This window comes from Limnohabitans sp. DM1, assembly GCF_001269385.1.
GTDB lineage: Bacteria > Pseudomonadota > Gammaproteobacteria > Burkholderiales > Burkholderiaceae_C > Limnohabitans_A.
In genome coordinates this window covers 1-57,671 of record NZ_CXOO01000063.1, presented here as the reverse complement: position 1 = coordinate 57,671, position 57,671 = coordinate 1, and the positions used below count along the sequence as shown (strand labels likewise).

Genomic DNA, 57,671 nt, shown 5'->3' with positions numbered 1-57,671 from the left:
AGCATTGGCGGCAAAGCTTGGGACACCTTGATGCTGGAACAACCAGAACTGCTGAGCACGGTGCTGTTGTATGGTTCTCCAGATGGCTGGGCGGCCTTGGAGCTCTTGAATCAGGACGATTCCGAACACCAAGCCGCAGCGGACGGCTTGGGCGACACAGTCCGCCAAGTGCACGCTTATTGGCTGGCCCAACGCAGACAACAAAAAGTCAGCGGCCAAGTGCAGAGCCCCATTCGTGGCGCCAACACCCCGCTCCAGCCCGTGCGGCGCGATGGCCCTAAGCTGGGTCGAAATGAGCCTTGCCACTGCGGCAGCGGACGCAAGTACAAGCACTGTCACGGGGCGAACTGAGCGATTGCCTGAACGAACTGAAGGAAAGACATGCATCACCTCATCAACTTCAAAAATTTTGCGGATGCCCGAATTGACTTGTTAAAACCGGTGACATTGCTCATTGGGCGAAACGGGGCAGGCAAGAGCAATGTGATTGAAGGCGTGGAGCTCTTGGCCGAATTGGCGCAGGGTCGGTCTTTGCACGAAATCAGCGATGTGGGGCGCGGCGGAGGCAGCACGTTTGAAATTCGGGGGGGATTGAGGAATTGCCCTCGAAGAGAGCATGCTCGCTATGACCCTGTCGATGACGTGATCGAGCCGGGTCAACTTGCCTTGAAGTTTTCTGCACAGCTCAGTGGCGTAGCGGTCGAGTACACCATCAGTCTCGTCACTGGTAATTCGCCTCACATTGTCGAAGAGAGATTGACTTGGGGGGAAAGAACACTTTTTGAAACGGTGGACCGAGTCAACCGAGATAACGACGACATCATTCAGGTTCGGTTTGATAACTTTGCGAAGGGGGGTAAAAAACCCATTCGTGCCATGACGGCCCAAGTCTCAACCCTGTCCCGGTATGACACATTGCCAACCTCTGAGAGCAAAATGTCGGGTCAGGCGTTGGTCGTTGTGAACGCTATTCGGAGCCATTTGAAGCACTCCTATGTGTTTGATCCTCATCCCAAACGCATGCGCGACTATGAAAACATGGGGCAAACCCAACTGTTTCGTGATGGTGCCAATTTGGCCTCTGTCCTCTACAGCTTGAAGTTGTTGGCTGAAACAGATGTCCCAGCCGAAGAGCTCAAAAAAAATCGAATGGTGGCCGCTGTTCGACAACAGAATGCGAAAACATCATTTGAGTTGATTTTGCAGAGAATTCGGCAATTGCCAGAGGACTCTTTCACGGATTTTGTTTTCGAAAAAACCAGTTTGGGCGAAGTCGGATTGGGTTTTCGTTACAGCGATCAATCGGTGCTCAGTTCGCGCCAAATGTCAGACGGCACATTGCGAGCTTTGGCCATCTTGACGGCTTTGGAAACCGTGCCAACAGGTTCACGGTTGGTCGTCGAAGAAATTGACAATGGCATCCACCCAGCCCGTGTGAAGGTGCTCATGGACGCTGTCTGGGAGACGGCTAAACGCCGCAATCTCAATGTCTTGGCCACCACCCACAACCCCGCTACGCTGGATCAACTCAGTGATGAGCAAATCAAATCCGTGGTGTTGTGCTTCTATGACCCCGCTGTTGGCGCATCCCGGTTGCTCCCTATCCCAGACCTCCCGGCTTCTGAGTCAATGCTGGAGCAAGGGCGTTTGGGGGAATTGATGACCCAGCAGGTGCTGGAAAAACATGTGCAACCGGGCTTTGCCGAAAAGCGTGCCGAGCGCGGATTGCAATGGCTCCAAAAAATTCAAGAGGCCAACAGAAAGTTCGTGCTGTGAGCAAGCAGGCCAAATCTAATCCATCGGTGAGTGTTGTGCGCTTGATTGTGGTAGATACTTCTTATTTGTTAGAACTGTTTCAAGTGCCCGATTGCAGCAGTGATCGCGCTTACGTCCCGATTTTTCAACGGTTTGAAAATGCCCGACGTATGACCGATCAGTTGCAGGTGCCTTTGCCTGTTTTGTTTGAGTTGGGTAACCATGTCGCAGATGTGAAAAATGGACAAGAGAGAAGACGCTTGTCCGCCATGTTGGTGGAGACCGTAGACATCTGGCTCTCGGGCGAAACACCTTTGACGATTGTCTCGTCCATGAACGATGCCAGAACCGTTCAGGACTTCCGTGATGCGGTCACGGGATTGACCCAAGAATTTAAAACCTTGGCCCCTGATCGCCAAGGTTTGACCAATGCGGCCATTGCACTGGAAGCCAAAAAATTGCGTGACAAGCACAAAAACAGCTCATTGAAAACATACCTGGTTCACATCTGGACCACCGACAAAAAATTAAAAGCACTTGAACCCGACGCCGAGGCCAATGCCTTCGTTGGTGTTTGATGCTGTGCTGAAAGAAAACCTATGCCCGAAATCGTCTTCAAAGGCAAAGAATATGTGTACAACCACCACCTGACGGTGCCTTATCGGCCGTTGGTGGTGGACAAGGCCAAAGGGATCGGGCCGGGGGATCTGAACAGCAGTCTGGTCATTCACGGGGACAACCTGCACGCGCTCAAGGCCTTGCTGCCGCGCTATGCGGGCAAGGTGGATTTGGTGTTCATTGACCCGCCTTACAACACAGGCAACGAGGGCTGGTGCTACAGCGACGGGGTGAACAGCCCGATCATGAAAGAGTGGCTGAGCACCAATCCGGTGGACGGCGAGGACATGCTGCGGCACGACAAGTGGCTGTGCATGATGTGGCCGCGCCTGGTGTTGCTGCGCGAGCTCATGGCTGACCAAGGTTCGATCTGGATCACGCTGGACGACAACGAGGTTCATCGGGCTCGAATGATGTTGGACGAGATTTTTGGCGCTGAGAATTTTGTGGCTAATGTTGTTTGGCAAAAACGAACTTCACCGGAAGCACGAAAGAAACTCGGAGCTGCAAATGATCACATTCTTGTCTATGCGAAACAAAAAATTGAATTGTCTTTTTCCAAGTTAGAGCGTTCGGTGGAGCAGGTAAATGACTTTTCAAACCCAGACAGTGACCCCAAGGGACCTTGGACCTCAACCGATTTGACGGCACAAAACCCCGATCCTAGTAAACGCAAGGATCAGCAATACAAAATTACGCTTCCAAGCGGAGAGGTTGTTGAACCACCGCCAGGGCGTGCATGGTCAAATCTTGAACCAGAGTTTTTGCGATTGAAATCTGAGGGAAGAATTTGGTTTGGAGTTTCTGGAAATGCACGTCCGAGGGTCAAAACATATCTTGATGAAAGCGTAGGCGTTTCCAGCTGGACTTGGTGGACAAATGAAGAGGTTGGGCATAACCAAGAGGCCAAGAAAGAAATTCTTGAAATTCTTGGCCCAAAGAATGCTTTTGATTACCCAAAACCAACGCGGTTGATTGGACGAATACTGGATATAGCAGGTAAGAAAGACTCGATCATCCTCGACAGCTTTGCCGGCAGTGCCACCACCGCCCACGCCGTGCTCAAGGCCAACGCGAAAGACAACGGCCGCCGCCAATTCATCTTGGTTGAGGGTGAGGACTACGCCGACCGCTTGACCGCCGAGCGGGTGCGCCGCGCCATCCAGGGTTATGCCTGGTCGGGCACGCAGCGCGAGACGCTGCTGGAAGAAAAGATCAATTTCACCCAGTTCAAAAAAGCCGCCGACTGGCTGGCCAAGGTCGAGGCGATCAAGCAGCGCGAGGGTTTTGTTGAGGTGCCCGATGACCTGCTCAGCCAGGCTGCTGGCGCAGGCAGCGCTACGGCCACCCACAAGCGTTTTGACAAGATCAACGTGGAGCTGAAAGACGGCGTGCTGCGGGTGGAAGGCGAAAAGAAAGTCTCTGAACGCGCTGAAGGCCTGGGCGGCGAGTTCACCTATTGCACGCTGGGCGATCCGCTCAACATCGAGAAGATGCTGTCCGGCGAAAACCTGCCCACTTTTGAGGCCTTGGGGGCGTGGCTGTTCCATACCGCCACGGGCGGCACCTTGCCACCCACCCCCAAAAAAGCCCCGCGCTTTTATCTGGGCGAGGCGGCCGATGCCCATGTTTGGCTGGTGTACGAGCCGAGTCTGGCCTTCCTCAAGTCGACCGAGGCGGCGCTCAACCTGAGCCGGGCGCAGGCCTTTGCCCAGTGGGGCGCGGACAAGGGCGATGGCAAAAAACACCTGGTGTTTGCCCCGGCCAAGTATTTGAGCAACAAGCAACTGGCTGAGCACCGCATGGACTTTGCGGCGCTGCCGTTTGCTTTGTTAAGGGGGTGGTGAAATGGCTTTTTCTCAGAGTACGAAGCTGCAGTTAGAGAAGTTTGCGCAAGCCCTGGCGACGTTGAAAGAAACGGCTCAGGACAGCGAAGACCGCAAGACACGCGATTCGCTGTTGCTGCGCTTTGTCTACACGTTTGAAATGGCTTGGCAAGCCATGCGGGCCGTGCTGCAGGACAAGGGAGATGTGGAAACCCCGAGGGTGGCATTTGCTGCGTTGGAGACGGCATTCAAGATGCGCTACATCACCGATGAGTCCTTGTGGGATCGCTTGCGCAAAGGTCGCAATGGGGTGAGCCATGCCTACGACGAAGACATGGCCATCAGTCTGGCCGCCATGGTGCGCCTGGATGCCATTCCCGAGTTCGAGCGCGTACTGGCGCACCTGCAGGCGCAAGCATGACGGCCGTGGTTTCCAATGCGGTGATCGACTTTGGCTTGGGGCCAGATCTCACGCGGCAACTGCATGAGGTGTTTGATCGCTTTGTGGGGTTGGCGCGCGTGTGGGTTTATGGGTCCCGCGCCCGGGGCGACCATCGCCTGGCGTCAGACGTTGATCTGATGGCGGATGCGCCCGATTGGAGCGCAAAGGACTTCACCGCGCTTTGGGCAGCTGTGGACGATTTGCGTTCGCTCAGGGGCATTGATTTGAGCCATTGGCAATCGACTTTGAGCGATGGCTTCAGGCAGCAGGTGGAAAAAGACCGGCAGGTGTTTTGGCAGCCCCGCCAAGCGGCGGTGAGCTTGCCCCGTGCGCTGGGTTTTGACGACCTGAAAGACTTTCAGGCCAAGTCGCTGCTCAAGCTCGATGGCTATTTGGCCGAGTTGCGCAGCGCCCGCGCCGATTCTGATCAGGCTTTGGCGGCCATGGCGCAGGTCAAGGCCATGGAAAAGATGAGCGAGGCCAAGCAGTCGCTGGCCGATTTCCCCAAGGCGGCTTGGCAGGCTTTGCATGATGCGCGTGCTTTGCCAGAGGCCTATGCCGAGCGCCCGCATTCCAGCCGCTTTGACGGGGCTGGCCGGGCCATTCCGAATGTTTGCCTGAAGGTGCCCACGGGCGGCGGCAAGACGCTGCTGGCTGCGGCCAGCGTGGGCAAAGTGTTTGAGGGGTATTTGCGCCGGTCTACCGGCCTGGTGCTGTGGGTGGTGCCCAACGAGGCGATTTACCGCCAGACCCTCAAAACCCTTGCCAACCGCGACCACCCTTACCGGCAAATGCTCAACGTGGCTGGTGCGGGGCGGGTGAAGATTTTGGAGAAAGACTCGCCGCTGTCGCGCCTGGATGTGGAGAGTCACTTGTGCGTGATGGTGCTGATGCTGGCTTCGGCGGCGCGGCAGTCCAAAGAGACGCTGCGCTTTTTCCGGGACCGGGGCAATGTGCAGGGCTTTTTGCCGTTCGAAGACGACATCGAGGCTCATTGGGCCTTGTTGGCCGATGTGCCCAACCTGGATGTGTATGGCAGTGTTTGGGCTGACGGATCGGGCAAGGATTCGGGCGGTATGGAGGCTCGCCAAAAGGGCAGCATTGTCAAAAGCTCTTTGGGCAATGTGATGCGGCTCGTGCGGCCCATGGTGGTGATTGACGAAGGGCACCACGGTTACACCGACAACGCTTTGCGCACCATTGACGGGTTCAACCCGTCGTTCATGCTGGAGTTGTCGGCCACACCGCGTGTGGCCGAGGCGGGCTCGTCAGCCAGCAAATCGACGGGTGCGGTGTCGGGCTCCAACATTTTGGTGGACGTTCGCGGCACCGATCTGGATGCCGCCGAGATGATCAAGCTGCCCATTCATGTGGATGTGCGTGCATGGGCCGACTGGCAAAGTTGCTTGTCGGCCAGCGTGGACCAACTCAATGCGCTGGCCCGGCAGGCCGAGGTGCTGCAGGGCGAGACGGCGCGCTACATTCGGCCGATTTTGCTGGTGCAGGTGGAGCGCACGGGCAAGGACCAGATCGATTCGGGCTTCATCCACGCCCAGCATGTGCGCGAGTTTTTGGCGCAGATGGGTTTTGCCGAGACACAAATCCGCGAGAAAACGAGCGACAAAGACGAGTTGGGCGACGAGGATTTGCTCTCGCCCACCTCGCAGGTGCGGGTGATCATCACCAAGCAGGCCCTGCAAGAGGGCTGGGATTGCCCCTTTGCCTATGTGCTGTGTTCCTTGGCTGCCAGCAAGGGCAAGCGGGCGCTCACGCAATTGGTGGGGCGCATTTTGCGGCTGCCCCATGTGGCTAAAACGGGGCATGAGGCGCTGGACGCTTGTTATGTGTTTTGCCATGACATCCAGACCGGCGAGGTGGTCAAGGCCATCAAGCAGTCGCTGGAGACCGAGGGCATGGGCGACTTGGCCATGGCGGTGCGGGGTGGCGGGGGCCACGAGCCGGATGATCCGAAACTGCGCCAATTGACCCGGCGCGAGGGGCTGGCGCATTTGCGCTTGTTCTTGCCCACCGTGACCTGGGCCGAGCCTGGCCAGCCCCGGCGCAAACTGGTGTACGAGAGCGATGTGCTGGCCCGCGTGCCCTGGCAAGACCTGAACCCCGAGACCTTGGCTGTGGGCTGGAAGCCCAGCCAGTCGCTGCGCATGTCGGGCAGCGAGGCCCGCTTGATGGTGGATTTGACGGTGCTGCAAGACGTGCAGGCACCGCTGCGCCGTGCGCGCAATGAGTCCACCGAGGCATTGACCTTGGACCGTGGTCAGTTGGTGAGGGCGCTGGTCGACATTGCCCCCAACCCCTGGCTGGTGTGGGGCTGGGTCGATGCGGTGGTGCAGCGCTGTTTGCAGACCTGGGCCGAATCGGCGGTGGCAGCGTCGGCGGCCACGTTGATTGAGCAGTTGCGGGTTGAGCTGCAGGCCTGGCGTGACGAGATGGCTCAGAAGGTGTTTGAGGCGTTGACGGCACAAGGGCGCATCGAGTTTCGTTTGCGGGCGGATGCCACCGATTACGAATTGCCCAACCACGACGAATGGCTGCAAACCGGCAAGGCCCACAAGCTCACCCGCAGCGATGGCTTGAGTGATGTGCAAAAGAGCTTGTTGGTGCCTGCCTTGCAAACGCCCGATATGAATGACTTTGAGGCGGCTTTTGCAGGCTATCTGGACGAGCAGACCGCCTTGCGCTGGTGGCACCGCAATGTGGCCAAAACCCAATATGGCTTGCAGGGCTGGCGCAGGCACAAGGTGTATCCAGACTTCGTGTTCGGCTTTTTGAGCGAGGGCAACGAGGCCCGCCTGGTGCTCATGGAAACCAAGGGCCTGCACCTGGACAACGAAGACACCGATTACAAACAAGCGCTGTTGGCCCGGCTGACAGAGGCTTTTTGCGATGAACGCTTTGCGCAGGCGGGTGACTTGGCCCTGGAACAAGACGGCCGCACGCAACTCGAATGCAGCCTGGTTTTTGACCGCGCATGGCGTGCGGACATCGACCGACGCTTTTTTGGGCAGAACTGAAGCCCGTTAGACTCGAAACCAATTTTTTTCAACAAAGAAACCCATGGCGACCACCGAACAACTCCTCCAGGCCCTGCAAGCCGTCATTGACCCCAACACGGGCAAAGATTTCGTTTCCACCAAAACCCTGAAAAACCTGCAAGTCGAAGGCGGCGATGTCGCCTTTGATGTGGAGCTGGGCTACCCGGCCAAGAGCCAGATTCCCGGCATTCGACAGGCCTTGATTGCCGCCGCCAAAGGCGTGGCGGGCGTGTCCAACGTGTCGGCCAACGTGACCAGTAAGATCACGGCGCACGCCGCCCAGCGCGGTGTGGCCCTGCTGCCGCAGGTCAAAAACATCGTGGCTGTGGCCTCGGGTAAGGGTGGCGTGGGCAAAAGCACCACCGCCGTGAACCTGGCCCTGGCGCTGGCTGCCGAGGGTGCCAAAGTGGGCCTGCTGGACGCCGACATTTACGGCCCCAGCCAGCCCATGATGATGGGCATCGAAGGCCGCCCCGAGAGCGAAGACGGCCAGACCATGGAGCCGCTGGAGAACTACGGCGTGCAGGTCATGTCAATTGGCTTCCTGGTCAACGCCGACGAAGCCATGATCTGGCGCGGCCCCATGGCCACCCAGGCGCTGGAGCAGTTGCTGCGCCAGACCAACTGGAAAGAACTCGACTATTTGATCGTGGACATGCCCCCGGGCACGGGCGACATCCAGCTGACGCTGAGCCAGCGCGTGCCCATGACGGGCGCGGTGATCGTGACCACCCCGCAGGACATTGCCCTCTTGGACGCCAAAAAAGGCGTGAAGATGTTCGAAAAAGTCGGCGTGCCGATTTTGGGTCTGGTGGAAAACATGGCGGTGCATGTGTGCACCAACTGCGGTCATGTGGAGCACATCTTTGGCGCTGACGGCGGCAAGAAAATGGCTGCCGAATACGGCATGGACTACCTGGGTGCACTGCCCCTGGACATGCAAATTCGCCTGCAGGCCGACAGCGGCAAGCCCACCGTGGTCTACGACCCCGACGGCGAAGTGGCGCAAATCTACAAGGCTGTGGCCCGCCAGGTGGCGGTCAAGATCGCGGCCAAGGCCAAAGACTTCTCGTCCAAGTTCCCGACCATCAAGGTCAGCAAGGACACCTGATTGAAGGCGCTGCATACCCAGCACGGATCAAGCTGGGATTCACAGAGTCCGTGCCGCTGATCAAGCTGAAAACAAAAAGCCAGTCGATTTGATTCGACTGGCTTTTTGCTGGGACCCAGCCTTTGGGGAGGCTGGGTTCATCGGTCAGTTGATTTTTGGCAATTTAGCCGTATTCAAAATGGCATCCATGGCGGTCTTGTTCAAGAACTCATCCGCCACGCTGCCCGTGAAGGCGGGGCGATAGACACCGCTGTACAAATTACCGTCTTTAACGCCGAACAAGAAGAAATTGCCAGGTGACTCATCAAAAGGCTGAGCACGAACAATCAGGACATTTTGGCCGTGAACGGGCTTGATTTCGTAAGTGGCTGTGCCCGCAGGTTTGTCGCAGATGCTTCCTAGCGCATTGCAAGCTACCCAAAGACTCACAGTACCGCTATTTGGGTTTGTAGATGCGTCAAAAGTAAAGCTGAAGGAAGAATAATCATAGGGTTTGAACCTGATACCAGGGCTGCCAGAGCTGGGAGTTGCATATGCGGCAATCAAATTGGAGATGCTGGTCAAACCCTCGTTTTTTGGCCCTGTGACAGGGTTTTTTCCCCAAATTTGGTACTCGTCGGTCAAGTTGGTGAAGACGGTCAGGTGGATTTTTGAACCCTCGGGGAATTTGAAGCTCTCAAACCCGGTTGGGGTCACTCGTCCCAATTCGTCCAGGGATTTCGCTCCTACGTCCAGCGTGCGAACGCTGAGGGTGGCCTTGCTGTTGTATGCGCAATTCAGCTCGGCTTTGGCGGGGCCTTTGTCTTCGATCGAGCCATTCTCGCAGCCCTTGTCTTCTTTCCAGCCATCTTTCGTCAAAACAAACTCAGGATCGCCATCTCCTGAGCCTTCTTCCCATCTGTCATTGGTTAACCCAAAACCATTGACCGTAAGCTTGCCATCGGCGACGGAAACTTTGACGTACTGCGGTCGATTTTCTTGCAGCAAGTTAGGCAAGTAGACGCCCTCGCTCAACAACTTTGCGATAGAGCTGGGTGCCGATGCGTTGGTGGTCAGTCGTGCCACGGCTAAAAGCTCGCTGGCGTTGGGTTTGAACAAGTTCGAAACCATCAGTTCATTAATGCTGGCGGACACTGACTTTTTTGGGTCAGCATTTTTGTACAACTTCAGCGCATTGTCTTGCGCATATTGAGCTGCAGCCATGATGGCTTCGCGAGCTGAGCCTTTGTTTTCTTGGATAAGTGCCTGGACTTGCCCGAGTGCAGCAGCGATGACCTGGGCTTGTGTGTGCAGTGTCTTGGCGGAGTCGTCCGTAGCTTTGGCTGCTACGAAATCTTGATTCAAATTGACGGTATGACCAAGGCCCAGGCGAGATCGAACTGCGTTTTGTGCGCCTTCCATGGCTTTGTTGTTGGCGATCATGTCGTGCGACACCAAGGTGGTCAGTGGGCTGATCACGGCTTTGGTCAGGGTGTTGTCTGAATTGACATAGGCCGCAACAGGGGCCAACATGCTGAACCCTTTTTTACCTGCTTTATCCAGCGTAGATCCACCATCATCGCTGTCATATGCATCTGTTGGCACAACTGTCAGCAAATGGGCATTCTTCAAAGCATCCGCGCTGATGGCGCTGACATCCAGGGTGTATGCGCCGTTGACGCCACTTTTTGCCGTGGGTTCACCTTGATCGCAGCTTTGGTTGTTGTTGAGGTCAAGGCAGACCGTGGCACCGTTGATATACCCGTCGATGACTGCACCACTTAAGTTTGTGATGGTTCCACCGCCACTGCCTCCTCCTCCTCCGCATCCAGCCAGGGCGCTAGCGATTAAGGCACCTGCACTGAAACGCCAGAAAGTGGATGGTTGTGCGGTTAAGTTGCGCGTGGATGTCATAAAAACTCCTTGTTTTTGGAATTAAAAATTCTACATAGTTATGTTTAAATATTTATAAAACGAACTTTTGGTAACAAAAATAATCGTGCCTTGAAGGATTCTTCAAGGTGGGCAGCGATGGCTCAATGGATGTGAGTCGGTGGATGCTTCTGATCTTTATGTTTGCGCTTTGGAGGCACGGGGCTCGCATGCGCAATGTCGGGCAGCAGGCAATGTCGGACTCTGCGAGGCCCCAAATGGCCCCCATGCAACACGCACGCGTCAAGGTGATGACGCAGTCCAAAAGATCAGTGGTCTAAGACTCCTGATGTAGGCGGGTCCTCCACCCGTCATTGCGAGCGAAGCGCGGCAATCCAGTTGCTGCGGTGGATCTGGAATGCCTGCTCAAGCAAACGCCGCAACTGGACTGCCACATCGCAAGCTCCTCGCAGTGATGGGGAGAGGGCCCAGGCTCACTCGCCGTGACGGGGATAGGATGCAGGCTCCTCGAATTGACAGGGATAGGGTGCAGCCTCACTCACCGTGACGACTGTGAATTCGTCATTGCGAGCGAAGCGTGGCCATCCAGCTGCTGAGGTCGATATGGCCCCAAGGCTTCTTGTGTGGGCTCAGCTTTTTTGACCGGCCCGCATCAGCTGGCCCGGCAGGGCGCCTGTGGCTTGCTGGTGTTCAAAGATGGGCTGGCCGGCCACCAGGGTGGCGATGTAGCCATCGCAGCGCTGGGTCAGGCGCCGCCCGCCTGCTGGCAGGTCGTACACCATTTCGGGGGCGTACAGGCGCAGTTTGTCGTAGTCGATGATGTTGATGTCGGCTTTCTTGCCCACTTGCAGTGTGCCCCGGTCGTGCATGCCGTAGAGGCGGGCCGTGTCATGTGTCTGGCGCTTGACCATGGCTTCCACGCTGAATGTGCCGCCCCGGGTGCGCGAACGGCTCCAGTGCGTCAACATGAAGGTGGGCATGCTCACGTCGCAGATGTAGTTGCAGTGCGCGCCGCCATCCGACAGGCTGTTGACGGTCACATCGGTCTGCAGCCATTCTTGCAGGTGGTCCAGATTGCCGTAGGAGTAGTTGAAGCTCGGGTAATAGAGCATGGCCATGCCATCGCGTTCCATCATCAGGTCATAGACGATTTCCAGGCCGCTGCGGCCCTGGGCTTGCATCATGGCCTGCACGCTTTCGCTGGCTTCGGGCTCGTAGTCCGGGTTGTCGGCCAGGCGGTAGATTTTGTGGAAGTTGCCAAACATGGTGCGCATGCGCTCGTCGGTGCGCAGGCGTTCGCCGGTCAGGATGGCCTGGCGTACTTCAGGCTGGCGCAGCCGTGCGATGCGCTCGGGCCAGGGCAGCTTGGCGATCTCCAGATAGGCCGGGCTCACGATGAAGGGGTGCAAGCTGCTGTGCCACGAAAACAGCAGGCCCACAGGGCGGCCGCAGATGCCGCCATACAGGGGGATGTCTTGTTGGTGGGCGTCTTTCAGGGTGCCCAGAATCTCTTTCCACAAATCGGGTGCCGGGTCGGTTTGCTGCAAGTTAAAGAGCACGGGCAGTTTGTTCTTGATGGCCAGATTGCGCATCCACGGAATCTCGTGGTGCATGGAGATGTGGTTGGAGGTCATCTGGAACACGCCGTGGCCCACTTCGCCCAGCACCTGGCCCAGGGTGGAGATTTCTTCGCCTGTGGCAAAGGTGCCTGGCGGGTATTTGCGCTGGTCGTATTTGTGCAAAAAGGTGCGTGAGGTGGAAAAACCAAACGCGCCAGCCTTGAGTGCCTCGCGCACGATGTGGCACATCTCGAACAGGTCGTCCGGCGTGGTCTCGTCGTGCTGGATGCCGCGTTCGCCCATCACATAGGCCCGCACGGCCGAGTGGGGGATTTGCGTGGCGATGTCCAGGGCCTTGGGGCGGCGCGCCAGGGCATCCATGTATTCGGGAAAGCTTTCCCAATCCCACTGGATGCCTTCGGACAGCACCGCACCGGGGATGTCCTCCACGCCCTCCATGACCGAGATCAGCCAGTCGCGCTTGTCGGGCTTGACCGGGGCAAAGCCCATGCCGCAGTTGCCCATGACCACGCTGGTCACGCCGTGCGCCGTGGAGGGTGAGAGGTAGGGGTCCCAGGTGGCCTGGCCGTCGTAGTGGGTGTGGATGTCGATCCAGCCGGGTGTGACCAGGGCGCCTTGGGCGTCGAGGGTGCGGCGGGCTGGGCCTGCCTTGCCACCCACCTGGCTGATGACGCCTTGGTCGATGGCGATGTCGCCTGCTTGGGCGGGTGCGCCGGTGCCGTCAATGAGGCTGCCGCCGCGAATCACGAGATCGTGCATGGTGTTGTCCTTGTGTGTGGGGGTTCAGTCGAGTTTGAGGTTCAGGCGTTTGATCACGGTGCCCCAGCGTTCATGGTCGCTTTTCACGATTCGGGCGAATTCGTCAGGCCCCACACCACTGACCTCGTTGCCTTGGGTGGTGATCATTTGGCTGACATCCGTTGTGCGCAAAGCCTTGTTGACTGCATCCGATATTTTTTTGGCCAAAGGCGCGGCGGTGTTGCCGGGAGCAAACAGGCCTTGCCAGCCCACGATGTCAATGCCCTCGACGCCTTGTTCGGTCATGGTGGGCAAGTCGGGCAGCACTTGCAGGCGCTTTTCTGTGGCCGTGCCCAGCAGCTTGAAGCGGCCGGCATTGGCCCCTTGCACCGCTGTGGCTGTGCCATCAAAGTAAAAGTGTACGTCGCCAGCCATCAGTGCCCGTGTGGCATCCGGTGAACCTTTGAAGGGGATGTGCACCATTTGGGTTTTGGTTTGCATCATCAGCAACTCGGCGTTCAGGTGCGAGGTGGAGCCCTGGCTGTAGCTGGCGAAGTTGAGCTTGCCGGGGTTCTTGCGGGCGTGGCTCACCAGGTCTTGCACAGAGTTGAAAGGCGAATCCTTTTTGACCACGAGCACAGTGGCCGACCGGGCAACCTGGACCACGGGCGTGAAGTCCTTGAACGCGTCGTAGGGCAGCTTGCTGTAGAGGTGAGGGTTTTGGGTGTGGGTGATGACGAAGGTGTAGAGCAGGGTGTGGCCATCGTTGGCCGATTTGGCCACATCCTGAGCGCCGATGATGGTGCCCGCGCCTGGTTTGTTGTCGACCACGAACACGCCGCCGGTGTCTTCAGTGAGCTTGCGTGCCAGCAGTCTGGCCAGCACGTCGGTGCCTGCGCCGGCCGGGCTGGGCACGACGATTCGGACAGGTTTGCCGGGTGTGGGCCAGACGGTGTCTTGTGCCAAAGCCAGTCCCGAGAGTGACCCGATGCAAAGGCTGGCGATCAGGGCGCGTGCCCAGGTCCGTCGCTGGCTCGGATGAAAAGACTTGAGAGGTGTTGTCATGGAGGTCTCCTGTGGTTTTTTTCGGTGATGCCAACCTTGCTTGAAGGTGGCGCCGGGATCAGCTTAGAGCGTGTGGTCAATAAAAACAATTGCAAAAAAATAGAATTTTCATAAAATATTTTTATATGTTGAACTTGCGCAGACTGCATCATCTGGCCGTCATCGCGGAGGAGAAATCCTTCCTCAAGGCGGCGCTGCGCCTGAACCTGACCCAGCCGGCGCTCACACGCAGCATCCAGACGCTGGAAGAGTCATTGGGTTTGCAGTTGCTCAACAGGGCACATGATGGGGTGAGCTTGACCGACGCCGGGCATCGCATATTGCCCCGGGCCTTGCAAATTTTGGGCGATGCGGAGAGCCTCAAGCGCGAAGCACAGCAATTGGTCGGGGTGGATTCTGGGCATGTCAATTTCGGTGTCGGGGTTTTCCCCGCAGAAGCTTTTTTGACTCGGCTGCTGATCGAGCAGGTGCAGGAAAAACCGGGCCTGACGGTGGATGTGGACATTGGCAACTGGCAACGGCTCAGGGGCAAGTTGCAACGCAATGAACTTGATTTTGTGGTGGCGTTGACCCACAGTTTGCCGCCGCCTGCCGACTTTGCCGTGCACCCCTTGCCGACGCAGCGATTTGGGTTTTTTGTGCGTCAGGCTCACCCCTTGCTGGGGCTGGATGCATTGGCGCAGCGCCGGGCGATGCGCCAGTACAAGCTCATCGGCCCGGTGCTGCCCAATCAGGCCAGACTGGCCCTGCAAGAGATCTATCAACTGCAGCACCACGAAGAATTGCCTGTTGGCCTGAGCTGCGACAGTGTGGCCGTGCTGCGGTCGGTGATGCTGTCCAGTGACTGTGTCTTGTTCGCTACGCACGAGGCGATGTGCGCCTCGCTGCCCGTTGAGCCTTGTGTCGCCTTACCGCATGTGCAGTACGCAGCTGCACAGGCGCTGGCCACATCGGTCATCCATGCCCAAGGGCGGGTGCTGTCTCCGGCGGCTTTGTGGCTGATCGGCAAGATCGAGCAAGTGCTGGCTTCAGCGGGTCCTTGAGTGAGTGCTGATGCGCTGGCGGCTGAGCCCCGTGATCCGTGATGGGGTTGCACAGTAGCGTGCATTCTTATTGGTCAGTAGATTCATATTTGTGGGTATCAAAGTATTCATTGCTATCATCCCGCGGATATTTGAAAGTTGCATGTGAAGGTTTTTTACAGTTTGATTTCCGGTTTTCAGCAATGGCTGCTGCGCTGGCCTATGCAGTGGTTAGGGGTCGTATTGCTGACCATGGGTGTGTGGATGGTGCTCTACACCTACCAGTCCAGCGAACGTGTGGTGCAGCAATATGCGACTGAAAGTGCGGCAGCCCATGCGGCTTCGGTCACGCAGTTTCGCAATTTCTACACCCAGGAATTGGTGCCCCGCGCCGTGAGAGGCGGCATGGAGATCACGCACGACTACAAGCAGCGTGACAACGCCTTGCCCCTGCCCGCGACCTTGACCATTGACCTGGGCCACTACTTGTCCAAGGTGGATGGCGGCACCCAGGTGCGCCTGTACAGCGCGCAGCCCTTTCCATGGCGCCTGGCAGAGCAGCAGCTGGACAGCTTTCAGCAGCAAGCGCTGCAACACCTCAAGTCCCATCCCGATGAGCCTTTTGTGCGCGAAGAGATCATGAACGGCGAACGTGTCTTGCGCTATGCACAAGCTGACCGCATGTTGCCCAAATGCGTGGCATGCCACAACAGCTACCCCGGCTCGCCCCGCACGGACTGGAAAGAAGGCGATGTGCGCGGTGCACTTGAGGTGATTTTGCCGGTGTCGCAATGGCAATTGGCCAGCACCGAGGTGCTTAACCGGACTTTTTACATCTTGCTGGCGCTGCTGTTTGGGGGGCTGTGGCTGATCTGGTTTTCGGTGCGTCGCCTGCGAGGCGCCTTGTTGGGGGCGCGGCAGTTGTCTGCCGAGCGCAAGCAGGCCATTGGGCAGCTGAGCGATGAGATCACGGAGCGCAAATCGGTTGAACGTGATTTGCGTTTGAGCGAGAGCAAGCTCAACAGCATTTTCCAGTCGGTGCCCGAGGCCATTGTGGTGGCGGATGCGCAAGGACACATCGTTCAGTGCAATGACGCGACCACAGCCATTTTTGGCTACCGCATGGACCAGCTCATGGGACAACGCATCAACTTGCTGATGAATCCTTCGGAGAGCAGTCGGCACGATGTGTATATGGAAACCTATCTCAGCAGTGGCGAGAAGAAACTGCTCAATCAGCCCCGCGTGCTGCAGGGGCGGCGTCAGGACGGGACTTCGTTTCCTGTGCGCCTGACCATCAGCGAAACACGGGTCGACAATGCGCATTTTTTCATTGGCGTGATGCAGGATTTCACGGCCATTCAGGATGCGCAGGACATGCTGGTGGACGCCAAAGACAAGGCCGAGCAGGCCAACCGCTTGAGGGGAGAGTTCCTGGCCAATATGAGCCACGAAATCCGCACCCCCATGAACGGCATTCTGGGCATGACCGAGCTGGCGCTGGATACCCAAGATGCGAAGCAGCAAAAGGAGTATTTGACGCTGGCCCGTGATTCAGCCCACCACTTGTTGCACATCATCAATGAGATTCTGGATTTTTCAAAAATCGAGGCCAATGCCCTGGAGTTGGAGCTTTTGGAGGTGGTGCCCTCTCAGTTGATTCGGCACACGGCACGTTCGCTGGAGCAACTTGCGCGGGTCAAGGGGGTTGAGCTGCGCGTTCTGACCGATGCATCCGTGCCCGACCTGGTGTGGCTCGATCCCGTGCGCATGCGCCAGGTGCTGACCAATTTGATTGGCAATGCCATCAAGTTCACGGACCATGGCAGCGTGACCGTGCATACCGAAGTTTTGCCCGTCGCCGATGCCCAGGAATGTCTGCTGCGCATCAGCATCACCGATACAGGCATTGGTTTTGATCCTGCCCGCACGGACGCCTTGTTCAGTCCGTTCACGCAGGCTGACGGTTCTGTGACCCGCTCTTTTGGAGGCACGGGCCTGGGGTTGGCGATCACGCGCAGCCTGATCCAGCTGATGGGCGGGGACATCACCGCACACAGCCAGCCCGGGCAGGGCGCCACCTTTGTGACCACTGTGCCGATCAAGCCCGTGCAGCGGGATTTGAGCCTGGAAGCCACAGTGAGCAAAGCTGAAGCTGCCAGTTCTTACGCCTCGGAATCTGCGCGTTTGTTGTCGGTTTTACTGGTGGAAGACCACGACATCAACCGCAAATTGGCCGAAATCATGTTGCAGCGCATGGGCTATGACTATGACACTGCCAACGACGGGCAGCACGCCCTGGACTTGCTGGCGCAGCAGCACTTTGATGTGGTGCTCATGGACGTGATGATGCCGGTCATGGATGGCCTGACGGCCTTGCGTTTGCTGCGCGAAAAAGAAGCCGGAACAGGGCGCAGAACACCGGTCTTGATGGTCACCGCGCATGCGATGACCGGCGACAAGGAGCGCTTTTTGGCCGCTGGAGCCGATGGCTATGTCTCCAAGCCCATGTCGCAAATCGCTTTGCAAACTGAAATCAATCGGGTGGTGAGTGCTGACCGGCCCGATGGCGCGGTTTGAGGCATCCGCACCGCTTTCACCGGGCGAGCCGCAGTCTGTGTGGCTGAAGCAATCTTCATATTGATCCGGCCCTTTGAAGTCTGCAGGGTGACTTCAACCTTGCACCTTGTGGGAGCTAGCCCTGCTGGCGATCGGACGCTTGTGGACCACAGGCTTTTCGCTTGGCTGGCAAGCTCCCACAAAATCCTCCCAACCGGCAACACGCGGCTCAGACTTCATCGGGCCGAATCTATAAAGAGGCAGGAGGGTTGAAGCACAATGGGTGAATCAGCTGGTGGTCCACACCGCATCCGCTGTGCATGGCCCCGCTGAGGGGGCTCATTGCGCTTTTTCCAGATCGCGCAAGCGAAAGCGCTGGATCTTGCCCGTGGCGGTCTTGGGCAACTCGGCCACAAACTCGATGAAACGCGGGTACTTGTAGGGGGCCAGGCGCTCCTTCACGAACGCCTTGACCTCGTCTTGTGTCAGGCTCTGGCCCGCCTTCAGCACGATGAAGGCCTTGGTCTTGGTCAGGCCGTCGGTGTCTTCCTTGCCTATGACGGCCGCTTCAAGAACAGCGGGGTGTTGCACCAGCGTGGACTCGACCTCAAAAGGCGACACGTAAATGCCGCTGACCTTGAGCATGTCGTCGTTGCGGCCCGCGTAGGTGTAGTAGCCATCGGGGTCGCGGGTGTATTTGTCGCCGCTTTTGGTCCAGACGCCCTGGAAGGTGTCGCGCGATTTCTCGCGGTTGTTCCAGTACATCAGGGCGCTGCTGGGGCCCTGGATGTAGAGGTCGCCGATCTCGTTGGCGCCGGTCACCACGCTGCCGTCTTCGTTACGCAACTGGACTTCGTAGCCGGGCACAGCCTTGCCCGTGGTGCCGTAACGCACGTCGCCCGGGCGGTTGGACAAAAAGACGTGCAGCATTTCGGTGGAGCCGATGCCGTCGATGATGTCGCAGCCGAAATGGGCACTCCAGCGCTCGGCGATGTCGCGCGGCAAGGCTTCACCGGCCGATGAGCACAGGCGCAAAGCCACCTGGCTTTTGGCGGGCAATTCGGGGTTGGCCAGCATGCCGCCATAACCGGTGGGGGCGCCATAAAACACCGTGGGCTGGTGGTCGACCAGGCGCTTGAACGTGGCTTGCGGGGTGGGGCGCTCGGCCATCAGCACCACTGTGGCTCCCACGCTCAAGGGGAAGGTGAGGGCGTTGCCCAGGCCATAGGCAAAGAACAGCTTGGCGGCCGAGAACACGGTGTCGCTTTCCTGCAGGTTCAGCACGCCTTGGCCATACAGCGCGGCCGTCCAGTACAGGTTGCCCTGGCTGTGCACCGTGCCCTTGGGTTGGCCGGTGGAGCCGGACGAATACAACCAGAAGGCCGGCTCATCGGCCAGGGTCAGGGCGGGCAACACGGGGTTGTTTTGGGCGACAAAGTCGGCCATGTTGAATTGGCCTTGGGCCAAGGCGCCTGTGGGGCGCGAGACCACGACTTGGCGCACCTCGGTTTTGACCAGATCCAGGGCACTTTGCAGGGTGGGCAGCAGGGCGCCCGAGACCAGGGCGGCTTGGGCGCGGCTGTTGCGCAGCATGAAGGCATAGTCTTCGGCGGTGAGCAAGGTGTTCACGGCCACCGGCACCACGCCCGCATAGAGCGCGCCCAAAAAGGCCACCACCCAGTCGCTGCAGTCGTGCATGAGCAAGAGCACGCGCTCTTCGCGCTTGAGCCCCATGGCCTGCAGCCCTCCGGCAAAGCGGCGAATCTGGTCGGCCAGCGAACCGTATTGGAGCGAGCCTGCATCGTCCACCAGCGCTGTTTTGTCCGGTCGCCCTGCGTTGCTGGCGATCAGGTGCTGGGCGAAATTGAATTCGGTCGGGGGTGGGGCTGCTGGGCGCAAGCTGTGTCTCCTTTTATTTCGGGGGTCTGTGTTCAAGTGCGCCAGTTGGCGGTATAAACACCTTCTTATGCACTATTGTGCGTCCTACATAGTATGCAGTAAAGTGCATATTTTGGGTTGTTTGAAATCCTAGGGTTTTCCCTGTTTTGAAGCGCTTTGTTGAACATGACCTCTGAAGTCAAGCTGTCCACCGATCCCACCGATCCCACCGAGCCCGACACCAAACGCAGTCCTTTTCTGGAAGCGCTGGGCGAGCGCGTGCGCAATTTGCGTTCACGCAAAGGCATGACGCGCCGCGCCGTGGCCGTGGCGGCCGATGTGTCCGAGCGCCATTTGGCCAACCTCGAATACGGCACGGGCAATGTCTCGGTGCTGGTGCTGCTGCAGGTGGCCCATGCCTTGCAGTGCTCGCTGGCCGAGTTGCTGGGCGACATGACGACCACCTCGCCCGAGTGGCTGCTGATTCGGGACTTGCTCTCCAAACGAAGCGAGGCCGATCTGCGCCGTGCCCGTCTGCAACTGAGCGACATGTTTGGCGAGGGTGGCAACGCGCAAGAGCGCAAGAGCCGCATCGCGCTGGTTGGCTTGCGCGGCGCGGGCAAAACCGCGCTGGGCCAGCGCTTGGCCGACGATCTGGGCTTTCCCTTCATTGAGCTGAGCCGCGAGATCGAGCAGTTCGCCGGTTGCCAGATCAGTGAAATCCACAACCTCTACGGTGCCAACGCTTACCGCCGTTACGAACGCCGCGCCCTCGAAGAAGCCATCCAGATCTACCCCGAAGTCGTGATTGCCACGCCCGGCGGTTTGGTGTCCGATTCGGCCAATTTCAATGTGCTGCTCTCGCACTGCACCACCGTGTGGTTGCAGGCCGACGCCGCTGACCACATGGGGCGCGTGGCCGCACAAGGCGACATGCGGCCCATGGCGGCCAGCCGCGAGGCCATGGAAGACCTCAAGCGCATCCTGGAAGGTCGCTCGGCCTTCTATTCCAAGGCCGACATGGCCATCAACACCAGTGGGCGCACCGAAGACCAGGCGTTCGAGGCCTTGCGGTCTTCGGTTCGCCAGCATTTGAGCTTGGCGACGTGAGCGGATGCAGGAAATTTCATTTCCTAGGGTAAATACTGACAAAATGAATTAAAGTGCATGTTGTGGTGGTGGTTAACCTGCACTAAACTTCACTGTAACATGCACTGAAATGCATTTCTTGACAGAACCCAAGCCTGACATCACCGACGGAGACCCCCATGAGCACGAATTTCCAAGTCAATTACCAGACCAGCCCTGCCGAATACAAACACATCCAACTGTCTTTTGACGGCGAGATCGCCACCTTGTCGATCAACATCAACGAAGACGCTGGCATCCGCCCCGGCTACAAGCTCAAACTCAACAGCTATGACCTGGGCGTGGACATCGAGTTGCACGACGCGCTGCAGCGCATCCGTTTCGAGCACCCCGAAGTGCGCACTGTGGTCGTGACCAGCTTGAAGGACCGTGTGTTCTGCTCGGGTGCCAACATTTTCATGCTGGGTGTGTCCACCCACGGCTGGAAAGTGAATTTTTGCAAGTTCACCAACGAAACCCGCAACGGCATCGAAGACTCCAGCAAGCACGATGGCCTGAAATTTGTGGCCGCCCTGAACGGCGCTTGCGCTGGCGGCGGCTACGAGCTGGCGCTGGCGTGCGACGACATCGTGCTGGTGGACGACCGCTCGAGCGCCGTGTCGCTGCCCGAAGTGCCATTGCTCGGCGTGCTGCCCGGCACCGGTGGTCTGACCCGCGTGACCGACAAGCGCCATGTGCGCCACGACCTGGCCGACATCTTCTGCACCAGCGTCGAAGGTGTGCGCGGTCAAAAAGCCGTGGACTGGCGCTTGGTCGACGCGATCGCCAAGCCCGCTGTGTTCAAGGATGTGGTGAAGGCACGCGCCGCCAAGCTGGCCGCTGACAGCATTCGCCCCGTGGGTGCCAAAGGCGTGACGCTGACACCTTTGAACCGCAGCATCGCCGCTGACGCGTTGACATACACCAACGTTACTGTGGAGATCGACCGCGCCAAGCGTATCGCCACCTTCACCGTCAAGGCCCCTGCCACGGCTCAGCCCACCGACATCGCCGGCATCGAAGCCGCAGGCATGAACTGGTGGCCTCTGCAAATGGTGCGCGAACTCGATGACGCCATCTTGCACATGCGCACCAACGAACTGGACATCGGCACTTGGGTGCTCAAGACCTCGGGTGACGCCGCTGCTGTGCTGGCCTCTGACGCCACGATGCTGGCGAACAAGGACCACTGGCTGGTGCGCGAGACCATCGGCCACCTGCGCCGCACGCTGGCCCGCATGGACGTGACCTCGCGCAGCCTGTTTGCCTTGGTTGAAGAAGGGACTTGTTTTGTCGGCACACTCGCCGAATTGGTCTTCTGCGCCGACCGCGCCTACATGCTGGCGCTGCCGGACGACGAAGCCAAGGCCCCCAAGATCCAGCTGAACGAAATGAACTTCGGTTTCTTCCCCATGGTCAACGACCAGACCCGCTTGCAGCGCCGCTTTTATGAAGAAGTGCCTGCCATGGAAGCCGCTCGCGGCGCGATTGGCAAGGCCTTGGACGCCGATGCAGCCTTGGCTTTGGGTTTGGTCACTGCCGCCCCGGACGACATTGACTGGGCCGACGAAATCCGCCTGGCCCTGGAAGAGCGTTCTTCCATGTCGCCCGATGCGCTGACCGGTCTGGAAGCAAACCTGCGTTTTGCCCAGCAAGAGAACATGCTGACCCGAATTTTTGGTCGCTTGACCGCATGGCAAAACTGGATCTTCCAGCGCCCCAACGCCGTCGGCGAAAAAGGTGCGCTGAAGGTTTACGGCAAAGGCGAAAAAGTCAGCTTCGACTTGAACCGCGTCTGATTTGTTCAGCGTTATGCGTTGAGGGTTCAGCGTGAAGCTGGTCAACAACGCTCAACGCCGAACGCATAACCCGAAACAACTCAACCCGATTAACCCCCCAGGAGATCATGATGTCCGGTATCAACTACAGCGAAAAAATTCCCAACAACGTCAACTTGAGCGAAGACCGTACGCTGCAACGCGCCTTGGAGCAGTGGCAGCCCAACTTCATCAACTGGTGGGATGACATGGGCCCCGAAGGCTCGACCGACATGGACGTGTACCTGCGCACCGCCGTGAGCGTGGACCCGCAAGGCTGGGCCCAGTTTGGCCACGTCAAGATGCGCGACTACCGTTGGGGCGTGTTTTTGAACCCCGGTGAGCAAGACCGCAAGATCCATTTTGGTGACAACATCGGCGAGAAAGCCTGGCAAGACGTGCCTGGCGAACACCGCGCCAACCTGCGCCGCATCATCGTCACGCAAGGCGACACCGAGCCCGCATCGGTGGAGCAGCAGCGCCACCTGGGCCTGACTGCGCCCAGCATGTACGACCTGCGCAACCTGTTCCAGATCAACGTCGAAGAAGGCCGTCACCTGTGGGCCATGGTGTACCTGCTGCACAAATACTTCGGCAAGGACGGCCGTGAAGAAGCCGACGCCCTGCTGCAGCGCAATAGCGGCAACGAAGACAACCCCCGCATCTTGCAGGCCTTCAACGAGAAGACCCCTGACTGGTTGTCCTTCTTCATGTTCACTTACTTCACCGACCGCGACGGCAAGTTCCAGCTGTGCGCCCTGGCCGAATCCGCATTCGACCCGCTGGCCCGCACCACCAAGTTCATGCTGACCGAAGAAGCGCACCACATGTTTGTGGGCGAGTCTGGTGTGAGCCGCACCATCCAGCGCACCGTGGACGTGATGAACCAGCTCAAAACCGACGACGTGGGCAAGCTGCGCGCTGCGGGCGTGATTGATTTGCCCACCATCCAGCGCTACATCAACTTCCACTTCTCGGTGACCATCGACTTGTTCGGTGCCGACCAGTCGTCCAATGCCGCCACCTTCTACAGCTCGGGCCTGAAAGGCCGTTACGAAGAAGGCAAACGTACCGATGACCACATCTTGAAGGGCAACAGCTACAAGATCCTGTCGGTGGAAGACGGCAAGCTGGTCGAAAAAGAAGTGCCGATGCTCAACGCTTTGAACGAAGTGCTGCGCGACGACTACATCACGGACTCCAAAGGCGGTATTGACCGTTGGAACCGCGTGATTGCCAAGGCCGGTATTCCTTTCACCTTGACCGCGCCCCACAAGGCGTTCCACCGCAACATCGGTTCTTTGTCGGGTGCCAAGATCACGCCCGATGGCCGTGTGGTGACCGACGCCGAGTGGATGGCCAAAGTGGGCGAGTGGTTGCCCACCAACGAAGACCGCGCGTATGTGGCCAGCCTGATGGGCCGTGTGGTGGAGCCCGGCAAGTTCGCCAACTGGATCGCGCCACCCGTCATGGGCATCAACCGTCAGCCAGTGGACTTTGATTACGTCCGGTTCAACTGATTGATCTTCTGATCTGACTGCTGCCTCCATTTTGGGGGCGGCAGTCGTCAAAGGCAGGGGCGGGTTCCTCATACTGGGGTACCAGAAATCGTCACCCNGCCCCTGCCTTTGACGACTGCATGGGGTTTGTTGAGCGTCTGTTGGTGGCTGTGTGGCTGGTTGTTTCTATGTTCTGCCTTGAGTGGAGGCGGTCATTGAAAGGGCAAGGGGCGGGTTCCTCATGACGGGGTATCGAAAATCGTCACCCGCCCCTTGCCCTTTCAATGACATGGGTGTGCTGAGCGATCTGGGTCCCAGTAGACTCTGAGCGTTGAAGCAGGCACAGAGCGACGGTATGGCTGGGGGSCGGGCGCCGATTTCTGGTACCCCAGCATGAGGCGCCCGGCCCCCAGCCATACCGTTGCGGACCACGCAGACCCAAGACAGCAAACCACAAAAGCAGACAAGAGAGCCAAGACATGAGCACCGAAGCGACGCTGATCAAACAACACCTGATCGACCCGGAAATTTGCATCCGCTGCAACACCTGCGAAGCGATCTGCCCTGTGGGCGCCATCACCCACGACTCGCTCAACTACGTGGTCAAGGCCGACGTCTGCAACGGTTGCATGGACTGCATCTCGCCGTGCCCCACCGGCTCGATTGACAACTGGCGCATGGTGCCCAAAGCCAAGGCCTACAGCATCGAAGAACAACTCAAGTGGTACGACCTGCCTGCTGAACTGAGCGCCGAAGAACTGGCCGCGGCTGGTGGCGATGCCGGTCTGGTCCAAGATGAAGCCCAAGCCGCCGTACAAGCCGCTGCTTCATCCTCATCGGCCGTCAGCACCGCCACCGCCTCGGGTTTCAACTCAGCGCAATTCGGCGCCACCATCCCCCCTTGGTCGGCTGCGCACGCCTACACCAACCTCTATGGCCCCAAGGCCGCTGAGAAAACCATCACCGCCACCGTGACGGGCAACCTGCGCGTGACCGAAGTGGGCCAACAAGCAGGCCAGCAAGACTACGACACCCACCACATCGTGCTCGACTTTGGCAGCCTGCCCTTTCCGGTGCTCGAAGGCCAATCGATCGGCATCATCCCGCCAGGCGTGGACGCCAACGGCAAACCGCACCATGCGCGTCAGTACTCGATTGCCAGCCCCCGCAACGGCGAGCGTCCCGGCCACAACAACCTGTCGCTGACCATCAAACGCGTGCTCGAAGACCACGACGGCCAACCCGTGCGCGGCGTGGCTTCCAACTTCATGTGCGATCTGAATGTGGGTGAAAAAGTGCAGGTGATCGGGCCGTTTGGCGCGAGCTTCCTCATGCCCAACCACCCCAAGAGCAACATCGTCATGATCTGCACCGGAACCGGCAGCGCGCCCATGCGGGCCATGACCGAATGGCGTCGCCGCCTGCGGGCCAGTGGCAAGTTCGAGGGTGGCAAACTCATGCTGTTCTTTGGGGCCCGCACGCCGGCCGAGCTGCCGTACTTTGGGCCACTGAACAACCTGCCCAAGGACTTCATCGACACCGAGTTCGCGTTCTCGCGCGAAGTGGGCAAGCCCAAGCGTTACGTGCAAGACGCCATGCGCGATCGCGCTGCCGACATCGCAGCCCAGCTCAAAGACCCCAACACCTGTTTTTATGTGTGCGGCCTCAAAAGCATGGAAGAGGGCGTGGTCATGGCCTTGCGAGACATCGCACAGAACGCCGGGCTCGACTGGGATACCGTGGGTGCGGCACTCAAAAAAGAAGGCCGCCTGCACCTCGAAACTTATTGAGCCAGAGGGTTCATGGTCCTGTTCAGACCTGTGGCTTGAACCGAAGACCTGGGGGGCAAAATTTTGGCAAAGTACGGCCTCCGTCTGGGTGGCATTGACTGGACTCAGGGATGGTTTTGGCTGTTGACAAGGCGTTAGTCCCAACAGTTTTTACCGACAGTTTTCCCTGATTTGAACGGACGTTGGATGTGTCGTCAGTTGCCTTCAGGCGCATCCATGCAGGCTGTATGTCGCAGCTTTTGGCTTGCGCGACCGATGACGTGATCGAGCCCATGCGGCCACATCAACGACAGGAGTAATTCCGATGAGCACCCATTCCCCCGGTTGGCTGGACAAGGAAAGAATCATTGCCGGTCCGGGCTTCAACCGCTGGCTGGTGCCGCCAGCGGCCTTGGCCATTCACCTGAGCATTGGCATGGCCTATGGTTTTTCAGTATTTTGGCTGCCGCTGTCCAAAGCCTTGGGCATCCAGGAAGCCATACCGTGCGGACCCGAGGTGGGGTTTTGGGGTCAACTTTTCACCACCCGTTGTGATTGGCAAATTTCAACCTTGGGCTGGATGTATACCTTGTTCTTTGTGTTGCTCGGCACCAGCGCCGCCACTTGGGGCGGCTGGTTGGAGCGAGCAGGGCCGCGCAAAGCGGGTGTGGTGTCTGCGGTGTGCTGGTGTGGGGGCATGCTGCTGTCGGCCTTGGGCGTTTACCTGCACCAGTTCTGGTTGATGCTGGTCGGCTCCGGTGTCATTGGGGGCATTGGTTTGGGCCTGGGCTACATCTCGCCTGTCTCGACACTGATCAAGTGGTTCCCGGATCGGCGGGGCATGGCGACAGGCATGGCCATCATGGGTTTTGGCGGTGGGGCGATGATTGGCTCTCCCTTGGCGGCTGATTTGATGACATATTTTTCGACACCTACCGACGTGGGTGTGATGCAAACCTTCATCGTCATGGCCTTGATTTATTTTGCCTTCATGATGGCGGGTGCCTGGGGTTACCGCGTGCCAGAGACCGGCTGGAAACCAGCGGCTTGGACGCCACCGCCTGCCCAAGTGCACAACGCCATGATCACTCAGCGGCATGTGCATGTCAGCAAAGTCTGGGGCATCCCCCAGTTCTGGCTGATCTGGATGGTGCTGTGCATGAACGTGAGTGCCGGAATCGGTGTGATCGGCATGGCTTCACCCATGTTGCAAGAGGTGTTCGGTGGCAGCTTGATCGGTGTTCAGGCCAAGTTTGCTGACCTTGACAAAGAACAGCTCAAATCCATGGCCACGGTGGCTGCAGGTTTTACCGCCCTGTTGAGTTTGTTCAACATCGGGGGGCGATTTTTCTGGGCCAGTCTGTCGGACAAACTGGGCCGCAAATTGACCTATGCGGTGATTTTCGTCTTGGGTGGCCTGCTGTATTTCAGCATCCCGGGCAGTTCTGCGGCCGGCAACATCGTTTTGTTTGTGTCGGCTTTTTGCATCATTTTGAGCATGTATGGCGGCGGCTTTGCCACGGTGCCGGCGTATCTGGCGGACCTTTTTGGTACACAGATGGTCGGTGCCATCCACGGCCGTTTGTTGACCGCTTGGGCCACAGCCGGCGTTCTTGGACCTGTGGTGGTGAACTACATGCGTGAATACCAGCTGAGCTTGGGCATCCCTCGCGAGCAGGTCTACAACCAGACGATGTACATCCTGGTGGGCATGCTGGTCGTGGGGTTGATCTGTAATGTGCTGGTCAAGCCGCTGGATGCCAAATGGTTCATGACGGATGCAGAACTGGCCGAAGAAAAACGCTTGGCCCATGAGAGGGCTGTCTCCACAGAACTGGTGCGCAGCCGGGGTGCGAGGGGTGCTGACCGTGTGAATGTCATTTTTGTCGTGTTGGCATGGGCCGCAGTAGGATTTCCGCTGGCTTGGGGTGTTTACCGCACCTGGCTCAGTGTTGCCAAGTTTTTCGCTTCATGACCGCCCCTCGTGATGCCCACAGCTGCCTATTGTTGAGATGCAGCAGGCTTGGGGTCGGGCGCAACCACAGGGTGGGCGTATGTTTCAATGGATGACCATGCAAAACTTTCCAGTCAAAGCTTCTCCATCAGATGCCACTGTTGCCTTGGCTTCAGTGGAAGATATGCGTCAGCGCATTCGCAACAAAAGCAAGCTCAAGGGTCGTCAAGCCGATGATGCCGCAGTCGATGAGCTGCGGTTGCTATTGGGGGCGGCACCGCATCGCCGTGACCTGTTGATTGAAAATCTGCATGTCCTGAATGACCACTTTGGCGGCCTGCATGAGCGCCATTTGGTGGCGCTGGCCAAAGAGATGAACATCCCGATGGCCGAGGTCTATGAGGTTGCGACTTTCTACCATCACTTTGAAGTCATTCGGGGCGATGCGGCCGCGCCGGGCCTGACGGTCCGTGTGTGCGATGGCCTGAGCTGTGAACTGGCGGGTGCTGCGCAACTGTTGGAAAAATTACCCGCGATTTTGGGCCACAGTGAAGTGCGCGTGATTGCTGCGCCATGTATCGGGCGATGCGAACAAGCGCCTGCAGTTGTGGTGCACCAGCACCCGGTTGCGCATGCCACCCTCGAATCGGTCGCGAAGGCCGTGAACGAGGGCCATGCCAGTCATCCCGCAGCTTCTGACCAGGCCAGCTTCGACGCTGCAGCCTATGCCGAAAAATCGGTGTCGCCGATAAGCGACGTGCAAACAGCCCCTGACTATGTGGGCCTGGACGCTTATTTGGCGCAGGGCGGTTATGCCTTGGTCAAAGCCATGGCTGCAGGCCAGCACGACTTTGAGCAAGTCATTCAAGCCCTGGAGGACTCGGGTCTGCGCGGCTTGGGTGGCGCGGGCTTTCCGGCAGGGCGCAAGTGGCGCATCGTGCGCGAGCAAACTGCGCCCAAGCTGATGGCCGTGAACATTGACGAGGGTGAGCCTGGCACGTTCAAGGACCGCACTTACCTGGAGCGTGATCCACACCGTTTTCTGGAAGGCATGCTGGTGGCCGCCCAGGTCGTTGGCATTGACGCTTGCTACATCTATCTGCGCGATGAATACCACGGCTGCCGAGCCCTCTTGCAAGCAGAGCTGGCCAAGTTGCGTGCCAACCCGCCTTGCAAACTGCCTCGGATAGAACTGCGTCGAGGGGCCGGAGCCTATATCTGCGGTGAAGAGTCCGCCATGATCGAGAGCATCGAGGGCAAGCGCGGCGAGCCACGCATGCGACCACCCTACATCGCGCAGCTGGGTTTGTTTGGCCGCCCGACGCTGGCGCACAATTTTGAAACCCTGTTTTGGGTGCGCGACATCGTCCAAAAGGGCCCGCAATGGTTCAGCGCATTTGGTCGACATGGTCGCAAAGGCTTGCGCAGTTTCAGTGTGAGTGGGCGTGTCAAAAACCCGGGGGTGAAGCTGGCGCCTGCCGGTATCACCGTCAATGAATTGATCGAAGAATACTGCGGCGGCATGCTTGAAGGACACGCGTTCTACGCCTATTTGCCGGGGGGCGCCTCTGGCGGCATATTGCCTGCCAGCTTGGGCGATGTGCCACTGGACTTTGACACCTTGCAGCCCCATGGCTGCTTCATTGGTTCGGCAGCGGTCATCGTGCTGGGCCATCAAGACCAGGCGCGTGATGCGGCCCTGAACATGATGCGTTTTTTTGCGCATGAAAGTTGCGGTCAGTGCACGCCCTGCCGGGTGGGTACGGCCAAGGCGGCGGCCCTCATGCATGCGCAAGTGTGGGACAACCGCACCCTGGAAGACCTGAATGTCGTCATGATCGACGCTTCCATTTGCGGTCTCGGTCAGGCAGCGCCCAATCCGGTGCGTTGCGTGCAAACATATTTTCCCCATGAAATTGGAGCTTCGCTGTGAACGCACCGAACTCTCTGTCTGAAGTGACACTGAAAACCATCGAATTCAAACTCGATGCGCAATCCATCCAGGCCTATGAGGGTGAAACCATCCTTCAGGCTGCCCAGCGGCATGGCATTGCGATTCCCCACCTTTGTTACAAAGAGGGCTACCGCCCGGACGGCAATTGCCGAGCTTGCGTGGTTGAAATTGCGGGTGAACGCACCTTGGCCCCCAGTTGCTGCCGCAGTGCCACTGAAGGCATGCACGTTCAGGCCAAAAGCGAGCGTGCGGTCAAAAGCCAGAAAATGGTGCTGGAGTTGCTGCTGTCCGACATGCCCGATGTGGGGCACAAATGGAACGATGCGAACGGCAGCGGCACGCATGCAGGCCAGCATGGCGAGCTCAGTGATTGGGCTTACCGCATGGATGTCACCGTGCGACCCGAGCTGGCATCACTGCGCCGCGAACAGCCGCAGGCCGATATGTCGCACCCAGCCATGGCGGTCAATCTGGACGCTTGCATCCAGTGCAAGCGCTGCGTCAGGGCTTGCCGCGAAGAGCAGGTCAATGGCGTCATCGGTTACGCCATGCGTGGAGCACACAGCGCCATTGTGTTTGACCTGGGCGATGCCATGGGCCAGAGCACTTGTGTGGCCTGCGGTGAGTGCGTTCAAGCTTGCCCAACGGGCGCACTGATGCCCAAGACCCAAGTGGGCACGCAAGTGGTTGACAAAAAAGTGGACTCTGTGTGCCCATTTTGTGGTGTGGGTTGCCTGCTCACGTACAAGGTCAAGAACAATGTGATCGTGGGTGTTGATGGGCGCGATGGACCGGCCAACCACAGCCGCTTGTGCGTCAAGGGACGCTTTGGTTTTGACTATGCCGCCAACCCTCAGCGACTGACAGTGCCCTTGATCCGCAAAGTTGGCGTGGCCAAAGATCCCGAGTTGCTCAACCGCTTGAACCGAGACAGTGCCGACTGGTCCGAGGTGTTTCGTGAAGCCACCTGGGAAGAGGCGCTGGCCTTGGGTGCAGGCCAGTTGAAAAACTTGCGTGATCGGTTTGGCCCCAAAAGCCTGGCCGGATTTGGCTCAGCCAAAGGCAGCAATGAAGAAGCCTACTTGTTCCAGAAACTGGTGCGCACGGGTTTCGGCTCCAACAACGTGGACCATTGCACCCGCTTGTGTCACGCCTCCAGCGTGGCCGCGCTGCTTGAAGGTGTGGGCTCAGGCGCAGTGAGCAACCAAGTCAATGATGTCGAGCATTCCGACCTGATCTTTGTGATTGGCTCCAACCCGACGGCCAATCATCCCGTGGCCGCGACCTGGATGAAAAATGCCGCGCAACGCGGCGCCAAGATCGTGCTGGCCGATCCGCGCATCACAGACCTGGGCCAGCACGCATGGCGCACTTTGCAGTTCAAAGCCGACACCGATGTGGCCATGCTCAATGCGCTCATCCATGTGGTCATTGAAGAGGGTTTGTCCGACCAGGACTTCATTGCCAAGCGGGCCAACCATTACGAAGCCCTGCGCGAGAACGTTCAAGGCTATAGCCCCGAAGCGATGGCGCCCATTTGCGGCATTCCAGCGCAAACTTTGCGCGAAGTTGCCCGTGAATTCGCCAAGGCCAAGGGGGCCATGATCCTTTGGGGGATGGGCGTGAGCCAGCACGTTCACGGTACCGATAACGTGCGTTGCCTGATCGCACTGGTGACCGTGACCGGACAGATCGGCAAGCCCGGCTCGGGCCTGCATCCGCTGCGCGGCCAGAACAATGTGCAAGGCGCATCGGACGCAGGCTTGATCCCGATGATGTTTCCCAACTACCAGCGTGTCAGCAACGCTGAAGCGCATGCCTGGTTTGAAGATTTCTGGAGCACGCCGCTGGATGCCGAACCGGGTTACACCGTGGTGGAAATCATGGGCAAGATCCTGGCGCCCGAGAGTGATGCGCACAAGGTGCGCGGCATGTACATCATGGGCGAAAACCCCGCCATGAGCGACCCGGACTTGAACCACGCACGTCACGCGCTGGCCTCGCTTGAGCATCTGGTGGTGCAGGATATTTTCATGACCGAAACCGCCTGGCTGGCCGATGTGGTGCTGCCCGCCACCGCGTGGCCAGAGAAAAATGGCACGGTGAGCAACACCGACCGCATGGTGCAACTGGGCAAACAGGCCATCGATCCGCCGGGGCAAGCCAAGCCTGATTTGTGGATCATTCAACAGATGGCGCAGCGTGTCGGGGCCTATGCGACGCATACCCCATCTGCGCTACCAGGCGAGCAGGGCAGAGGCCTTCCCTTGGCCTGCGGTTACGAAGGTGAGTTCGACGGTGTGGCGCAGGTGTATGACGAAATGCGTCGAGCCATGCACACGGCCATCTGGGGCATTACTTGGGAGCGACTGCAACGCGAGTCCAGCGTCACCTACCCCTGCCTGAGTGCCGATGATCCTGGAGAGCCAACGGTCTTTAGGGATCATTTCGCGACAGCAGACGGTCGCGTGAATCTGGTGCCAGCGGACATCATTCCTGCCAACGAGCGCCCTGATGCTGACTATCCGTTTGTGTTGATCACCGGTCGCCAGCTGGAGCACTGGCACACGGGCAGCATGACCCGCCGCGCGACTGTTCTGGATGCCATTGAGCCCTTGGCGACGGCATCCATGTGCGGCGCTGATCTGGCGAATTTGGGCTTGAAGACGGGTGATGTGTTCACGATCACCTCACGTCGAGGTCAAGTGACTCTGCATGTGCGGCGCGATGATGGCATGCCGCAAGGGGCTGTGTTTGTTCCGTTTGCTTATTACGAAGCAGCGGCCAACCTGATGACCAACGCAGCGCTGGACCCTTTCGGGAAAATTCCCGAGTTCAAGTACTGTGCAGTTGCCATCCGGGCTGGTGGGGCGCTTTCAGCGGTGCAGGGTTACGGTCAGCCAGCGACGACCAGCCCTTGACTTGGCGGGCCCAAGCCCCGCACATGCACCCTGGCCCCCGCTGACCGCATAATCTGCGGCTTGTTCGGTCATGCGCGGGCTTGCTGTTTTGCGCATGGCTCGTGCCAGCCAAGGAGAGCCTTTTGATTCCTGACGTGCAAACCATCTTCTGGATGGACGCGTTCCTTTATTTGATGCTGCATGCCGCCATTTGGTACGGCCTGGCGCGTTTTCGCAGCCGCCTGGTGTCGCTGTGGAGTCTGTCGGGCATTTTCAGTGCGCTGAGTTTGTGTGTTTTCGGCAGCCGGGGCGTGCTCAGTGACGACATGGTGGTCGTGTTGGGGATGCTGCTCATGACCTTGGGCAACTGGGGACGGCAGATCGCCTTGCGTTCTTTGGGCGATGCGGCCTCCGCCCAGTGGATGTGGACGCATGGCTTGCTGAATCTGGCGTTTGTGTCCCTGACCTATGCCTTGCAGTTTTCGGGTGCTTCGGTCGAAGTGGTCATGTTGGTCTTTTACGGTTATTTCACCCTCAACTGCTTTGAATATTTTTTATCGGGTCAGCGCATCGGTGTCGAGCACGACACAATAGGCGCCACGTCGGTCAAGGCTGCAGGTGGTGTGTTGACGGTCACCTTGGGCATCAAGACCATTGCCTTGCTGACGGGCTATGGCGCCACCGACCTTTACGAAGTCTCTTGGGACCAGTTCATTGTTTTTGCAGGCCAGTTCGTGGCGATCAGCATGTTGAACGTGGGGTTCATGCAGATTTTCATTGACCAGACACACCGCGCCCGTCTGCTTGCCGAGCAGCAATTGGCCCGCGAACAGGAGCGTGCCGCCTTGTTTCAGCAGCACTCGGACGACTTGGGCGTCTTGCTGCGTGAGCGCGAGGAAATCCTCCGTCAGCTGACCTTGTCCAACAAAAGCGCGGGTATGGGCGCTCTGGTGGCCAGTTTTGCCCATGAGCTGAACCAGCCGCTGACGGCCACCATGCTGCATGCCGAATTGGTGCAGACCAAGCTCTCGGCGGCCATGGACCAGAACTCTCAGCCTGATCTGAATACCCTCAAGACCGTGGCCGATGCGATTGTGAAAAACACCCAGCGCTCTGGCGACATCATCCGCAAACTCCGCAACCTGTTTCGCATGAGCAAGGGTGAGTACGCCCGCATAGACTTCGAGCGCCTGGTGATGGATGTGGCCGATCTGGTCAGTTTCAAATTGCTGGAGTGTGAAATCCGTCTGAGCACTGAGTTTGCAGAGAATTTCCGATTGACGGGTGATGCCACCCAGTTGCAGCAGGTGGTGCTGAATTTGATGAACAACGCGATCGACGCCATTTTGGAATCCCATGTGCGGCACCCACACCTGAGCATTCGTGGCCAGGTGTTTGAAGACCACCTGGAGCTGCATGTGCAGGACAACGGCAAGGGCATTGATCCAGAGCGCCAGGACGATGTCTTCAGCCTGTTCAAGACCACCAAATCCGAGGGCATGGGCGTGGGCTTGTGGCTCAGCAAGTCGATCATCGAGTCGCATGGGGGCAAGCTCACCTTCAAGTCGGAGCCTGGGCAGGGCACAGTGTTCACTTTGCGCCTGCCTACCATCGACTACACCCTGTTGGCTTGAAATGAAGAGAAAAAATGTCTGCACATAACTTGATGACCGTGGCCGTGCTGATGCGCAAAGAACCCTTGCAAGGCCCCATGGCCCGTTGGCAATCTTCGCGTTGGGTGCTTGACGACGTGGTGCCGCACGAAGACAGTTTTGGTCTGACGCCGCGCTGTTTGCGTGAAAACGAAGGCGATGCGCTGTGGCTGTATCCAGGCTGGCCGGTGGAGTTGTTCACCGACGATGCCGAGGGCTATTGGCTCAACGTCAGCGCGCCCACACCCAGCTTTTTTGTGATGTGGCGCCTGCAAGAGCGCGATGGTCTTGAACCTTTGGCGGTACCGCAGGCCGTGAGCCTGAGCTACCACGATGCCGGGCGCTGGCTGGATGCGCAAGAAAGTGTGGAAACCGTGGCGGCCCCAGGGGTGCTGGTGGAGGCGGTGCGTGCCTTTGTGCAGCAACACTTTGTGCCCGAGGTCAAAAAACGCCAACGCCCGCAAAGTTTTCAAGGACTGACCGATCGGTTTGGACAACCAGCATCGGTCAGCACTGCCCCAAAGCGCCGAGGCCCAGGTGGTGGAGGACAGGTGCATGAGTGATCATTTTTTCAGTCGCTGGTCGCGCCGCAAGCAAGCAGCCGCTCAAGGTTTGCCCGCAGATGAGCCGGTGCAGCCAGCCAGCCACGCCCTTGCTTTGCCACCCGAAGGCGCACAGACCCAGGGCAACGTGCCTGCGACAGCGGGGGCCTCACAGCCTGCAAACGCCCTCCCCGAGCCACCGGGTGGACTTGGGCCTGAACAAGCATCGGCCAAATCTGAAGCCCCTTTGCCCACTTTGCAAGATGCACAAGCGCTCACACCCGCGTCGGACTTTCAGTCCTTCATGCGCCAGGGTGTCCCCGCCGAAGTGCGCAATGCCGCTGTGAAAAAGCTGTTCACCGACCCGCACTTCAACGTGATGGACGGTCTGGACATCTATATTGGTGACTACAACACGCCCGACCCCATGCCCGCGGGCATGTTGAAAAAAATGGTGGGCGCACAACTGCTCGGTTTGCTGGATCAACCCCATGAATCGGCTGCGCAGCTTGAGGCCCCGGCCGAGCCTGTGTTGCCCGCAGGCCGTGACGCCGCAAGCCTCGGTGAAAACCCTGAGCAAAGTCCCGCTGCGCAGGAAGTCTCGCCAGTTGTGGCACAGTCGCCGCCTTCCCTGCCCGATTCGGCAGCACCGGTCAGCCCCGTGCTGCCGCCCCTTGTCAACGCGCCCCCCGAACATGACCACCCTGATTTGCAACTGCAACCAAACCATGCCCCTGCAAGCCCAAGCCCTGGGCCAAGCACTGGGTGAAGACCTGACGCTGCACACCACCTTGTGCCGCCGCGAGGCCGGGCAATTCCAGAAAGCCGTGAAAACCGGCGAGACCGTGGTGGTGGCCTGCACCCAGGAAAAGCGTTTGTTCAGTGAACTGGCCGAGCAAACCGAAGGCGCGATTTCCCCGATCCGTTTTGTCAACATCCGCGAAACCGGTGGCTGGGGCCGTGAGGCCGCGCACGCCACCCCCAAAATGGCCGCCTTGTTGGCCGCTGCCCGCCTGCCCGAACCCGAGCCGGTGCCCACCGTCACTTACAAAACTGAAGGCCGCGTGCTCATCATCGGCGCTGTGGACGCCGCCGAGCGCGCCGCCAGCTTCCTGGCCGACGCGATGCAGGTCACGATTTTTGCGCAAGGCCCGGGCAACGCCGGGGGCAGCCAGGAGCGGCGCTTTCCGGTGGTGGCCGGACGCTTGCAAGGCCTCAAGGGCTGGTTGGGCGCGTTCGAGGTGTCGTGGGACGCCAGCAACCCGATTGACCTGGACCTGTGCACCCGTTGCAACGCCTGCGTGGCCGCCTGCCCCGAGCAGGCCATTGGCCTCGATTACCAGGTGGACCTGTCACGCTGCAGCTCACACCGCGACTGCGTCAAGGTGTGTGAAGCCGCAGGGGCCATCGACTTTGGCCGCGACGCCCGCCCACAAACCGAGCGCTTCGATGTGGTGCTGGACCTGCGCGGCAACCAAGCCTCACCCACGTTCACATCGCACGCCTTGCCCCAGGGTTATTTCCGTTGGGACGGGCAAGACCTGCAAACCCTGCTCAAGGTGCGCGAGCTGGTGGGCGAGTTTGAAAAGCCCCGCTTTTTTGCCTACAAACAAAAGCTCTGCGCCCACAGCCGCAACGAGCAAGTCGGCTGCAGCGCATGCATCGACATCTGTTCGGCCAAGGCCGTGCGCTCCGACAAAAGCCGCCAGCAAATCGTGGTCAACCCCAACCTGTGTGTGGGCTGCGGCGCATGCACCACGGCTTGCCCCACGGGCGCATTGACCTACGCTTACCCGCGCCCGGCAGAGCAGGGCGCCAAGATCCGCGCATTGCTTTCGGCCTACCAAGCCGCTGGTGGACGCGACGCTGCGCTGCTGCTGCACAGCCAAGAAAAAGGCCAGGGCTTGATCGACGAGCTGGGCCGGGGTGCGCAGTTGGGCGTGATGCAAGGCGTGCCTGCTCGCGTGATGCCTGTGGCACTCTGGCACACCGCCAGTGTGGGCATGGAGCTTTGGCTCTCGGCTGTGGCCTATGGTGCGCGCCAGGTCATGGTGCTGCTCACCCACGAAGAAGCGCCGCAATACCGCGCTGCACTCATGGAACAAATGGCCGTGGCCCAAAGCCTGCTCAATGGTCTTGGATACACCGGCGTGCATTTCCAGCTGATCGAAGCCAAAACCGCCACAGCTTTGGACGGCGATTTGCAGCGCCTGTGCGCCCGCAGCCTCAAGGCCGCCAGCCTGCCCACAGGCCCGGCCACCGCCGCCCGCCACGCCGTGCAGGCTGAAAAGCGCAGCAACCTGGAGCTGGTCATCGACCACCTGATGGCCCAGTCACCCGTCATGGCCATGGATGAGGCCAGTCGCCCCAAAGCGCTTGATTTGCCAGCGGCCGGTTCCCCCTTGGGCACCATCGTGGTCGATGGCAGCAAGTGCACCCTGTGCATCAGCTGTGTGGGTGCATGCCCCTCCTCGGCACTGCAAGACAACCCGCTGCAGCCCGAGCTGCGCTTTGTTGAGAAAAACTGCGTGCAGTGTGGCTTGTGTGCCAAGACCTGCCCCGAAAACGCGATCACCTTGCAGCCTCGCTTGTCGCTGCAGTCCGAACGCACGCAGGTGCGTGTTTTGCACGGCAGCCCGCCCTATGCCTGCATACGCTGCAGCAAACCGTTTGGCACGCTCAAAGGCATCGAAGCCATGATCGGCCGTCTGGCCGGGCACAGCATGTTCCAGGGCCCGGCTCTGGAGCGCCTGAAGATGTGCGGCGACTGCCGTGTGGTGGACATGTTCACCGACGAAAACCAGGTGCGCGTCCCGGGCGCCCCTTCCAAACCCCAATAATTTGTTGCCATGAGTCAAGACCTGAACCTGTCCACCAGCAGCCACGCACTGGACGAAGAAACTGCACGTGCCGAAATTTACGGCTTGCTGTCCCAGCTTTACTACGCCGCGCCCAGCGACGAATTGCTGGGTCAACTGCAAGTGGCGGTCACCGAAGCGCCCGATGCGGGGGGCTTTTTGGAAGAGCCTTGGCGCGAACTGGTGGCCAGCGCCCGCAGCCTGAGCCAAGCGCAGATCGCATCCGAATACAACAGCCTGTTTGGCGGTGTGGGCAAGCCCGAGGTGTATTTGTTTGGCTCGCACTACCTGAGCGGTTTTTTGAACGAAAAGCCCTTGGTGCGTCTGCGTGACGATTTGGCTGAGCTGGGTTTGGGCCGCAGCGAGGGCATGTCTGAAACCGAAGACCATGTGGCCTATGTGTTTGAAGTCATGCGTTTTCTGATCGCGGGTGACGATGTGGCCGTGTCCAACCTGACCCGCCAGCAGGCTTTTTTTACCCAGCACGTCCAATCCTGGCTGCCCGCACTTTGCCAAGTGCTGCAGTCGCAGCCTCGCGCCGTTTTTTATGCCCGCGTGGCGGCATTCACCGAAGCTTTCGTCAGCGTGGAGTCGCAGGGCTTTGATTTGGTGGTCTGATTGAAAGTTTTTGTAACTTGTAGTGAAAAAAATGACAAGCCGATTGAGGGTTTTCACTTAGAGGTCTGAGGCTGGCTACTCTCATAATGGTAACCAAGCGGTAACTTTTCACGCTTAAAAGTTTTTTCAACCACTGGAGACCTCCTTGACTGAAGCCAAAACCCCACGTCGTCGCAACCTCCTCAAGGGCGCCGCTGTCGCCGCAGGTGCCATTTCTGCCCCCATGATCGCCAAGGCCCAAACCGGCCCGATTTCCATGCGCTGGCAGAGCACCTGGCCCGCAAAGGACATCTTCCACGAGTACGCTCTGGACTACGCCAAGAAGGTCAACGACATGACCGGTGGCGATCTGAAGATCGAAGTGTTGCCCGCTGGCGCTGTGGTGCCTGCATTCGGTTTGCTCGAAGCCGTGTCCAAAGGCACTTTGGACGGCGGTCACGGTGTGTTGGGTTACCACTACGGCAAGCAAAATGCGCTGGCCCTGTGGAACTCCGGTCCTGCTTTCGGCATGGACGCCAACATGATATTGGCCTGGCACAAATACGGCGGTGGCGCTGAGTTGTTGGCCAAGTTGTACGCCTCCATCGGTGGCAACGTGCAATCATTCCTGTATGGCCCCATGTCTACCCAGCCCCTGGGCTGGTTCAAAAAGCCCATCACCAAGTCGGCTGACTTCAAGGGCCTGAAATTCCGTACCAACGGTTTGGCGATTGACCTGTTTACCGCCATGGGCGCTGCCGTGAACGCCTTGCCAGGCGGTGAGATCGTGCCCGCCATGGACCGTGGTTTGCTGGATGGTGCCGAGTTCAACAACGCCACCTCTGACCGTATTTTGGGCTTCCCCGACGTCTCCAAGGTCTGCATGCTGCAAAGCTACCACCAGAGCGCCGAGACCTTCGAGATCATGTTCAACAAGACCAAGTACGACGCTTTGCCTGCCAAGATGAAGTCGGTCATCGCCATTGCCACAGAGGCCGCTTCTGCCGACATGTCATGGAAAGCCATCGACCGCTATTCCAAGGACTACATCGAATTGCAGACCAAGGACAAGGTCAAGTTCTACAAAACACCCGATGCCATTTTGCAAGACCAACTGAAAATCTGGACCGAAATTGTCCAGAAGAAGTCTGCGGAAAATCCCTTGTTCAAAGAAATCGTGGAATCGCAACGCGCCTTTGCACAACGCGCAGTCAAGTGGGATCAGGACACGAACATCAGCCGTCGCATGGCTGTGAACCATTTCTTCGGAGCCAAAGCGGCACCCGCGAAAAAAGGGTGATTTTTTTGACAGTTACGTCAGCCATCCAGGCATCCTGGATGGCTGATTCATTTATGTGGTTCCCTTATGCAAAACCTGTTGCTCTTTATTGACAAAGTCAGCACTTGGATTGGCCAGTTTTTTTCCTGGTTGATTGTGGCCTTGACCCTGATGATTTCCTGGGAGGTTTTCTCTCGCTACGTGCTGGACAGCCCCCATGCTTGGGCCTTTGATGTCATGAGCATGATGTATGGCACTTTGTTCATGATGGCGGGTGCGTATACCTTGTCCAAGAACGGCCATGTGCGCGGTGACGTGCTCTACGGTTTTTTCCCACCACGTTTGCAAGCATGGCTTGATCTGACACTCTATATTTTGTTTTTCATTCCGGGCGTGGTGGCTTTGGCCTATGCAGGGTATGGATTTGCAGCCGATTCTTGGGCTATCAACGAACACTCCAACATCACGGCCAACGGACCGCCGGTTTACCCCTTCAAAACCATTTTGCCCATCGCGGGTGCTTTCCTGTTGGCGCAGGGCTTGGTGGAAATTGTTCGCTGCATCGTTTGCATCAAACAAGGCGAATGGCCCAAGCGTGGCGATGACGTGGACGAGGTCGATGTTGAAAAACTGAAAGAAATGGTCAACGTGAAAGACGAAGACATTGCCAAGCTGGGTGAGCTGGTGACTGCCAAGGGAAATCAAAAATGAAAAAAGAAGTCTGGTTTGGCCTGACGATCATGGCCTTGGTCGTGTTGTCGGCCTTTGTGTTGTTGCCCGCTCCTTCCGAAATGACCAATGGTCATTTGGGTTTGTTGATGTTGGCTTTGGTGGTGGTGGCGATCATGTTGGGTTTTCCAACCGCTTTCACCTTGATGGGCATGGGGATGATCTTCGCGTGGATCGCCTACAAGAGTCAAAACCCTGACCTCGCAGTCCAGCAAACTTTGGACCTGATGGTTCAGCGTGCGTATTCGGTCATGTCCAACGATGTGCTGATCTCGATTCCCTTGTTCGTGTTCATGGGTTACCTCATTGAACGCGCGAACTTGATCGAAAAGCTCTTCAAGAGCATGCACCTGGCCATGGCTCGTGTGCCGGGCTCTTTGGCTGTGGCCACCATTGTGACCTGCGCCATTTTTGCCACCGCCACCGGCATCGTGGGTGCGGTGGTCACGCTCATGGGCCTGCTGGCCCTGCCCGCCATGCTGCGGGCTGGCTACAGCGTGCAGCTGTCGGCGGGAGCCATCACCGCGGGTGGTTGCTTGGGTATTTTGATTCCGCCTTCGGTCATGCTGATCGTTTACGGCGCCACGGCGGGTGTGTCGGTGGTCAAGCTGTATGCAGGTGCATTCTTTCCAGGTGTGATGTTGGCGACTTTGTACGTGTTGTATGTGGTGATTTTGGCGAAATGGAAGCCCCACATGGCGCCGCCCATGTCGGCTGAAGACCGCATCGTGCCTTTGCCTGCTTTTGCGCAAGTGGTGTCCAAAGACATCAGCAGCACTGTGTTGCCTGGCTTGATCGGTGCGATCAAGGGCAAGCGCAATGCGGCCGTGCCCATGCGCGACTTGCTCAACCACCTTGTGATTGCTTTACTGCCGCTTTTGGCTGTGGCAGCGATCATGGGCACCATTTACCTGAAAGTCACAGCACCACTGCCAGTCGAGGCGGTGGAGGGCGTGGTGGCCATGGGTGGTGAACTGGCCGACTCGGCCGAAACCGAAGAAGAATCTGAAAGTGTCAGCGGCTTGGCCGAGCCCGAATCGGACGGTCTGCAAAAACCTGCCGACGCGACCGAGATTGCCAAAGCAGATGCGGCACCTGTCGCAGAGCCCGTTAAAGAGCAGGCCCCAGTTACCTCAAGCGCTGTGACAGAAACGCCAGCGGCCGAAGGCGAGCGTCAAGCTGCGCCCCTTTCTTTTTGGATTGGCTTGGTCAGTTGCTCAGTGGCCTTGGCCATCTTCTACGCCTACTTCAGCTTCGTGCGCCTTGAGATCTTCAAGATGCTGTTGGGCTCGTTCTTCCCGCTGGCTCTCATGATTTTGGCGGTGCTGGGCACCATTGTGTTTGGCTTGGCCACACCGACCGAAGCGGCCGCCATGGGTTCGCTGGGCGGCTTGCTGCTGGCTGCAGCTTACCGCAGGCTCAACTTTGTGGTCCTGCGCGAGTCGGTCTACCTGACGGCTAAAACCAGTGCCATGGTGTGCTGGTTGTTTGTGGGCTCCAGCATTTTCTCGGCAGCGTTTGCATTGCTGGGTGGTCAAGAGATCATCAACAGCTGGGTGCTGGGCATGGACCTGACGCCTGTGCAGTTCATGATCCTGGCGCAAGTGGTCATCTTCTTGCTGGGCTGGCCCCTGGAGTGGACCGAGATCATCGTGATTTTCATGCCGATCTTTATCCCCTTGCTGCCGCACTTTGGCATTGATCCTTTGTTCTTCGGTTTGTTGGTAGCTTTGAATCTGCAGACCGCATTCCTGAGTCCCCCCGTGGCCATGGCGGCGTTCTACCTGAAGGGCGTGAGCCCACCTCACGTCACCTTGAACCAGATTTTTGCAGGCATGTTGCCCTTCATGGCCATCCAGGTGTTTGCGATCATCTTGCTGTACATGTTCCCGGCCATCGGCATGTGGTTGCCTGAAGTTCTGTACAAGTAAACAACCCATCAGGCCAGCCCATGCCAAGTCCAGTCTTGGTGTGCGTTGGCCTTTTTCATGGCTTGCCCTGTGAGCATTTCCGGTGATCATGCAACGGGTTCATGTAAGGGTTTTTACACTGTGAATGCGCGTGCTTGTCGGTAAGATCACGTATGCAAAAAATTGCCTATCTTGGCAATGTGCTTTTGAAACCATCAGGAGTCTCAGATGTCTTCCAAAACTTCTTCTGTGTCACGTCGCAGCCTGTTTTCCGGTGCTGCAACCGTTGGCGCTGTGGCTGCTGCCACAGCTGTTTTGCCCGGTGTCGTCAAGCAAGCTGCGCCAGTGGCCACAGCCTTGCCCAAACCCACGCGCGGTGGTGGTTACACGCTGAGCGAGCACGTTCAGCAGTACTACAAGACCACCCGCGTCTGAATCTGTTTTCGTTTTCCTTTCTGTTCACCCTCAACTGGAGCCCTCCATGTTGCTGACTAAAAAACAAACTGGCACCACCGGTGCTGCCTCGTCGCCCTTCATCCACAGCCTTCGCCGTGGCTTGTCCCAAGCCTTGCCGACCCTGGATCGCCGCAGTTTCCTTCGCCGCTCGGGCTTGGGCGTGGGCGTGGGCTTGGCCGCTTCGCAATTGAGCCTGGTGCAAAAAGCCCAAGCCGCCACCGCCAAATCCATCACGGGGGCGGGCAAGGTCGAAGTCAAGCGCACCATCTGCACCCACTGCTCGGTGGGCTGTGCGGTGGACGCTGTGGTTGAGAATGGCGTCTGGGTAAGGCAAGAAGCCGTATTCGACTCGCCCATCAACCTGGGTGCCCATTGCGCCAAGGGAGCTGCGCTGCGTGAGCACGGTCACGGCGAGTACCGCCTGCGCTACCCCATGAAGCTGGTCAACGGCAAGTACGAACGCATCAGCTGGGACGTGGCGCTCAATGAAATCAGCGCCAAGATGCTGGAGCTGCGAAAGGCCAGTGGCCCGGACAGCGTTTATTACATTGGCTCTTCCAAGCACAACAACGAACAGGCCTATTTGCTGCGCAAGTTCGTGAGCTTCTGGGGCACCAACAACTGCGACCACCAGGCCCGTATTTGCCACTCCACCACGGTGGCCGGTGTGGCCAACACCTGGGGTTATGGCGCGATGACCAACTCGTACAACGACATGCAAAACAGCAAGGTCGCTTTGTACATCGGCTCCAACGCGGCCGAAGCCCACCCCGTGTCCATGCTGCACATGCTGCATGCCAAGGAAAACGGCTGCAAGATGATCGTGGTCGACCCACGCTTCACCCGCACCGCCGCCAAAGCCGACGAGTACGTGCGCATCCGTTCGGGCACTGACATTCCCTTCCTGTTCGGTCTGGTCTATCACATCTTCAAAAACGGCTGGGAAGACAAAAAGTACATCAACGACCGCGTGTACGGCATGGAAGCCGTCAAGGCCGACGTGATGGCCAAGTGGACACCCGACAAGGTGGAAGAGGCCTGTGGTGTCAAAGAAGAGCAGATGTTCAAGATCGCCAAGATGCTGCACGACAACAACCCGGGCACCATCGTCTGGTGTATGGGCCAGACCCAGCACACGATTGGCAACGCCATGGTGCGTGCGTCCTGCATCTTGCAGCTGGCGCTGGGCAACGTGGGCAAGACCGGTGGCGGCACCAACATTTTCCGTGGCCACGACAACGTGCAAGGCGCGACCGACGTCGGCCCGAACCCCGACTCCTTACCCGGCTACTACGGCCTGGCCGAAGGCTCCTGGAAGCACTTCGCCAACACCTGGGGCGTGGATTTCGAGTGGATCAAAAAGCAGTTCGCCAGCCCCGCCATGATGGGCAAGAACGGCATCACCGTGTCCCGCTGGATCGACGGCGTGCTCGAGAACAACGAGCTGATCGACCAGGACAGCAACCTGCGCGGTGTGTTCTATTGGGGCCATGCCCCTAACTCGCAAACCCGTGGTCTGGACATGAAGCGCGCCATGGACAAGCTCGACTTGTTGGTGGTGGTCGACCCCTACCCATCTGCCACTGCGGCCATGGCCGCCATGCCCGGCAAGGCCGAAGACCTCAACCCCAACCGTGCTGTCTACCTGCTGCCTGCTGCGACCCAGTTTGAGACCAGCGGTTCTTGCACCGCGTCCAACCGCTCCATCCAGTGGCGCGAGAAGGTGATCGAGCCGCTGTGGGAGAGCCGCTCGGACCACATGATCATGCACCAGTTGGCCGAAAAATTGGGCTTTGCCAAAGAGCTGTCCAAGAACTACAAGATGCAAAAGGTGGGTGGCATGGACGAGCCCATGCCCGAAGACATCCTGCGCGAAATCAACAAGTGCGTCTGGACCATTGGCTACACCGGTCAAAGCCCGGAGCGCCTGAAGGCCCACATGAAGAACATGAACGTGTTCGATGTGAAGACGCTCAAAGCCAAAGGCGGCAAAGACAAGGAAACCGGTTACGACTTCACAGGCGACTATTTCGGCCTGCCATGGCCTTGCTACGGCACGCCCGAACTCAAGCACCCCGGCTCGCCCAACCTGTACGACACCTCCAAGCACGTCATGGACGGCGGCGGCAACTTCCGCGCCAACTTCGGTGTGGAGCGTGAAGGCAAGAGCTTGCTGGCCGAAGACGGTTCGCACTCGCTGGGTGCCGACATCACCACCGGTTACCCCGAACTCGACCACATCCTGCTCAAGAAACTGGGCTGGTGGGACGAGTTGACTGAGGCTGAAAAAGCCAAGGCCGAAGGCAAGAACTGGAAGACCGATTCATCGGGCGGCATGATGCGCGTGTTCATGAAAGAGCACGGCTGCCACCCGTTTGGCAACGCCAAGGCGCGCGCCGTGGTCTGGAACTTCCCCGATCCGATTCCGCAGCACCGTGAGCCTCTGTACGGCACCCGCCCGGACATGATGGCCAAGTACCCCACGCACGACGACCGCAAGGCCTTCTGGCGTCTGCCCACCCTGTTCAAGACCGTGCAGGACAAGAACATCGCCGACAAGGCGCACGAAAAGTACCCGCTCATCCTCACCTCTGGCCGTCTGGTCGAGTACGAGGGCGGTGGCGAGGAAACCCGTTCCAACCCCTGGTTGGCCGAGTTGCAGCAAGAGGCTTACGTGGAGATCAACCCCAAGACAGCCGCTGACCGGGGCATCCGCAACGGCGACCGCGTCTGGCTGCTGGGTGCCACTGGTGCGCGTCTGGATGTGCAGGCCATGGTCACCGAGCGCGTGGACACGGGCACCGTATGGATGCCTTTCCACTTCTCTGGTCGTTGGCAAGGTGCCGACATGCTGGCGCACTACCCCAAGGGCGCCGCGCCCATTGTGCGCGGCGAGGCGGTCAACACCGCCACCACTTATGGTTATGACAGCGTCACCATGATGCAAGAGACCAAGACCACCATCTGCAACATCGAAAAAGCCTAAGCGCCCCAGGAGAACACGATGGCACGAATGAAATTTATTTGCGATGCAGAGCGCTGCATCGAATGCAACGGCTGCGTGACCGCTTGCAAAAACGAACACGAAGTCCCGTGGGGTGTGAACCGCCGCCGCGTGGTCACCTTGAACGACGGCGTTCCCGGTGAAAAGTCGATTTCGGTTGCTTGCATGCACTGCTCGGATGCGCCTTGCATGGCGGTCTGCCCGGTCAACTGCTTCTACAAAACCGAAGAAGGCGTGGTCCTGCACGACAAGGACATCTGCATTGGCTGCGGCTACTGCTCTTATGCCTGCCCCTTTGGTGCGCCTCAGTTCCCTTCCAGCGGCACTTTCGGTCTGCGCGGCAAGATGGATAAATGCACCTTCTGCGCCGGTGGCCCGGAAGAGCACGGCAGCCAGGCCGAGTTCGAAAAATATGGCCGCAACCGTTTGGCCGAGGGCAAGTTGCCCGCTTGCGCCGAAATGTGCTCGACCAAGGCGTTGCTCGCCGGTGACGGCGATGTCATCACCGACATCTTGCGTGGCCGTGTGATCAGCCGTGGCACCGGCGCCGAAGTCTGGGGCTGGGGCACCGCTTACGGCAACCAAGCCAAACCCGCCAAACAAGGAGCCTGAACATGAAAGCAGCTTTCATCCTTTGCAGCGCGGCCTTGTTGGTGGCTTGCGGCGAAAAGCCGCAAGAGGTCAAAGGCGTGCGTACCGACAAGCCGGCCTACAGCGGCACGGGCGTGGCTAACTTCACAGAACCTGGCTGGAAAGCCGGTGACAAAGACGGCTGGGCCAACCACCTCAAGGCCCGTGCCACTTACGGCCAAAACGACCACGTCCGCGCACCCAAGTGAGCGCCAAGGAGAAGTTCATGCGCCGCATGTTATTGACTTTTGGGCTCGCCATGGCGGCTTTGGGCGTTTGCGCTCAAACGCCAGCTCCTGCTGCGCCCGCGCCCACTGCCAAGGCTGAAACCAGTCTTGGCGTGAAAAGCGCCAACGTCTTTCAATTGGCACCCGGCGCTGATGCCGATGCCAACTACAAAGACCAAACCAACGCCGAGCGTGGCCAAGTGCAACCCGGCAACAACGCGCCCATGTGGCGTGCGGTGGGTCAAGGCGTGTCTGGTTACACCAGCTTGCCCAAAAGCCAAGCCCCCGAAGCCGGCAACCTGATCCAGCCCTTTGTGCAATACCCCGGTTCGCGCTTGGCTTCGGCCGGTGAATCCTGGCGTCAGGTGCGCAACAACATCATCATTCCTTACGGCGCAGCTTTGTTGCTGATCGCTGTGGGTGCGATGGCGCTGTTTTATTTCAGCAAGGGCACGATGGAGTTGCACGGCCAGGAAACCGGCCGCAAGATCGAGCGTTTCACGCCTTTTGAACGCTCGGCCCACTGGGCCAACGCCATCGCGTTTTGCGCTTTGGCCATCTCCGGCATCGTCATGGCCTACGGCAAGTTCTTTCTGCTGCCCATCATCGGCAGTACCTTGTTTGGCTGGTTGAGCTACGCTTTGAAGAACCTTCACAACTTTGCCGGGCCGCTGTTTGCCGTGTCCTTGGTGGTGGTGTTTGTCACTTTCGTCAAGGACAACCTGCCCAGCAAGGACGATGTGGTCTGGTTGCTCAAAGGTGGTGGACTTTTCTCAGGCACCGAAGTGCCTTCGCACCGTTTCAATGCCGGTGAAAAGGTGGTGTTCTGGGGCGGTGTGTTGTTCCTCGGTTTGATCGTGGTGGGTTCTGGCTTGGTGCTGGACATGCTCATCCCCGGTCTGATCTACGAGCGCGGCACCATGCAAATTGCAGCCATGATCCACGGCGTGGCCGCCTTGTTCATGATGGCCATGTTCATTGGTCACATTTACATGGGCACGATCGGCATGCGCGGTGCCTACAAAGCCATGCGCGAAGGCTATGTGGACGAAACTTGGGCCAAAGAACATCACGAACTTTGGTACAAGGACGTCAAGTCCGGCAAGATTCCGGCGCAACGCTCTGTGCCAGTGTCTACTGCAACGCCTGCTAAACCGGCTTCTGTTTGAGCCAGGAGAACACCATGAAAAAATACCTGCTTGTCATGTCGGCACTGGCCATCAGCTTTGGCGCCATGGCCAAATTGCCAGCCTTGAGCGACGAGGCCAAAGCCAAGGCCGCAGAAGCTGCTGCCAAAACCGCGCACGGCAACAAAGTGGCCGACTTCCAGCTGTGCAAGTCACGTGAAAAAGTGGCAGCGCACTATTACAAAACCAATGGCAAGGGCAAGGCTTCACCCACGGCCACACCCGCCTGTGTGGACCCGGGCGCCTACAAGCCTGCTGAAACCACGGCGGCGGCTCCTGCAGCAGCGCCTGCCGCGCCTGCTGGGGCCAAGCCAGCGGCAGCACCTGCCAAAAAAGGCTGATCCTTTTTTCTGCGTCACTGCAAAATCCCCCGTCGGCAACGTCGGGGGATTTTTACGTTAGGCTCTTGCCATGTCTGTTGCTATGAATACCCCTGTGCCCACATTGGCCAAGCCCCACATCACGCAAGCGCGTGCACCGCTGACCCGCAACGTGAACGTGTGCAACGAATGGGGTGAAAACTCCGAAACACAAATCCCCGCCGAGAGGGCACTGACCGTTTATTTGGACAAAAAAGAACTCGTGACGCTGATGACCTTGGGCGCTGAGCCTGAATGGTTGGTCTTGGGTTTCTTGCGCAACCAACGTTTGGTGGATTCGGTGGACCAAATTGAATCGATCACCGTGGACTGGACGATTGGAGAAGGCGAAATCGGTGAGCCCGGCGTGGCGGCTGTCAAAACCCGCGCGGGGGCTCAAGTGGTGGTTGAGCGCAGTGCAGACCGCGTGGTGACCACAGGTTGCGGTCAGGGCAGCGTGTTTGGCGACCTCATGGCCCACATTAACGAGATTCAATTGCCTCCCGCCCAAATCACGCAAGCCCAACTTTATGGTTTGGTCAACGCCATCCGTCTGCAGGAAACCACCTACAAATCGTCCGGCTCGGTGCACGGCTGCGCCTTGTTTCAGGGCGACGAGATGCTCATGTTTGTCGAGGACGTGGGCAGACACAACGCGGTCGACACCATTGCGGGCTGGATGTGGATGAACGATGTGAGCGGCCAAGACAAGGTGTTCTACACCACAGGCCGTTTGACCAGCGAGATGGTCATCAAATCCGCCCAGATGGGGGTGCCCGTGGTCGTGTCGCGCAGCGGCATCACGCAAATGGGCCTCGATGTCGCCCAGCGCCTGGGCTTGTGCGCCATTGGTCGAGCCACCAATAAACGCTTCTTGTGCTTCAGCGCCCCCGAGCGCCTGATCTGGCAGCCCGAATTGGTGACGCCAGCCAATTGAGTGAACGACAGTGGTTCATCGCCCACAGGGGTGGGCTCCCACAAATGCTTGGCACTTGGTCCACCAACTTGGGCTCTGCTTTGTAGGAGCGCACCCCGTGCGCCAAGGGCGTTGAACACGCCCTCAGCACATTCGCACCGAAGCTTGGGCACCCGCGCAAAGGCCTTAGCCTCTCACCCGTGGATGAACTTCGGCGCACGCTTGTTCAAAAACGCGTCCATGCCTTCTTTTTGGTCGGCGGTGGCAAACAGACCGTGGAACATGCGGCGCTCGAACATCACGCCGTCGCTCAGGCCGCTTTCAAAGGCGCGGTTCACGCTTTCCTTGGCCGCCATCACAGACAACTGTCCGTAGCCGCAGATCATCAGTGCAGCGCCCAGAGCTTCGTCCATCAGCTTGTCCAGCGGTACCACGCGGCTGACCAAGCCGCCGCGCTCGGCCTCGTTTGCATCCATCATGCGGCCCGTGAGCACCAAGTCCATGGCCTTGGACTTGCCCATGGCGCGGGGCAGACGCTGCGTGCCGCCTGCCCCGGGGATGATGCCGATTTTGATTTCAGGCTGACCAAACTTGGCGTTTTCAGCGGCGATGATGAAGTCGCACATCATGGCCAGCTCGCAGCCGCCACCCAACGCAAAACCGCTGACGGCCGCGATCACGGGCTTGCGGATGCTGCGGATGGTTTCCCAGTTGCGGGTGATGAAGTCGTTTTTATAGACCTCATGAAAATTGAACTTGGCCATGGCCGAGATGTCGGCACCGGCTGCAAAAGCTTTTTCGCTGCCGGTGATGATGATGCAGCCGATGGCATCGTCGGCGTCGAGGGCTTTGAGGGCTGTGCCCAGCTCGTCCATCAGTGCCCCGTTGAGCGCGTTCAGGGCTTTGGGGCGGTTGAGGGTGATGATGCCAACCTGGCCACCTTCGGTGCGGACTTCGATGTTTTCGTAGCTCATGGGTTTCTCCAGCTGTAGTGTCAAATGCTGACTATAACCACGCCAGCTGTACCGAGTCTGTCGCTCTGGCGTTGTGTCCTTCATAGGGAAAACATTAACCAACCGCTCGGTCGGTTAATGGTACATTCGGGGATTCAGGAGACACGACATGACCGAATCCACCGCATCGGTGCTGTACGAAGTGCGAGGCGCTGTGGCGCTGGTCACGCTCAACCGCCCGCAAGCCCTCAACAGTTTCACACGCGAAATGCACCAGTCCTTGTGGGCGGCATTTGACCAGGCCGAGGCCAACCCCAACGTGCGCGCCTTGGTGTTGACCGGCGCAGGTCGCGGCTTTTGTGCCGGCCTCGATTTGTCCGAACTCGATTTCACGCCCGGCCCCGGCTTGCTCGAACGTGCCGACCCCGGTCCGGTGATCAACGACGCCTTCAACCCCACCACGCGCCGTCTGCAGTCGCTGCGTATGCCGGTCATTTGCGCCGTCAACGGTGTTGCCGCTGGAGCAGGCGCATCGGTGGCCATGGCTTGCGACATTGCCATTGCCGCGCCGACCGCCAGTTTCGTGCAGGCGTTCAGCAAGATTGGCCTGATTCCCGACGCCGGTGGCAGCTGGTTGTTGGTCGAGCGCCTGGGCCTGCCCCGCGCCATGGCCTTGGCCATGACGGGTGACAAGTTGAGCGCCGACAAAGCCAAAGAGTGGGGCCTGATTTGGGAGGTGGCCGAGGACTGCGTGGCCGCCGCCCTGGCGATGGCTGAGAAGCTGGCTGTGATGCCGACCCAAGCCCTGGTGGCCACACGCCACTTGCTGCGCGATGCGGGCACTCGTTCGCTGGATGCCCACCTGAATGTCGAGCGCGACACGCAATCGGCGCTGGGTAAAACGCACGACTACATGGAAGGCGTGAACGCCTTTTTGCAAAAACGCGCCCCGCAATTCACGGGCCAATGATCCAAGGCGAATGATGAGTACCCCAGACCCCAAAGCCCTCGCCCGTTTGGTGGGCGACACCATGTTCGCAGTCGACGTGGCCTCTAAAGACACCATGGGCATGGAGCTGCTGGCCTGCGAGCCCGGCCGCGCCCTGATGCGCATGGTGGTCAAGGAACTGCACCTGAACGGTCACAAGATCTGCCACGGCGGCTTCATCTTCACGCTGGCCGATTCCACCTTTGCCTTTGCCTGCAACAGTTACAACAAAAACGCGGTGGCGGCCGGTTGCAGCATCGAATTTTTGAAGCCCGGCAAGCTCGGCGACGTGCTGACCTGTGAAGGCCTTGAGCAAACGCTCAGCGGCCGTCATGGCATTTACGACATGAAAGTCAGCAACCAAAACGGCGAAGTGATTGCCATGTTCCGCGGCAAGAGCGCTCAAATTCAGGGCACGGTTGTGCCCGAGTGAAACCCTTTATTGATTTTGAATCTGGAGAACCTTATGTCTGAAAATGCCTTCCCCCTGGAGCCGATTGAAAAGGCCAGCATGGACGAGCTGCGCAGCCTGCAGCTCAAGCGCTTGAAGCAAACGCTGCAACACGCTTATGCCAATTCACCCGTGTACCGCGCCAAGTTCGACACCGCAGGCGTGCACCCCGACGACTGCAAAACCCTGGCCGACATCGCCAAGTTCCCGTTCACCACCAAAGCCGACCTGCGCGACAGCTACCCCTTTGACATGTTTGCCGTTCCGCGTGAAAACTGCGCCCGCATCCATGCGTCCAGCGGCACCACTGGCAAACCCACGGTGGTGGGTTACACCCTCAAAGACATCGACACCTGGTCGAATGTGGTGGCCCGCAGCATCCGCGCGGGCGGTGCCAAGCCCGGTGACATGGTGCACATCAGCTACGGCTATGGCCTGTTCACCGGCGGCATGGGCGCGCACTACGGCGCCGAAAAACTGGGCCTCACGGTCGTGCCCTTTGGTGGCGGTCAGACCGAGCGCCAGGTGCAGCTGATTCAGGACTTCAAGTCCAACATCATCATGGTCACGCCCAGCTACATGCTGGCGATTGCCGACGAATTCGAGCGGCAGGGCATCGACCCCAAGACCAGTTCGCTGCGCATCGGCATCTTTGGCGCTGAGCCCTGGACCAACGACATGCGCCAGGCGATTGAAAAGCGCATGGCCATCGACGCGGTGGACATCTATGGCCTGTCTGAAGTGATGGGGCCGGGTGTGGCCAGCGAATGCATCGAGACCAAAGACGGCCCAACCATCTGGGAAGACCACTTCTACCCCGAGATCATCAACCCCGAGACGGGCGAGCCGGTGGCCGATGGCGAAATGGGCGAGTTGGTCTTCACCAGCCTGACCAAGGAAGCCTTGCCCATCATCCGCTACCGCACCCGTGACCTGACGCGTCTGCTGCCCGGCACCGCGCGCACCATGCGCCGCATGGAAAAGATCACCGGCCGCAGCGACGACATGATGATCATCCGTGGCGTGAACGTGTTCCCCAGCCAGATCGAAGAGCTGATTTTGAAACGTGACGAGTTGGCCCCGCACTACCAGTGCGTGTTGACCCGCGAAGGCCCGATGGACGACCTGAAAGTGGTGGTCGAAACCAAGCCTGGCGTAGCCCCTGACAGCACGGAGGCGCACGCTGCGGCCAAACAGCTGCAGCACGAGATCAAGGTGTTCATTGGCTCCAGTGTGGCGATTGAGCTCAAGCCCGAGGGCAGCGTCGAACGCAGTCAGGGCAAGGCCAAGCGCGTGGTGGATTTGCGCAGCAAGTAAGCGGTTTCCATCTGCCCCTGCACAAGGGGCGCACCCTTGAATCACCGACCATCAGGAAACGTTCTCGGCGGTCGGTGATCAAACAGCTTCACAAGGCTGGCCAGGGCAAGGCTACTCGCTGGCTTGTTGGCCTGTTGGCCTTAGCGCATGCCGATTTTTGCTGCGCCAAAAATCCCCGCTGCCTCACGCGGCAGGCAGCGCCAGTAGGGGCTGCTGGCCTGCACTTGGCCTTGCAGCTCGGCGGCGGCTTTCCATGCCCAGCGTGGGTTGTACAAAAAGCTGCGTGCCAGCGCCACCAGATCGGCGTCGCCACGCTGCAGCACGGCTTCGGCCTGGGCGGCTTCTGTGATCAGGCCCACGGCCAAGGTGGTCAGGCCTGAAGCATCCTTGACGGCTTTGGCCAGGTGCACTTGGTACTCGGGGCCCAAAGGAATCTTTTGCTGGGGCGACACACCGCCCGACGAGATGTGCACGAACTGCGCCCCCGTTTCTTTGATCAAGACGGACAGCTCGGCCGTTTCTTCGATCGTCCAGCCGCCTTGAACCCAGTCGGTGCCCGAAATGCGCATACCCAGCGTGCCGCCAAAAGCTTCGCGCACGGCTTGGAATACTTCCATCGGAAAGCGAATACGGTTTTCAAACGAGCCGCCATACGCGTCGGTGCGCTGGTTGGAAATGGGCGACAAAAACTGGTGCAGCAAATAGCCGTGCGCGGCGTGCAACTCCACCGCCTCGATGCCCAGTTCGTGGCTGCGGCGGGCGGTGTTCACAAAGTCGGCCTTGATTTGCGCGATGTCGGCCAGGCTCAGCTCGGTGGGCGCGGCTTCTTGCGGCAAGTGGGGCAGGGCGCTGGGTGCCTCGGTTTGCCAGCCGCCGTCTTCCGGGGCGATCAGCATGCCGCCGTGCCAAGGCGCTGCGCTTGAAGCCTTGCGGCCCGCGTGGCTGATCTGGATGCACACCGGCATGTGTGGGGCCAGGCGGCGGGCGCGGTGCAGTTTATCGGCAAAGGCCGCCTGCGTGGCGTCGTCCCACAGGCCCAGGCAGCCGGGGCTGATGCGGCCGACGGCCGACACGGCGGTGGCCTCGATGGTGAACAGCCCCGCGCCGCTGTTGAGCAAGTTGGTCCAGTGCGTCAGGTGCCAGTCGGTGGCTTGGCCATTGTCGGCCGAGTACTGGCACATGGGCGCGATGACGATGCGGTTGGGCAGGGTGAGCGGGCCTGAGGGCGCGTTGAAGGTGAAAGGCGTGAAGAGCAGGCTCATGGGGTGTGTTGTCGCGGTCGGTTGAGTCTTGGCTCGCGATAGCAAGCGCAGCCGTGCATCTTATGGAAAACCGCGCAGATGCTTATCCGTTGGGTGACAATCGCACCGATTTGTAGGAGCCCACCCCGTGGGCGATGGTTTTCAGGGCGTGTGCCACGCCTATCGCCCACAGGGGTGGGCTCCTACAAATAGGGCGTCAGCGCAATGCCAACTTGCGGGTTTATTTCGTGGCATGTCCAAGCAAAAGCATCCCAAAGTCCCCATTCGCCGGGCAGGGGCGACGCCAAACCCAGCACCTGCCCGCTGACCGGGTGGGGCAGCGTCAGACTTTGCGCATGCAACCATAGCCGCTGCAGCCCGATTAACTCGGCTACGTCGCGGTTGAGTGGCCCCTTGCCGTGTGTGGCATCGCCAATGATCGGGTGGGCGATGTGCTTCATATGGCGGCGCAGCTGGTGTCGGCGGCCCGTCAGCGGCTCCAAAGCCACTTCGGCGCAGCGGGTGCTGGCAAAGCCTTGCTGCGGTTGGGAATGGGGCAGCGGCAACTCAAAGCGGCGCAGGGTGGCAAAGCGGCTTTGGGCGGGCTGCACTTCCATGCGCTCGGTGCGCATGTCGTCGGGCATACGCTTGAGAGGGTGGTCGATCAAGCCCTCATCGGCGGGCCAGCCGCGCACCACAGCGCGGTAGGTTTTTTGCAGGCCATCGCCGCTTTCAAAAGCCTGGCCCAGCGTGCGCGCCACCTCGGCGCTCAGCGCAAACACCAGCACGCCGCTGGTGCCCTTGTCCAGGCGGTGCACGGGCCAGACGTGTTGCCCGATTTGGTCGCGCAGGGTTTGCAGCACAAAGCGGGTTTCGCCCTTGTCCAGTGGGGTGCGATGCACCAGCCAGCCAGCGGGTTTGTTGACGATGGCCAAGTGTTCGTCGCGGTAAAGAAGGTCCAACATGGCTTCGATTGTCGCGGTGTCTGTATGGGGGTCTGCGTCGCCCATAACCGCAGACCGAAAGGGTGGAACGCGGGGGGTGTGATGACAAAATGCACACGTTGTCTAAAATGCGTCCATGAAACCCATGCGCTGGAACGCCGAAAAAAACCAGTGGCTCCAATCGGAGCGGGGTGTTTCGTTTGAAAGCATGGTCGTGGCCATCGAGGGGCAGGGGCTGCTGGACATCCTGGCGCATCCCAACGCGGGGCAGTATCCCGGCCAACGCATTTTGGTGGTGGCCCACGCGGGCTATGCCTACTTGGTGCCTTTTGTGGAAGATGTGGACCATTTTTTTCTCAAAACCGTGATCCCCAGCCGCAAGGCCACCCGTGATTATTTGAAACAAGGAGTCGACGATGTCCAAGATTGACCGAGAAGAAGCCGAACTGCTCGACTTGTTCAACAAGGGGCAGCTCCAATCGGTGGCCAGCCCCAGCGAGCTGGCCCATTTCAAAGCGGCTGCACGAGCCACCTCCATCAAGGACCGGCGGGTCAACATCCGCTTGTCTTCGGGTGATCTGTCGGACATCCAGACCAAAGCGCTGGAAGAGGGCATCCCGTACCAAACCCTGATCGCCAGTGTGTTGCACAAATATGTCTCGGGTCGATTGACCGAGCGTCCTGTGTCTGGCCCCGCGCCCAGTCTCAATCCCCCTTTGCTCTGAAGCTCAAGTCATGCTCTTTTTATTGTCACCCGCCAAATCTCTGGACTACGAAACCCCCGCAGCGGGCGTGCCCCACACGCTGCCCCAGTTCGTGCCGCAATCGCAGGCCCTCATTGAGGTGCTGCGCCAAAAGTCGCCCCTGCAAATCGCCGAGTTGATGGACCTGTCGGACGCGCTGTCGGCCTTGAACGTGGCCCGCTACGAAGCCTGGACTCCCAAGTTCACCGCCAAGAATGCCAAGCAAGCCGTGCTGGCCTTCAATGGCGATGTGTACGAAGGCCTGGACGCCAAGACCCTGTCAGCGCAAGACCTGGACTGGGCGCAAACCCATGTGGGCATTTTGAGTGGCTTGTACGGCGTGCTGCGCCCGCTGGACTGGATGCAGCCCTACCGCCTGGAAATGGGCACCACGCTGCAAACCGACAAGGGCAGCAACCTGTACAAGTTTTGGGGGCCGCAAATTGCCGAGTACCTGAACGCCCAGCTGGCCAAGGACAAAACCCCGGTCATCGTGAACCTGGCTTCGCAGGAATATTTCAAGTCGGTCGACCGCAAAACCCTCAAGGCCCGCGTCATTGAGTGCGTGTTCGAAGACTTCAAAGGCGGCAAATACAAAATCATCAGCTTCAACGCCAAACGGGCGCGGGGCTTGATGGCGCGGTTTGCCATCCAAAACAAAATCACCCACCCTGAAGGTCTGCTGGGCTTTGACCTGGAGGGCTACGCCTACGACCCGCAAGTGTCCGAGCCTGACCGTTTGGTGTTCCGTCGCAAGGTGCAAGCATGAACTCGCCAGAGCAATCCCAACTGGGCAAGTCCAGCGCCTATGTGGACCAGTACGACGCCAGCCTGCTGTTCCCCATCCCCCGCGCCACCAAACGCGCCGAGATCGGCGTCACCGGGCAGCCCGTGTTTTTTGGGGCTGACCTGTGGACCGCGTTCGAGCTGTCCTGGCTCAACACCAAGGGCAAGCCGCAGGTGGCGCTGGCGCACATCACCGTGCCTGCCGAAAGCACGCACATCGTGGAGAGCAAGTCCTTCAAGCTGTATCTGAACAGCTTCAACAACACCCGGCTGGAAAGTGCCGACGTGGTGCGCGACATGATCCGCCGCGACATCAGCGCGGCCATCTGGCACGGTGGTGCCATGCAGGCCAGCGTGGGCGTGAAGCTGCTGCTGCAAGAGCAATTTGACGCCGAGCCCGTGCACGAGCTCGACGGCCTGAACCTGGACCGCATGGACATCGAATGCAGCCGCTACCAACCCGCGCCCGACTTGCTCACGGCCAACCAAGACGAGCAGCCGGTCACAGAAACCCTGGTCAGCCACCTGCTCAAAAGCAATTGCCTGGTCACCGGCCAGCCCGACTGGGGCAGTGTGCAAATCACCTACAGCGGCCCGCAGATCGAGCAAGCGGGTCTGCTGCAATACATCGTGAGTTTTCGCAACCACAACGAGTTTCATGAGCAATGCGTCGAGCGCATCTTCATGGACATCTGGACGCGCTGCAAACCGACCAAGCTGACGGTGTACGCCCGCTACACCCGGCGCGGCGGTCTGGACATCAACCCCTGGCGCACCAGCGCACCGGGCGCATTGCCGCCGAATGTGCGCACGGCGCGGCAGTGATTCAAGTCAGCGGCGCTGATTAAAAGACATCAAAAAAGTGGTTCTCTTGAAATTTGAGTGGGTAAGCTTCTGCCATATTGATCAACTTTTGAGCGTGAATTGATGACTGCCAAGCTGTTTGAATCTGCCCTGGGCATCACTGACCCGTGGTGCGTTGCCTCGGTTGAGTTCGACGAAGGTGCCAAGACCTTGACGATATTGATTGACTTCAAAGTCGGCAGTCGCTTTGCAGTCTCGGGTCACGATGGGCTGCATGGTGTGCACGACACGGTGGCCAAGACGTATCGGCACCTGAACTTCTTTCAACACGAGTGCCATCTGCAAGTTCGCACGCCTCGCGTGAAACTTCCCAACGGTTCGGTGCGGTTGGTCGAGCCTGATTTTGCCGGGCGACTTAATGGCTTCACCTTGCTGTTTGAAGCCTTCATTCTGATGCTGTCTGGCCAGATGCCATTTGCCGCCGTCTCGCGTCTTGTCGGGGAGTCGCCGCACAAGGTTCTGGCCGTGTGCGAAAAGTATGTTGAGATGGCCTGTGGC

The 57,671-nt window shown here is 59.0% G+C and carries 45 protein-coding genes and 1 pseudogene (1 of these 46 running past the window's edge); 39 read left to right on the top strand and 7 right to left on the bottom strand.

Translation table 11 applies throughout. The features are described from left to right. From AMM33_RS20475 to apbC, 7 genes and pseudogenes are all read left to right on the top strand, one after another. On the top strand, positions 1-351 hold the end of the coding sequence (locus AMM33_RS20475; RefSeq protein ID WP_090143101.1) for a UPF0149 family protein. 387 nt of this gene lie to the left of the window's left edge; only the last 351 of its 738 coding nucleotides appear in the window; its start codon lies off the left edge, out of view; it ends in the stop codon at positions 349-351. Between the two features lie 30 nt (positions 352-381). Further along, positions 382-1,776, top strand: a complete 1,395-nt coding sequence (locus tag AMM33_RS20470; protein ID WP_090143087.1) for an AAA family ATPase — start codon at positions 382-384, stop codon at positions 1,774-1,776. Beyond that, complete coding sequence (locus tag AMM33_RS20465; RefSeq protein ID WP_194945614.1) at positions 1,773-2,333, top strand: hypothetical protein; 561 nt, start codon at positions 1,773-1,775, stop codon at positions 2,331-2,333. The genes AMM33_RS20470 and AMM33_RS20465 overlap by 4 nt, the downstream gene beginning before the upstream one ends. Positions 2,334-2,354: 21 nt before the next feature. After that, positions 2,355-4,220, top strand: a complete 1,866-nt coding sequence (locus tag AMM33_RS20460) for a site-specific DNA-methyltransferase (RefSeq protein ID WP_090143085.1) — start codon at positions 2,355-2,357, stop codon at positions 4,218-4,220. Position 4,221: 1 nt separating this feature from the next. Further along, positions 4,222-4,620 (top strand): HI0074 family nucleotidyltransferase substrate-binding subunit, encoded by a 399-nt coding sequence (locus tag AMM33_RS20455; RefSeq protein ID WP_090143084.1) that lies wholly within the window; start codon positions 4,222-4,224, stop codon positions 4,618-4,620. Beyond that, positions 4,617-7,673, top strand: a complete 3,057-nt coding sequence (locus AMM33_RS20450) for a DEAD/DEAH box helicase family protein (RefSeq protein ID WP_090143083.1) — start codon at positions 4,617-4,619, stop codon at positions 7,671-7,673. Before AMM33_RS20455 ends, AMM33_RS20450 begins: the two co-directional genes overlap by 4 nt. A gap of 34 nt (positions 7,674-7,707) precedes the next feature. Beyond that, positions 7,708-8,805: pseudogene (apbC, locus tag AMM33_RS20445) on the top strand (iron-sulfur cluster carrier protein ApbC); the annotation flags it as partial. 144 nt (positions 8,806-8,949) lie between these two features. On the opposite strand, the gene AMM33_RS20440 reads toward apbC, so the two are convergent. From AMM33_RS20440 to AMM33_RS20430, 3 genes are all read right to left on the bottom strand, one after another. Next, positions 8,950-10,698 (bottom strand): hypothetical protein, encoded by a 1,749-nt coding sequence (locus AMM33_RS20440; RefSeq protein WP_090143081.1) that lies wholly within the window; start codon positions 10,696-10,698, stop codon positions 8,950-8,952. A 608-nt stretch (positions 10,699-11,306) separates the two neighbouring features. Beyond that, the gene (locus AMM33_RS20435; protein WP_090143080.1) at positions 11,307-13,016 is read right to left on the bottom strand and encodes an N-acyl-D-amino-acid deacylase family protein; all 1,710 of its coding nucleotides are present in this window, start codon (positions 13,014-13,016) and stop codon (positions 11,307-11,309) included. Between the two features lie 24 nt (positions 13,017-13,040). Continuing rightward, positions 13,041-14,060, bottom strand: coding sequence for a Bug family tripartite tricarboxylate transporter substrate binding protein (locus AMM33_RS20430; RefSeq protein WP_090143079.1), 1,020 nt, complete (start codon positions 14,058-14,060; stop codon positions 13,041-13,043). A 125-nt stretch (positions 14,061-14,185) separates the two neighbouring features. Between AMM33_RS20430 and AMM33_RS20425 the strand changes: the two genes are divergently transcribed. Both AMM33_RS20425 and AMM33_RS20420 read left to right on the top strand, forming a co-directional pair. Further along, the gene (locus AMM33_RS20425; RefSeq protein ID WP_090143078.1) at positions 14,186-15,103 is read left to right on the top strand and encodes a LysR family transcriptional regulator; all 918 of its coding nucleotides are present in this window, start codon (positions 14,186-14,188) and stop codon (positions 15,101-15,103) included. Between the two features lie 144 nt (positions 15,104-15,247). Continuing rightward, positions 15,248-17,662 carry a response regulator gene (locus AMM33_RS20420; protein ID WP_194945613.1) on the top strand — a complete coding sequence of 805 codons (2,415 nt, stop codon included), beginning with the start codon at positions 15,248-15,250 and terminating at the stop codon, positions 17,660-17,662. A 318-nt stretch (positions 17,663-17,980) separates the two neighbouring features. On the opposite strand, the gene AMM33_RS20415 is transcribed toward AMM33_RS20420, so the two are convergent. Then, positions 17,981-19,540: a benzoate-CoA ligase family protein gene (locus tag AMM33_RS20415; RefSeq protein ID WP_090143076.1), complete on the bottom strand. Its 1,560-nt coding sequence runs from the start codon at positions 19,538-19,540 to the stop codon at positions 17,981-17,983. 165 nt (positions 19,541-19,705) lie between these two features. On the opposite strand from AMM33_RS20415, the gene AMM33_RS20410 reads away from it, so the two are divergent. The 22 genes from AMM33_RS20410 (at position 19,706) to AMM33_RS20305 (ending at position 48,907) form a co-directional block, all read left to right on the top strand. Then, complete coding sequence (locus AMM33_RS20410; RefSeq protein ID WP_090143075.1) at positions 19,706-20,629, top strand: helix-turn-helix transcriptional regulator; 924 nt, start codon at positions 19,706-19,708, stop codon at positions 20,627-20,629. Between the two features lie 158 nt (positions 20,630-20,787). Then, entirely contained in the window at positions 20,788-22,446 is a 1,659-nt protein-coding gene (gene boxC, locus AMM33_RS20405; protein ID WP_090143074.1) for a 2,3-epoxybenzoyl-CoA dihydrolase, read from the top strand. Between the two features lie 110 nt (positions 22,447-22,556). Beyond that, a complete protein-coding gene (gene boxB / locus AMM33_RS20400) occupies positions 22,557-23,984 on the top strand; it encodes a benzoyl-CoA 2,3-epoxidase subunit BoxB (protein ID WP_090143100.1) in 1,428 nt (475 codons plus the stop codon). A 458-nt stretch (positions 23,985-24,442) separates the two neighbouring features. Further along, positions 24,443-25,753 carry a benzoyl-CoA 2,3-epoxidase subunit BoxA gene (boxA, locus tag AMM33_RS20395; protein WP_090143073.1) on the top strand — a complete coding sequence of 437 codons (1,311 nt, stop codon included), beginning with the start codon at positions 24,443-24,445 and terminating at the stop codon, positions 25,751-25,753. 304 nt (positions 25,754-26,057) lie between these two features. Then, a complete protein-coding gene (locus tag AMM33_RS20390) occupies positions 26,058-27,707 on the top strand; it encodes an OFA family MFS transporter (RefSeq protein ID WP_090143072.1) in 1,650 nt (549 codons plus the stop codon). A 97-nt stretch (positions 27,708-27,804) separates the two neighbouring features. Continuing rightward, entirely contained in the window at positions 27,805-29,619 is a 1,815-nt protein-coding gene (locus AMM33_RS20385; RefSeq protein ID WP_228768276.1) for an NADH-ubiquinone oxidoreductase-F iron-sulfur binding region domain-containing protein, read from the top strand. Continuing rightward, on the top strand, positions 29,616-32,561 hold the full coding sequence (locus AMM33_RS20380; protein WP_090143071.1) for a molybdopterin-dependent oxidoreductase: 2,946 nt from the start codon (positions 29,616-29,618) through the stop codon (positions 32,559-32,561). The genes AMM33_RS20385 and AMM33_RS20380 overlap by 4 nt, the downstream gene beginning before the upstream one ends. Before the next feature lie 122 nt (positions 32,562-32,683). Further along, positions 32,684-34,174, top strand: a complete 1,491-nt coding sequence (locus AMM33_RS20375) for a sensor histidine kinase (protein WP_194945612.1) — start codon at positions 32,684-32,686, stop codon at positions 34,172-34,174. Positions 34,175-34,188: 14 nt separating this feature from the next. Continuing rightward, on the top strand, positions 34,189-34,755 hold the full coding sequence (locus AMM33_RS20370) for a DUF3305 domain-containing protein (protein ID WP_090143069.1): 567 nt from the start codon (positions 34,189-34,191) through the stop codon (positions 34,753-34,755). After that, on the top strand, positions 34,748-35,503 hold the full coding sequence (locus tag AMM33_RS20365; RefSeq protein WP_090143068.1) for a DUF3306 domain-containing protein: 756 nt from the start codon (positions 34,748-34,750) through the stop codon (positions 35,501-35,503). The genes AMM33_RS20370 and AMM33_RS20365 overlap by 8 nt, the downstream gene beginning before the upstream one ends. Continuing rightward, positions 35,463-37,574 (top strand): 4Fe-4S dicluster domain-containing protein, encoded by a 2,112-nt coding sequence (locus AMM33_RS20360; RefSeq protein ID WP_090143067.1) that lies wholly within the window; start codon positions 35,463-35,465, stop codon positions 37,572-37,574. The genes AMM33_RS20365 and AMM33_RS20360 overlap by 41 nt, the downstream gene beginning before the upstream one ends. Positions 37,575-37,583: 9 nt before the next feature. Then, complete coding sequence (locus tag AMM33_RS20355; protein ID WP_090143066.1) at positions 37,584-38,210, top strand: TorD/DmsD family molecular chaperone; 627 nt, start codon at positions 37,584-37,586, stop codon at positions 38,208-38,210. Between the two features lie 223 nt (positions 38,211-38,433). Beyond that, positions 38,434-39,489 carry a TRAP transporter substrate-binding protein gene (locus tag AMM33_RS20350; RefSeq protein ID WP_369802483.1) on the top strand — a complete coding sequence of 352 codons (1,056 nt, stop codon included), beginning with the start codon at positions 38,434-38,436 and terminating at the stop codon, positions 39,487-39,489. A 66-nt stretch (positions 39,490-39,555) separates the two neighbouring features. Next, complete coding sequence (locus AMM33_RS20345; protein WP_090143064.1) at positions 39,556-40,179, top strand: TRAP transporter small permease subunit; 624 nt, start codon at positions 39,556-39,558, stop codon at positions 40,177-40,179. Beyond that, positions 40,176-42,128 (top strand): TRAP transporter large permease, encoded by a 1,953-nt coding sequence (locus AMM33_RS20340; protein ID WP_090143063.1) that lies wholly within the window; start codon positions 40,176-40,178, stop codon positions 42,126-42,128. Before AMM33_RS20345 ends, AMM33_RS20340 begins: the two co-directional genes overlap by 4 nt. Before the next feature lie 207 nt (positions 42,129-42,335). Further along, positions 42,336-42,542, top strand: a complete 207-nt coding sequence (locus AMM33_RS20335; RefSeq protein WP_090143062.1) for a formate dehydrogenase — start codon at positions 42,336-42,338, stop codon at positions 42,540-42,542. 46 nt (positions 42,543-42,588) lie between these two features. Further along, a complete protein-coding gene (locus tag AMM33_RS20330) occupies positions 42,589-45,549 on the top strand; it encodes a formate dehydrogenase subunit alpha (protein WP_090143061.1) in 2,961 nt (986 codons plus the stop codon). 18 nt (positions 45,550-45,567) lie between these two features. After that, positions 45,568-46,179, top strand: a complete 612-nt coding sequence (fdh3B, locus tag AMM33_RS20325; protein WP_090143060.1) for a formate dehydrogenase FDH3 subunit beta — start codon at positions 45,568-45,570, stop codon at positions 46,177-46,179. A 2-nt stretch (positions 46,180-46,181) separates the two neighbouring features. After that, positions 46,182-46,406: a hypothetical protein gene (locus tag AMM33_RS20320; RefSeq protein WP_090143059.1), complete on the top strand. Its 225-nt coding sequence runs from the start codon at positions 46,182-46,184 to the stop codon at positions 46,404-46,406. A 17-nt stretch (positions 46,407-46,423) separates the two neighbouring features. Beyond that, a complete protein-coding gene (locus tag AMM33_RS20315) occupies positions 46,424-47,593 on the top strand; it encodes a formate dehydrogenase subunit gamma (protein ID WP_090143098.1) in 1,170 nt (389 codons plus the stop codon). Between the two features lie 14 nt (positions 47,594-47,607). Further along, on the top strand, positions 47,608-47,952 hold the full coding sequence (locus AMM33_RS20310; RefSeq protein ID WP_090143058.1) for a hypothetical protein: 345 nt from the start codon (positions 47,608-47,610) through the stop codon (positions 47,950-47,952). 70 nt (positions 47,953-48,022) lie between these two features. After that, entirely contained in the window at positions 48,023-48,907 is an 885-nt protein-coding gene (locus tag AMM33_RS20305) for a formate dehydrogenase accessory sulfurtransferase FdhD (RefSeq protein WP_090143057.1), read from the top strand. Positions 48,908-49,080: 173 nt separating this feature from the next. Here the strand turns inward: AMM33_RS20305 and AMM33_RS20300 are convergent, their stop codons facing one another. Beyond that, entirely contained in the window at positions 49,081-49,860 is a 780-nt protein-coding gene (locus AMM33_RS20300; protein ID WP_090143056.1) for an enoyl-CoA hydratase, read from the bottom strand. Between the two features lie 148 nt (positions 49,861-50,008). Here AMM33_RS20300 and AMM33_RS20295 point away from each other — a divergent pair, with 148 nt between their 5' ends. Genes AMM33_RS20295 through paaK form a run of 3 tightly spaced genes read left to right on the top strand, consistent with a single transcriptional unit; the run spans position 50,009 to position 52,595 of the window. Beyond that, positions 50,009-50,809, top strand: coding sequence for an enoyl-CoA hydratase-related protein (locus AMM33_RS20295; protein ID WP_090143055.1), 801 nt, complete (start codon positions 50,009-50,011; stop codon positions 50,807-50,809). A gap of 13 nt (positions 50,810-50,822) precedes the next feature. Further along, on the top strand, positions 50,823-51,260 hold the full coding sequence (gene paaI / locus AMM33_RS20290) for a hydroxyphenylacetyl-CoA thioesterase PaaI (RefSeq protein WP_089959021.1): 438 nt from the start codon (positions 50,823-50,825) through the stop codon (positions 51,258-51,260). A gap of 33 nt (positions 51,261-51,293) precedes the next feature. Next, positions 51,294-52,595 carry a phenylacetate--CoA ligase PaaK gene (gene paaK, locus AMM33_RS20285; protein WP_090143053.1) on the top strand — a complete coding sequence of 434 codons (1,302 nt, stop codon included), beginning with the start codon at positions 51,294-51,296 and terminating at the stop codon, positions 52,593-52,595. 140 nt (positions 52,596-52,735) lie between these two features. Here the strand turns inward: paaK and AMM33_RS20280 are convergent, their stop codons facing one another. Both AMM33_RS20280 and AMM33_RS20275 read right to left on the bottom strand, forming a co-directional pair. Continuing rightward, the gene (locus AMM33_RS20280) at positions 52,736-53,857 is read right to left on the bottom strand and encodes an NADH:flavin oxidoreductase/NADH oxidase (protein WP_090143052.1); all 1,122 of its coding nucleotides are present in this window, start codon (positions 53,855-53,857) and stop codon (positions 52,736-52,738) included. A gap of 182 nt (positions 53,858-54,039) precedes the next feature. Continuing rightward, positions 54,040-54,801: a pseudouridine synthase gene (locus AMM33_RS20275; RefSeq protein WP_090143097.1), complete on the bottom strand. Its 762-nt coding sequence runs from the start codon at positions 54,799-54,801 to the stop codon at positions 54,040-54,042. A gap of 115 nt (positions 54,802-54,916) precedes the next feature. On the opposite strand from AMM33_RS20275, the gene AMM33_RS20270 reads away from it, so the two are divergent. From AMM33_RS20270 to AMM33_RS20250, 5 genes are all read left to right on the top strand, one after another. Beyond that, a complete protein-coding gene (locus tag AMM33_RS20270) occupies positions 54,917-55,210 on the top strand; it encodes a BrnT family toxin (protein WP_090143051.1) in 294 nt (97 codons plus the stop codon). Then, entirely contained in the window at positions 55,197-55,505 is a 309-nt protein-coding gene (locus tag AMM33_RS20265) for a hypothetical protein (RefSeq protein WP_090143050.1), read from the top strand. The genes AMM33_RS20270 and AMM33_RS20265 overlap by 14 nt, the downstream gene beginning before the upstream one ends. A gap of 10 nt (positions 55,506-55,515) precedes the next feature. Beyond that, a complete protein-coding gene (gene yaaA, locus AMM33_RS20260) occupies positions 55,516-56,292 on the top strand; it encodes a peroxide stress protein YaaA (RefSeq protein WP_090143049.1) in 777 nt (258 codons plus the stop codon). Beyond that, entirely contained in the window at positions 56,289-57,134 is an 846-nt protein-coding gene (gene queF / locus AMM33_RS20255) for an NADPH-dependent 7-cyano-7-deazaguanine reductase QueF (RefSeq protein ID WP_090143048.1), read from the top strand. Before yaaA ends, queF begins: the two co-directional genes overlap by 4 nt. Positions 57,135-57,236: 102 nt before the next feature. Further along, on the top strand, positions 57,237-57,671 hold a 435-nt coding region (locus tag AMM33_RS20250; RefSeq protein WP_194945611.1), incomplete at its 3' end, for a transposase family protein.

What these genes read in the sequence shown, in the direction of transcription:
- AMM33_RS20275 (WP_090143097.1), bottom strand. Translation starts at nt 54,801, where the DNA reads ATGTTGGACCTTCTTTACCGCGACGAACACTTGGCCATCGTCAACAAA.
- AMM33_RS20365 (WP_090143068.1), top strand. Translation starts at nt 34,748, where the DNA reads ATGAGTGATCATTTTTTCAGTCGCTGGTCGCGCCGCAAGCAAGCAGCC.
- AMM33_RS20335 (WP_090143062.1), top strand. Translation starts at nt 42,336, where the DNA reads ATGTCTTCCAAAACTTCTTCTGTGTCACGTCGCAGCCTGTTTTCCGGT.
- AMM33_RS20330 (WP_090143061.1), top strand. Translation starts at nt 42,589, where the DNA reads ATGTTGCTGACTAAAAAACAAACTGGCACCACCGGTGCTGCCTCGTCG.
- AMM33_RS20350 (WP_369802483.1), top strand. Translation starts at nt 38,434, where the DNA reads ATGATCGCCAAGGCCCAAACCGGCCCGATTTCCATGCGCTGGCAGAGC.
- AMM33_RS20430 (WP_090143079.1), bottom strand. Translation starts at nt 14,060, where the DNA reads ATGACAACACCTCTCAAGTCTTTTCATCCGAGCCAGCGACGGACCTGG.
- boxA (WP_090143073.1), top strand. Translation starts at nt 24,443, where the DNA reads ATGAGCACCGAAGCGACGCTGATCAAACAACACCTGATCGACCCGGAA.
- yaaA (WP_090143049.1), top strand. Translation starts at nt 55,516, where the DNA reads ATGCTCTTTTTATTGTCACCCGCCAAATCTCTGGACTACGAAACCCCC.
- AMM33_RS20440 (WP_090143081.1), bottom strand. Translation starts at nt 10,698, where the DNA reads ATGACATCCACGCGCAACTTAACCGCACAACCATCCACTTTCTGGCGT.
- paaK (WP_090143053.1), top strand. Translation starts at nt 51,294, where the DNA reads ATGTCTGAAAATGCCTTCCCCCTGGAGCCGATTGAAAAGGCCAGCATG.
- AMM33_RS20270 (WP_090143051.1), top strand. Translation starts at nt 54,917, where the DNA reads ATGAAACCCATGCGCTGGAACGCCGAAAAAAACCAGTGGCTCCAATCG.
- AMM33_RS20265 (WP_090143050.1), top strand. Translation starts at nt 55,197, where the DNA reads ATGTCCAAGATTGACCGAGAAGAAGCCGAACTGCTCGACTTGTTCAAC.
- boxB (WP_090143100.1), top strand. Translation starts at nt 22,557, where the DNA reads ATGTCCGGTATCAACTACAGCGAAAAAATTCCCAACAACGTCAACTTG.
- AMM33_RS20410 (WP_090143075.1), top strand. Translation starts at nt 19,706, where the DNA reads ATGACCTCTGAAGTCAAGCTGTCCACCGATCCCACCGATCCCACCGAG.
- AMM33_RS20280 (WP_090143052.1), bottom strand. Translation starts at nt 53,857, where the DNA reads ATGAGCCTGCTCTTCACGCCTTTCACCTTCAACGCGCCCTCAGGCCCG.
- AMM33_RS20345 (WP_090143064.1), top strand. Translation starts at nt 39,556, where the DNA reads ATGCAAAACCTGTTGCTCTTTATTGACAAAGTCAGCACTTGGATTGGC.
- AMM33_RS20360 (WP_090143067.1), top strand. Translation starts at nt 35,463, where the DNA reads ATGCCCCTGCAAGCCCAAGCCCTGGGCCAAGCACTGGGTGAAGACCTG.
- AMM33_RS20470 (WP_090143087.1), top strand. Translation starts at nt 382, where the DNA reads ATGCATCACCTCATCAACTTCAAAAATTTTGCGGATGCCCGAATTGAC.
- AMM33_RS20340 (WP_090143063.1), top strand. Translation starts at nt 40,176, where the DNA reads ATGAAAAAAGAAGTCTGGTTTGGCCTGACGATCATGGCCTTGGTCGTG.
- AMM33_RS20455 (WP_090143084.1), top strand. Translation starts at nt 4,222, where the DNA reads ATGGCTTTTTCTCAGAGTACGAAGCTGCAGTTAGAGAAGTTTGCGCAA.
- AMM33_RS20295 (WP_090143055.1), top strand. Translation starts at nt 50,009, where the DNA reads ATGACCGAATCCACCGCATCGGTGCTGTACGAAGTGCGAGGCGCTGTG.
- AMM33_RS20385 (WP_228768276.1), top strand. Translation starts at nt 27,805, where the DNA reads ATGCAAAACTTTCCAGTCAAAGCTTCTCCATCAGATGCCACTGTTGCC.
- AMM33_RS20370 (WP_090143069.1), top strand. Translation starts at nt 34,189, where the DNA reads ATGTCTGCACATAACTTGATGACCGTGGCCGTGCTGATGCGCAAAGAA.
- AMM33_RS20315 (WP_090143098.1), top strand. Translation starts at nt 46,424, where the DNA reads ATGCGCCGCATGTTATTGACTTTTGGGCTCGCCATGGCGGCTTTGGGC.
- AMM33_RS20435 (WP_090143080.1), bottom strand. Translation starts at nt 13,016, where the DNA reads ATGCACGATCTCGTGATTCGCGGCGGCAGCCTCATTGACGGCACCGGC.
- paaI (WP_089959021.1), top strand. Translation starts at nt 50,823, where the DNA reads ATGAGTACCCCAGACCCCAAAGCCCTCGCCCGTTTGGTGGGCGACACC.
- boxC (WP_090143074.1), top strand. Translation starts at nt 20,788, where the DNA reads ATGAGCACGAATTTCCAAGTCAATTACCAGACCAGCCCTGCCGAATAC.
- AMM33_RS20310 (WP_090143058.1), top strand. Translation starts at nt 47,608, where the DNA reads ATGAAAAAATACCTGCTTGTCATGTCGGCACTGGCCATCAGCTTTGGC.
- AMM33_RS20425 (WP_090143078.1), top strand. Translation starts at nt 14,186, where the DNA reads ATGTTGAACTTGCGCAGACTGCATCATCTGGCCGTCATCGCGGAGGAG.
- AMM33_RS20450 (WP_090143083.1), top strand. Translation starts at nt 4,617, where the DNA reads ATGACGGCCGTGGTTTCCAATGCGGTGATCGACTTTGGCTTGGGGCCA.
- AMM33_RS20320 (WP_090143059.1), top strand. Translation starts at nt 46,182, where the DNA reads ATGAAAGCAGCTTTCATCCTTTGCAGCGCGGCCTTGTTGGTGGCTTGC.
- AMM33_RS20460 (WP_090143085.1), top strand. Translation starts at nt 2,355, where the DNA reads ATGCCCGAAATCGTCTTCAAAGGCAAAGAATATGTGTACAACCACCAC.
- AMM33_RS20305 (WP_090143057.1), top strand. Translation starts at nt 48,023, where the DNA reads ATGTCTGTTGCTATGAATACCCCTGTGCCCACATTGGCCAAGCCCCAC.
- fdh3B (WP_090143060.1), top strand. Translation starts at nt 45,568, where the DNA reads ATGGCACGAATGAAATTTATTTGCGATGCAGAGCGCTGCATCGAATGC.
- AMM33_RS20355 (WP_090143066.1), top strand. Translation starts at nt 37,584, where the DNA reads ATGAGTCAAGACCTGAACCTGTCCACCAGCAGCCACGCACTGGACGAA.
- AMM33_RS20300 (WP_090143056.1), bottom strand. Translation starts at nt 49,860, where the DNA reads ATGAGCTACGAAAACATCGAAGTCCGCACCGAAGGTGGCCAGGTTGGC.
- queF (WP_090143048.1), top strand. Translation starts at nt 56,289, where the DNA reads ATGAACTCGCCAGAGCAATCCCAACTGGGCAAGTCCAGCGCCTATGTG.
- AMM33_RS20390 (WP_090143072.1), top strand. Translation starts at nt 26,058, where the DNA reads ATGAGCACCCATTCCCCCGGTTGGCTGGACAAGGAAAGAATCATTGCC.